This is a genomic window from Streptomyces sp. 6N223, from assembly GCF_052246635.1.
Classification (GTDB): Bacteria; Actinomycetota; Actinomycetes; order Streptomycetales; family Streptomycetaceae; genus Streptomyces.
Genome location: NZ_JBQQCA010000017.1, coordinates 1 through 57,015, shown reverse-complemented (window position 1 = coordinate 57,015; position 57,015 = coordinate 1). Strand labels below are relative to the sequence as shown.

Sequence of the window (57,015 nt, the reverse complement as noted above, 5' to 3'; positions counted from 1 at the left end):
CGCGATGCTCCTTCGCGGTGGGAACTGTTTCCGGGGTGGTGCCGACGACATGATGTTGCCGCCGGCCGGCTCGACGGTTGCGAGCCGGAACCGGCGGCTTGTGCACCGGTTATGTGACCGGCGCGTAAGTGTGACGTGAACGCGTCAACGCCCCGCCGGAACGCCGTTCAGCATCGACGGCGTCACCTGCGCCATGTCCGGGCCGATGTAGAAGCCCGGGTGCGGCGGCTGGTTGTAGGCGGTGTTCTGCCAGGCGACGCCCGTGCGGTACTGCCGGTCCTGCATCAGCGCCGGGATCTCGGTGTCGGTCGGGTCGTCGGTGGAGTAGATCCGCAGCGCGTTGTGGTCCGAGGTGGCCCAGATGACCTCCTCGCGCCAGTCACCCAGGATGTCCGCCGAGAGCGCCGGGGTGGCCTTGGTGCCGTTGCCCGACACCACGCCCTCGCCCGTCAGCAGCCGGGTGTCGCCGTCCGGGCCGTACTTGTCGATGTGGGTGTCGTCCAGCAGCTCCCGCGTGGTGTCGCCGTCCCACCAGGACAGGAAGTTCATGCTGTCGGGCTTGCGGCCGATCTCCTCGCCCGCCCCGTTGCGCAGGCTGCCGTCGTTCGCCGACCAGAACTCGCCGCCCGGGTTGTCCGCCCAGATGTCGCCGCCCACGCCGCGGCCGTTGTCCTCGGAGGGTGAGGTCTCCCAGAGGATCTCGCCGGTGGCGGGGTCGATGTAGACGGAGGACGGCGCGCTGCCGGACTCGGAGACCTTGAAGTACTCCAGGCCCGGGTCGTTCGGGTCGAAGTCACCCAGGTGCTGCGCGTCGCCGTGATAGGTGCCGGCGTTCCACAGCGGGCCGCCGTCGTCGTCGATGGCCATCGCGCCGTAGACGATCTCGTCGCGCCCGTCCTCGTCCACGTCGCCGACCGACAGGCTGTGCGAACCCTGGCCCGCGTACTCGCCGCCGGCCACGTCGCTGTCGAAGACCCAGCGCTCGGTGAGGTTGGTGCCGTCGAAGTCCCAGGCGGCGACGACGGAGCGGGTGTAGTAGCCGCGCGCCATGATCAGCGAGGGGCTCTCGCCGTCCAGGTACGCCGTGCCCGCCAGGAAGCGGTCGACGCGGTTGCCGTAGTCGTCGCCCCAGTCGGCGACGTTGCCACGCGGGGGCACGTAGTCCACGGTGTCGATGGCCGCGCCGGTCGCGCCGTCGAACATCGTCAGGAACTCCGGGCCGTCCAGGATGTACCCGCTCCCGTTGCGCCAGTCGGCGTTCGCGTCGCCGATGACGGTGCCCTCGCCGTCCACCGTGGCGTCGGCGGTCTTCATGGCGACCTCGGCCGAGCCGTCGCCGTCGTAGTCGAAGACCTGGAACTGGGTGTAGTGGGCCCCGGCGCGGATGTTGTGGCCGAGGTCGATGCGCCACAGCTGCTCGCCGCTGAGGGTGTAGGCGTCCACGTAGACGTTGCTGGTGTAGCCCTCGTGCGAGTTGTCCTTGGCGTCGTCCGGGTTCCACTTCAGGACGATGTCCAGCTCGCCGTCGCCGTTGAGGTCGCCGACGGAGGCGTCGTTGGCGGTGTAGTTGTCGCCCGGCCGGCTGATGGGGACGTCCGTCGAGGCCATCGGCATGTTCAGCGCCTGCGCGGCGTCCTTGGTCTCCACGCCGTCCACGACGCTGCTGACGGTGTACTCGGCGCCGGCCGGGGCGCCCTCGTCGAGGAGGTTGGTGCGGTCGGTGAGCGGCCGGTCGTTGATCTTCTCACCGTCTCGGTAGACGTTGAACGCCACGTCGTCCGGGTCGGTGGCCAGCAGCCGCCAGCTCACCAGGTTGCCGTCCTCGGAGCCCACGCTGACCAGCCCGCGGTCCAGATCGTCCATCTGGTAGGGCTCGGCGTACGGACCCGCCGCACCCTCGGCGGCGGGACGTGAGAGGTCCTCGGCGGTGTTGGCGTACGCCAGCGCCGTCAGCCCGCCGGTGCTCAGCACGCCGGCGAGCCCGGCGGCGAGCAGGATGCGGCCTCGCCTCTTCTCTCGTTTGCGGTGCGACGGTTGCATGCGGCTCTCCTCGTCGTGGGGGGTCGGGTGTGAACCGTTTCAATAGGGGGTTGCCGCAGAGGGTCGAGAGGTTGCCGGTGATTTCTGGTTGCCGCAGGCGGCCGGGAAGTTGCCGGTGACGTGACCGGTAACACGGCGGTGACCGGGGAGTTGCCGGGGAACGTCACGAGAGGGCTGATTGCGGCGGCCTTGTCCCGTTTACCGGAGTGGTTCACAGTGCTGTTACCAAGGCTGTGAGTCTCAGCTCGGTATCGCCGTTCAGCCCCCGGTTCACAGCTATCTACGCGCGCAGTAATGTGCCTTCACCGAAACGCCATACCGCCGCCGACCCCCTGAGGTGGACGATGCCCATAGCAAGACCGAAGGCCGCGCGGCTCTTCGCCGCCGTCCTCGCCGCCGGTCTCATCCTGACCGGCTGCGCCGAGAGCGAACGGGACGACGACTCCTCGGGCGACGCCGAGACCTTCGTCTTCGGCGCCCCGGGCGACCCCGCCTCGCTCGACCCGTCGCTGGCCAGCGACGGCGAGACCTTCCGGGTCACCCGCCAGGCATTCGAGGCCCTGCTGGAGCACGAATCCGGGGGCACCGAACTGGTCGGCGGGCTCGCCGAGACCTGGGAACAGAACCCGGCCGGCACGAAATGGACATTCCATCTGCGCGATGGCGTCACATTCCACGATGGCGAGGAACTCACCGGCGAGGCCGTCTGCGCGAACTACGACCACTGGTTCAACCTCAAGGGCACATACCAGAACCCGGCGCTGACCTATTACTGGCAGGCCACCATGGGTGGATTCGCCGAGAACGAGAGCGAGGACGCCCCCGAGCCGAACTACGTGGGCTGCGAAGCGCCCGACCCGATGACCGCCGTCATCGAGGTCGAGCACCCGTCGGCCAACCTGCCCGGCGCGTTCTCCCTCCAGGCCCTGGCCATCCACTCGCCCAAGGCCATCGAGGCCTACCAGCAGCAGCAGGCCAGCGGCGAGGGCGAGAACATCAGCTACCCCGACTACAGCCAGGAGGTCGGCGCCAACAGCCCCCTCGCCGGCACCGGCCCGTTCCGCATCACCGGCTGGGACAAGGGCAACGGCGAGGTCACCCTGGAGCGCTTCGACAACTACTGGGGCGAGAAGGCCGGCGTCGAGGAACTCGTCTTCCGCACCATCTCCGAGGAGGACGCCCGCCGCCAGGCGCTTCAGGCAGGCAACATCCAGGGCTACGACCTGGTCGCGCCCGGCGACGTGCAGACCCTGGAGGACGAGGGCTTCCAGGTGCCCGTCCGCGACGTCTTCAACATCCTCTACCTCGGCTTCACGCAGGAGGCGAACCCGGCGCTCGAGGACATCCACGTCCGCCAGGCCATCGCGCACGCCATGGACCGGCAGGGCCTCGTCGACACCCAGCTGCCCGAGGGTGGCGTGGTCGCCACGCAGTTCATCCCCGACACCATCGAGGGCTACTCCGAGGACGTCACCACCTACGCCCACGACCCCGGCAAGGCCCAGGACCTGCTGGCCGACGCGGGCCAGGAGAACCTGACGGTGGAGTTCTGCTACCCGACCGAGGTGACCCGCCCGTACATGCCCAACCCCGAGGACATCTTCGAGCGGCTGAAGGAGGACCTCGAGGGGGTCGGCATCACCGTCGAGCCCAAGCCCATGGTGTGGAACCCGACGTACGTCGACACCGCCGAGGCCGGCGGCTGCGAACTGCGACTGCTGGGCTGGACCGGCGACTTCAACGACGCCTTCAACTTCCTCGGCACCTGGTTCAACGGCTACTCCGAGGAGTGGGGCTTCAGGAACCAGGAGCTCTTCGACCTGATGGGGCAGGCCGAGACCGAGGGCGACGTCGAGACCCGGGTCGGCCTCTACCAGGACATCAACGAGATGGTCATGGACTTCCTGCCGGGCATCCCGATCTCCAGCTCCCCGCCGTCCATCGCCTTCGCCGACAACGTCAACCCGCCGGAGGTCTCTCCCCTCACACAGGAGAACTTCGCCGAGGTGTCGTTCAAGTAGGCGCCTGAGCGAGCAGGGACACAGAGGGATTCACAGCGACATGGCCTCGTCCGCCCGGCCACACCACCGATGTGGCCGGGCGGACACCTGACCGGCGCACGACCGAAGAAAGGGGCGACCACCCAAGGTGTTGCGTCTCATCATCCGCAGGCTTCTCCAGCTCATACCCACGCTGGTCGGCCTGTCGGTGCTCCTCTTCATCTGGGTGCACCAGCTCCCCGGCGGCCCCGTCGCCGCCATGCTCGGCGAGCACGCCACCGAGGCGGACCGGCGGCGCATCGAGGAGGCCCTCGGCCTCAACGACCCGCTGTGGCAGCAGTACCTCACCTACGTGAAGGAGCTGCTCCAGCTCGACCTCGGCACCTCCTCGCAGACCGGCCGGCCCGTGTGGGAGGAGTTCACCCAGCGCTACCCCGCCACCATGGAGCTGGGCCTGACCGCCATGCTGTTCGCGGTCGTCGTCGGCATCCCGCTCGGCTACTTCGCCGCCCGCCGCCGCGGCAGCTGGCTCGACGTCACCGCCGTCTCCGGCTCCCTCGTCGGCATCTGCATCCCCGTCTTCTTCCTCGCCTTCCTCCTCAAGCAGGTCTTCGCCGTCGAGCTGGGCTGGCTGCCCACCTTCGGCCGCCAGACCACCGGCCTCGACGCCACCGAGGTGACCGGCTTCTACGTCCTCGACGGCCTCCTCACCCGCGAGTGGGACGCCTCCTGGGACGCCATCGAGCACCTGATCCTGCCCGGCGCCGCCCTCGCCTCCATCCCGCTGGCCGTCATCGTCCGCATGACCCGCGCCAGCGTCCTCGAGGTGCTGGGCGAGGACTACGTGCGCACCGCCGAGTCCAAGGGCCTCAGCCAGCAGGTGGTCCGCACCCGGCACGTGCTGCGCAACGCGCTGCTGCCCGTCATCACCACCATCGGCCTGCTCACCGGCAGCCTGCTGTCGGGCGCCGTGCTGACCGAGTCCGTCTTCGAGTTCGGCGGCATCGGGAACTTCATCAAGACCGCCATCGACCAACGCGACTATCCCGTGCTGATGGGCTTCATCCTCTTCATCGCCCTCACCTACGTGCTGATCAACCTGCTGGTCGACATCGCCTACAGCATCATCGACCCGAGGGTGAGGGTGCACTGATGGCCACGGCCGTGAAGAAGGTCTCCAAGATCGACCGGCTCGCCGAGCTCACCGCGCAACGCGAACACGCCGCCGGCGGCAGCCTGTGGGTGGAGACGCTGCGCCGCCTGCGCGGCAGCAAGATGGCCATCGTCGGCGCCGCCATCATGGCCGCGTTCGTCCTCGTGGCCATCGTCGGGCCCTGGCTCGCCCCCTACGACCCGACCGACCAGACCTGGCGCGACGAGGTCTTCAGCAACCGGGGCATTTTCGTCGGCCCCCGCGCCGACAACTGGCTGGGCCTCGACCACCTCGGCCGCGACGAGCTGTCGCGGCTGCTGGTCGGCGCCCGGCAGACGCTGCTCGTCGGCGTCGTCTCCACCCTCATCGGCTTCGCCGTCGGCGTCGTCATCGGCGGCCTGTCCGGCGCCGCCCTCTCCTTCGGCGGCACGGTCGGCCGGCGGATCGACACCGCGCTGATGCGCTTCATCGACATCACGCTGGCGCTGCCCTCGCTGCTGCTGGCCGTCAGCATCGCCGCCGTCATGGGCCAGAGCCTGACCACCGTCATGATCGCGGTCGGCGTGGTGCAGATCCCCATCTTCGCCCGGCTGCTGCGCGGCTCCATGCTCGCCCAGGCCAACGCCGACTACGTGCTGGCCGCGCGCGCCCTGGGCGTACGCCGCCGCCGCATCGTGCTCGCCCACGTGCTGCCCAACTCCCTCGGCCCGGTGATCGTGCAGTCCACCCTCGCCCTGGCCACCGCCATCATCGAGGCCGCCGCCCTGTCCTACCTGGGCCTGGGCAACCCCGACGCCTCCACGCCCGAGTGGGGCGTCATGCTGGCCAAGGCACAGGAGGACTTCAGCCAGGCGCCCATGCTGGCCGTCTATCCCGCCATCGGGATCATCATCACCGCCCTCGGCTTCACCCTGCTGGGCGAGGCCATGCGGGAGGCACTCGACCCGAAACTCCGGAGCCGATGACATGACCCTGCTTTCCGTGGACGAGCTGTCCGTCACCTTCGCGGGCCAGGACATGCCGGCCGTCTCGGGCGTCTCCTTCACCATCGACGAGGGCGAGGTCACCGGCCTCGTCGGCGAGTCCGGCTGCGGCAAGAGCGTCACCTCGCTCGCGCTGATGGGCCTGCTGCCAAGGAAGGGCGTGCGCGTCGGCGGCCGGGCCGACTTCGACGGCACCGACCTGCTCGGCCTGCGCCCCTCCGCCATGCGCGAGCTGCGCGGCACGCAGCTCGCGATGATCTTCCAGGACCCGCTGTCCTCCCTCAACCCCGTCGTCCCCATCGGCGTCCAGGTCACCGAGATCCTCGCCCGCCACCGGGGTCTGCGCGGCTCGGCCGCCCGCAAGGAGGCCGCCACGCTGCTGGACCGCGTCGGCATACCCGACCCGACGCGGCGGCTGAAGGAGTACCCGCACCAGCTCTCCGGCGGCATGCGGCAGCGCGCCCTCATCGCGATGGCGGTGGCCTGCGCGCCGCGCCTGCTCATCGCCGACGAGCCGACGACGGCGCTGGACGTCACGATCCAGGCGCAGATCCTGGAACTGCTGAAGGAACTCGTCGACCAGCAGGGCACGGCCCTGCTGATGATCACCCACGACCTGGGCGTGGTCGCCGGCCTGTGCGACCGCGTCAATGTCCTCTACGCCGGCAAGGTCGTCGAATCCGCCGCCCGCCGCCCGCTCTTCGCCTCCGCCGCCCACCCCTACGCCCACGGCCTGCTCGGCTCCATCCCCCGCCTGGACGCCCCACGCGGCGAGCCCCTGAATCCGGTGCGCGGCTCCATCAACGACACCATCGACTGGACCGACGGCTGCGCCTTCGCCCCGCGCTGCGACTTCTACACGCTCGAATGCCTCGAGGGCACCCCGGAACTGGCCCCCGCCCCGGGCCTCGGCCCCGACCACCAGGTGCGCTGCGTCAACCCGGTCCTCCCGAGGCCGGACGCCGCACCGCCCGGCACCGACCACGACGGTGCGGAGGCCACGGCGGAAGGCCCGGCCGCTGCGGCCGAGGCCGCTGGCGACCCGTCAGCCGACGCGGCGCCCGGCGAGAGCTCGTCGGAGGCCACGCCCACTGAGTCCGCGCAGGACGCGGCGACCACAGGGGGCGGCCCGGCCACCGAGCTTCCCACCGCTGGCGGTGTGTCGGCCGGGGCAGCCTCCGGCGAGGGTTTGCCCGAGGCGGCGCCCGGCGCCGAGTCCGAGGAAGCTGCGAAGGCCGCGGCCTCCGGCCCGCCCGCCGAGGCCGACTCCGCTGACGGCGCGGAGGCCACGGCGCAAGGCCCGGCCGCCGCGGCAACGGCTTCCGACGGTGCGTCGGCCGAGGCGTCGCCCGACACCGGGCCCGAGGGAGACCTGAGGGCTACGGCAGGTGGCTCGGCCACTGGGGCCGACGCGGCTGGCGGCCCGTCAGCGGGTGCGGTGCCCACCGGGCCCGTCCACGACGTGGAGGCCACGACCGGCGGCCCGGCCGACGAGGCCGGCGCGGCGCCCGGCGCCGCGTCCCGCGAGCCCGCCGCAGGCGACCCCGCACCGGAAGACACGGAGGCATCCGCATGAGCCTGCTCGAACTCGACGACGTGAAGGTCCACTTCCCCGTCAAGCGCGGCATCCTCTTCGACCGGACCATCGGTCACGTCTACGCCGTCGACGGCGTATCCCTCACCGTCGAGGCCGGGCAGACCTACGGCCTCGTCGGCGAGTCCGGCTGCGGCAAGACCACCCTCGGCCGGGCCGTGCTGCGGCTGGTCGACATCACCAGCGGCAGCGTCGTCTTCGACGGCACCGACCTGGCCGCGCTGCCCGGCGAGGAGATGCGCCGCGCCCGCCGCCGGCTGCAGATGGTCTTCCAGGACCCTCTCGGCAGCCTCAACCCCCGCCAGAACATCGAGTCGATCCTGGCCGAGGGCATGGCCGCCCACGGCATCGGCGCCGACCGCACCGAGCGCCGCGCCCGGATCACCGAGATCCTCGACCGCGTCGGGCTGCCCACCGGCGCCCTGTCCCGCTACCCGCACGAGTTCTCCGGCGGCCAGCGCCAGCGCATCGGCATCGCCCGCGCCCTCGTGCTCGACCCCGACCTCATCATCTGCGACGAGCCGGTCTCCGCCCTCGACGTCTCCATCCAGGCCCAGGTCCTCAACCTCCTCGAAGAGCTCCAGCAGCTCATGGGCCTCACCTACCTCGTCATCGCCCACGACCTGGCCGTGGTCCGGCACATCTCCGACCGCATCGGCGTCATGTACCTCGGCGCCCTCGTCGAGGAGGCGGACAGCGACGCGCTCTACGCCGAGCCCCGCCACCCGTACACCAGGGCGCTGATGTCGGCCGTGCCGGTGCCCGACCCGGACGTCGAGGACGGGCGCGAACGCATCCTCCTCAGCGGCGACCTGCCCTCCCCGGCCAACCCGCCCGCCGGCTGCCGCTTCCACACCCGCTGCCCGTGGCGGCAGCCCGAGCGCTGCGCAACCGAACGCCCCGCCCTGGCCGACGTCGGCGACGGCCACAAGGTGGCCTGCCACTACGCCGCCGAGATCGCCGACGGCACCCTGCGGCCCAACCGCGAGCTGGCCCCGCAGCTCCTCCGCGACTCCGGCACCCCGGCGGAGAAGACCGCCGCCAAGGAGCTGCCCGTCGTCTGACCCGTCCGTCTGGCCCGTCGGTCTGGCCCGTCGTCCGACCTCCCCCCGGCATCCTCCGATCGGGGGGCTTAGGGCGACGGCCCGCCCGTCGCCGCCGCGGATGGCCCGCACGCCACGGCTACGGTCGAGGCGTGAAGGCCATCCGACGCTTCTCCGTACGCCCCGTCCTCCCCGAGCCGCTCCACCCCCTCGGGGAGCTGGCGCTGAACCTGCGCTGGTCCTGGCACCCCGACACCCGCGAGCTGCTGACGTCCGTGGACCCCGAGCGCTGGCAGGCCGCCGGCGGGGACCCCGTGCGGCTGCTCGGCCTGGTCTCCTCCGGGCGGCTGGCCGAGCTCGCCGCCGACCGCCGCTTCCTGCGGCGCCTCGGACTCGCCGCCGAGGAGCTGCACGAGTACCTCACCGAGCCGCGCTGGTACCAGCGGGCCGACGCCCAGACCGGCGGCGAACTGCCGCGCGCCATCGCGTACTTCTCCCCGGAGTTCGGGATCACCCCCGCCCTGCCGCAGTACTCGGGGGGCCTCGGCATCCTCGCCGGCGACCACCTGAAGTCCGGCAGCGACCTCGGCGTCCCGCTCATCGGCGTAGGCCTGCTCTACCGGCACGGCTACTTCCGGCAGAGCCTGACGTCCGACGGCTGGCAGCAGGAGCACTACCCCGAGCTCGCCCCGCACGAGCTGCCGCTGACCCCGCTCACCGAGGCGGACGGCACGCCGGTGCGGGTGCGCCTCACACTCCCCGGCGACGACCGGACCCTGGCCGCCCAGGTGTGGCAGGTGCGGGTGGGCCGCGTGCCGCTGCTGCTCCTGGACTCCGCCGTGGCGGCCAACGGCCCCGCCGAGCGCGAGATCACCGACCGGCTCTACGGCGGCGGCAGCGAGCACCGGCTGCTGCAGGAGCTGCTGCTCGGCATCGGCGGCGTCCGCGCGGTGCGGGCGTTCTGCCGCATCACCGGGCACCCGCGGCCCGAGGTCTTCCACATGAACGAGGGCCACGCCGGCTTCCTCGGGCCCGAGCGCATCCGCGAGCTGGGCGAGGAGGCGGGCATCGGCTTCGACGCCGCGCTGCGGGTGGTGCGCGCGGGCACCGTCTTCACCACGCACACGCCGGTCCCGGCGGGCATCGACCGCTTCACGGAGGAGCTGGTCGCCCGCCACCTCGGCGCGGAGTTCGCGGACCTGGACACGGGGGAGCTGCTGGCGCTGGGCCGCGAGCCCGAGAAGGCCGAAGACGGAGACTTCTTCAACATGGCGGTCCTCGGCCTGCGCACCGCGCAGCGGGCCAACGGCGTCTCCACCCTCCACGGCCGGGTCAGCCGCGAGATGTTCGCCCCGCTCTGGCCCGGCTTCGACGCCGCCGAGGTGCCCATCGGCGCCGTCACCAACGGCGTTCACGCCCCCACCTGGACGGCCGAGCCGGTGCAGCGGGCGAGGAACGCCGGGCGGCGGCTCGCCGACGCCGAGCTGTGGGAGCTGCGCCGGGCCCTGCGCGAGCAGCTCGTCCACGACGTGCGCGCCCGGCTGCGCCAGGCCTGGCGGCAGCGCGGTGCCGCGGCGGCCGAGCTCGGCTGGGTCGCCGACGTGTTCGACCCGGACGTCCTGACCGTCGGCTTCGCCCGGCGCGTGCCCTCCTACAAGCGGCTCACGCTGATGCTGCGCGACCCCGAGCGGCTGCGGGCGCTGCTGCTTCACCCCGAACGCCCCGTGCAGATCGTGGTCGCGGGCAAGGCGCACCCCGCCGACGACGACGGCAAGCGGCTGATCCAGGAGCTGGTCCGCTTCGCCGACGACCCGGCCGTGCGCCACCGCGTCGTCTTCCTGCCCGACTACGGCATGGCCATGGCCCGCACGCTGTACGCCGGCTGCGACGTGTGGCTCAACAACCCGCTGCGCCCGCTGGAGGCGTGCGGCACCTCCGGGATGAAGGCCGCGCTCAACGGCTGCCTCAACCTCTCGGTGCGCGACGGCTGGTGGGACGAGTGGTTCGACCCCGACTTCGGATGGGAGATCCCCTCGGCCGACGGGCTGGCCGCCGCCGAGCCCGAGCGGCGCGACGCGATCGAGGCCGCCGCGCTCTACGCCGTGCTGGAGGAGCAGGTCGTGCCGTGCTTCTACGAGCGCGGCGCGGGCGGCCTGCCGGTGCGCTGGCTGGAGATGGTCCGCGCCACCCTCGACCGGCTGGGGCCGCGCGTGCCGGCGGACCGGATGCTGCGGGAGTACATCACCGGCTTCTACGCCCCCGCCGCCGCCGCGCACCGCGCGCTGAGCGCCGAGGCGGCGGGGGAGCTGGCCTCCTTCGCGGCGCGGGTGCGACAGGAGTGGCAGCGGGTGGCGGTGGAGGAGGTGGAGCACGGGGACGAGCCGCCGACGCTCGGCGGCACGGTGACGCTGCGGGCCCGCGTCCGCCTCGGCGACCTCGACCCCTCGGCCGTCGAGGTGCAGGCCGTCACCGGCCGGGTGGACGGCGACGACACGCTGGCCGACCCCGGGTACGTGACGCTGAAGCAGCAGGGCGGCCCCGATCTCGACGGCCGCTGGACCTACCACGGCGAGCTGACGCTCCACCGCCCCGGCCCCTTCGGCTACACCGTCCGCATCCTCCCCGCCCACCCCCACCTCTCGCACCGCGCCGAACTCGGCCTCCAGGCGCTGCCACGCTGATACGACGGACGGCTCCGCCCCGGGTGGAGCACCTGACGACGGAGCCTCACCCGCCGGCCCCCGCTACGCGAGGCTGTCCCGCCACGCCCGGTGCAGATCGGCGAAGCGGCCCGTGCCGCCGATCAGCTCCGCCGGCGTGCCGTCCTCCACGATCCGCCCGCCCTCCATCACCAGCACGCGGTCCGCGATCTCCACCGTCGACAGGCGGTGCGCGATCACCACCGCCGTCCGCTCGCGCAGCACCGTCTCCATGGCGTGCTGCACCGCCTTCTCGCCGGGGATGTCGAGCGAGGACGTCGCCTCGTCCAGGATCACCACCGCCGGGTCGGCCAGCAGCACCCGGGCGAACGCCACGAGCTGCCGCTGCCCGGCCGAGATGCGGCTGCCGCGCTTGCGGACGTCCGTGTCGTACCCGTCGGGCAGCGAGACGATGAAGTCGTGCGCGCCGATCGCCTGCGCGGCCTGCTCGATCTCCTCCCGGCTCGCCTCCGGTCTGCCGATCGCGATGTTCTCCGCGATGGTGCCGGAGAAGAGGAACGCCTCCTGAGTCACCATCACCACGCCGCGCCGCAGCTCCGCCATCGTGAGCTCGCGCAGGTCGGTGCCGTCCAGCAGCACCCGCCCCTCGCTCGGGTCGTAGAACCGGGCCAGCAGCTTGGCCAGCGTCGACTTCCCCGCTCCCGTCGCCCCGACCAGCGCGGTGGTCTCCCCGGCGGCCAGCCGCAGCGAGAAGCGCGGCAGCACCTCCCCGCCGGTGCGGTAGGAGAACGCCACCTCATCGAAGACGACCTCCCGGCCCGGCCGGCCGTCGGGCCGGCGCGGCAGCTCGACCGGCCGCTCCGGCTCGGGCACGTCGGGCCGCTGGGAGAGCAGCCCTGCGATCTTCTCCAGCGAGGCGGTGGCCGACTGGTAGCCGTTGAGGATCATCGCGAACCGGTCGATCGGGTCGTACAGCCGCCGGATGTACAGCGCCCCGGCCGCCAGCGCGCCCAGCTCCATCTCGCCGGAGGTCACCCGGTGGGCGCCCCACAGCACGATCGCGGCGACGGCGACGGAGGCGATCAGCCGGGAGAGCACCACGAAGCGCCCCAGCTCCAGGATGGTGTCGCCGTTGACCCGCTCGTGGCGCCGGTTGAGCTCGTCGAAGGCGTCGTCGTTGGCCTGCTCGCGGCGGAACGCCTGCACCGGGCGGATGCCGCCCAGCGTCTCGGAGAACTTCACGATGACCCGCGCCATCGCCGTGGACCGCCTGCTGAACCGCGCGGCGGAGCGGCGGCGGTAGTTGCGCACCAGCAGCCAGATCGGGATGAACGACAGCAGCGCGGCGACGCCCACGCCGACGTCGAGGTAGAACAGCAGCGAGCCGATGTAGACCACCGACACGAGCATCATCAGCATGTCCTGCAGGCCCTCGTCGAGGAGCTCGCGCAGCGAGAGCACGTCGCTGGTGGAGCGGGAGATCAGCCTGCCGGAGGTGTACCGGTCGTGGAAGTCCAGGCTCAGCGCCTGGGCGTGACGGTAGATCCGGCCGCGCAGCTCCAGCAGGATGCTCTGGTTGATCCGCGCGGAGGCCCGCACGAAGACGTACTGCAGCACGCCGCCGGCCAGGGCGCAGACCAGGTACGCCACGGCAATGGCGATCAGCGGCCCGTTGTTGTCGTCGCGGACGGCGGGCACGCCGGTGTCGATGGCGTACGCCACCAGCAGCGGGACCGCCTGCACCGCCGCCTGCTGCGTCAGCAGCAGCGCCACCGCGCCCGCGACACGGGCGCGGTGCGGGCGCAGCAGCGCGCCGAGCAGGCGGCGCGAGGCGCCCTTCGGCGCGGGCAGCCGGTCGGCGTCGAAGGGATCGGGCTCCCGGGGGACGAGCGGCAGGTCGTCCTCGGGCTCGCGCTCGGCCGTGGTCGGGGGAGTGGTGCTCGTGCCGGTCGTCATCGGGCGCTGACCTCGCTCGGCTCGCGGCGGTCGGGCTGGTCGGGCTGGTCGGTCTGGTCAGGGCGGTCCGGTGGGCCGCCGGGGCCGGAGGGCGGCGCGGGCTCGCCGGCCGGCTCGCCCGTCATCAGGTGGCGGTACTCGGCGTTGGCGTGCAGCAGCTCGGTGTGGGTGCCGACGGCGGCGACCCGGCCCCCGGAGAGCAGCGCGACGCGGTCGGCGAGTTGCACCGTGGACGGGCGGTGGGCGACGACCAGCGCCGTGGTGTCGGCCAGCACCTCGCGCAACGCCGCCTCCACCCGCGCCTCGGTGTGCACGTCGAGGGCGGAGAGCGGGTCGTCCAGCACCAGGAACGGCGGCCGCCCGACGACGGCCCGGGCCAGCGCGAGGCGCTGCCGCTGCCCGCCGGACAGGCTCAGGCCCTGCTCGCCGACCTCCGTCTCCGCGCCCTGCGGCAGGGCGTCGACGAAGCTCTCGGCCTGGCTGACCCGCAGCGCGCGCCGAAGGTCGCCGTCCCCGCCCATCGCGATGTTCTCCCGGACCGTGGCCGAGAACAGGGTCGGCTCCTCGAAGGCGACCGCCACCAGCTCGCGCACCCGCTCGCGGGGGAGTGAGGCGATGTCGGTGCCGTCCAGGGTGATCCGGCCCGAGGTCACCTCGTACAGCCGGGGGACGAGGTTGATGAGGGTGGTCTTGCCGCTGCCGGTGCCGCCGACCAGCGCCATGGTCTCGCCGGGCCTGATGTGCAGGTCGATGCCGCGCAGGACCGGCCGCGCGTCGGGCGGGCCGTCGGGGTAGCGGAAGACGACGTTCTCGAAGCGGATGCCGCCGTCCTGGCCCGGGGCGCCGGACGCGGCGGGCGCCGCCGTCGGCTCCGGCTCCGGCTCCGGGGGTATCTGGGTGTCCATCACCTCGAAGAAACGGTTGGTCGCGGTGGCCGCCTCGTTGGTGAGGGCCAGCAGGAAGCCGATCGACTCCACCGGCCAGCGCAGCGCCATGGCGGTGGTCATGAAGGCGACGAGGGTGCCGGCGGTCAGCTCGCCGTCGGCGACCTGGGTCACGCCGATCACCAGCGCGGTGCCGAGGAACAGCTCGGGCAGGCTGAGGATGACCATCCAGATGCTGGCCAGCAGCTTCGCCTTGCGCAGCTCGGTGGTGCGCAGCCGCTCGGAGAGCGCGTGGAACGCCCTGGCCTGGCTGCGGTGCCGGCCGAAGCCCTTGATCACCCGGATGCCGAGGATCGATTCCTCCACCACGGTGGTGAGGTCACCCATCTGGTCCTGGGCGCGGCGGGCGGCCACCGAGTACCGCGCCTCGAAGGCGACGCACAGGGCGATCAGCGGCACCACGGGCGCGATCACCACCAGGCCCAGCGTCCAGTCCTGGGCCAGCAGCACGCCGCAGCCGATGAGGATGGTGGCGCTGTTGACGATGAGGAAGGTCAGGCCGAAGGCCAGGAACATCCGCAGCAGCTGCAGGTCCCCGGTGCCGCGCGAGAGCAGCTGGCCGGTGGCCCAGCGGTCGTGGAAGGAGACCGGCAGCCGCTGCACGTGGCGGTAGAGCGCGGCGCGCATGTCCGCCTCGACGCGCGTCAGCGGCCGGGCCACCAGCCAGCGCCTGAGCCCGAACAGCAGCGCCTCCACCACGCCGACGGCCAGCAGCACGCCGCCGCCGAGCCACACGCCCGCCGTGTCGCCGTCGGCGACCGGGCCGTCGACGATCCACTTCAGCACCAGCGGCATGACGAGCCCCATGGAGGCGGCGACGATCGCCACCCCCGCGGCGCCGAACACGCGGGCGCGCACGGGCCTCACGTACGGCCACAGCCTCAGGAGGGAACGGACGACGGATCGCTTGGCGGGAGGACTGGGTTTTCGGACAGGGGCGGCTGGGGCTTCGGCTGTGGCAGACATCGTTAACGAGCCTACGGTTCGGCACTGACACTGCCCACCCGGTTTTTGGGCCTACGTCCCAGGACCGACCGCCGGGGGCGGCGGCCGGGCCGTCCCCTGTCAGTGCGGCCGCCTACGCTGGCCGGCATGAGTCAGAGCCAGGCACAGACACAGCAGGCGGAGCTGCGCGAGCTGCAGACGGCGCTGCGGACCGCCTCCGACATCGCCTTTGACGTCCAGGCGCCGGCCGGGGAGCAGGCCGAGGTGCTGGTGGACGCGCTGCGGCGGGCGCTGAGCGCGGCACTGGCGCTCAGCGACGGCCCCGGCACGACGGGCTGCCGCGAGCATCCGCGCGGCGCGATCGACCCGCTGTACGGCGACAAGGAGGACCCGCTGCCGCCCGGCTGGGGCAAGTGCCTGCTGTGCAACGACCGCCGCCGCCGCGCCAATGCACGGCGCGGCGCGATGGCGCTGCGCTGAGCTCAGCCGCGGGTCCGGGCTCCGCCCCGGGTCCCGTCGCCGCCCGCACCCCCGCCCACCCAGGCGTGGCTGGGACGGGCGGGGAGAGCGACCCGACGTCAGGGCCTGGCGAGCCGGAGTTCGAACCAGGTGCACTTGCCGTGGGGCAGCAGGTCGACGCCCCAGCGGTCGGCGAGCCTGTCGACCAGCCACAGGCCCCGCCCGCTGACGTCGAACTCGCGCACCGGCAGGTGGCACGGCAGCGCCCGCGACGGGTCGCGGACCTCGATCCGCAGCCAGCCGCGGCGTCGGCGGATCCGCAGGCCGAAGACCTCCGCGCCGGTGTGCTTGACGGCGTTGCCGACGAGCTCGGAGACCAGCAGCACGGCGTCCTCCGTGAGCTGCGGGCCGAGCAGCCAGCGCGTCTGAAGCTGAAGGCGCGTCAGCCGCCTGGCCGCCCCCGCGGACTCCGGACGGGACACCAGCCGCACCTCGCCCACCCACGGATCGTGCGTGAGATCCACCGCGCTCCCCGGCTGCTGTCCGGTCACTCCGGCCTCTTCGAACCGTTCGATCCGTTCGCTCCGCACCGGGGTCGGTATCGGGGTCTGTGACACAACGGACGCCGCTACTGACATGGCCCCCATCATCGCGCGCATATGCCAATCCTGTGGCCGTTCCGCGGTAACAGGCCCGTAAGGGCTACGTGGTCCCCGCGTGGCGGCGCACACATGCCCCTGGCAAGTGGCTACCACTCGCCCCAGTTCATGTTCCATCCGCTGAGGCCGTTGTCGGGAGCGATGACGGCGTCGTTGGAGTTGACGACCTCGACCACGTCGCCGATGAGCGAGTGGTCGTAGAACCACGCGGCCGGCGTCGAGTCGTCATATGCCCCCTGCACGTCCTCCAGGCCGATGCAGCCGTGGCTCGCGTTGTAGCTCCCGAAGGCGCCGGACGCCCAGTAGTTGCCGTGGATGAAGGTGCCCGAGGTGCTCAGCCGCATGGCGTGCGGCACGTCCATGATGTCGTACTCACCCGGGTAGCCCACCGTGTCGCCGTTCATCCGGGTCTCGACGTGCTTCTCGGTGATGACCATCCGGCCGTTCCAGGTCTCGTAGCCGGGCGCGCCCGTGGTGACGGGGATGGTCCGCCGCGTCTCGCCGTCCCGCACCACCTTCATCGTCAGCGCCTCGGCGTCCACCGTGCTGACCTGGCTGCGCCCCACCGTGAAGCTCAGGTTCTCGCGCAGCGTGCCGTACACCCCGTCGGCGCCCTCCACGCCCCGCAGCCGGAGGCTCACGCTCACCTCCGTGCCCGGCGCCCAGTACTCCTCGGGCCGGAAGTCCAGCCGCTGCTCCCCGAACCAGTGCCCCCGCACGTCGACCTCGGGCTCGGTGGTGATCCCCACCGCGTCCGCCACGGCGCCGGTGTGCTCGATCGGGGTGTCGAAGGTCAGCGACAGGATCATGCCCACGCCGACCTCCTGGCCGTCGTTGACGTTCCACGTGGTGCCGAACGTCGCCTCGGCGGCCACCGTGCGGAAGCTCGCCGTCCGGCTCCGCTCCTCGCCCGCCGCGTTCTCGCCCACCGCCTCGACCTCGTACCGGGCGTCGTTGGCCAGGTGCTCGCTCGGCGCCCAGCGCGTGGCGTTCCCCGCCAGCTCGCCCGGGACCTCGCGGCCCCGCCCGTCGGTGACCCGGACGCTGGTCAGCGTGCCGCCCTCGGCGGTGACCGCCAACTCGCCCGAGGTCGCCACGTCCCTCGCGCCGTCGCCCGGCGCGATCGCGATCTCCACCGGGGCCGGGGGCCTGACCTCGCGGTCGCCGCCGCCGGGCTCCTCCGCCCTGCCGCTCCCGGTGCACGCCGTGACCGCCAGCAGCAGCACGCCCAGCAGCGCCGCCACGACCCCGTTCCCCGCGGTAGCCCGACCCATGACCCCTCCCCGCATCCGCCGTTCCCCGCATCGGCCGTCCCGTGGCCGCGCACGGACAGGTAATCACAGGGTGTTTACCCTCGGGCCCCGGATTTGTCACCGTTCGATCGCGGGTGGCACCGGGCGCATCCGCCAGGTAAGGCCCTGGCCATGGCAAAATCCTTAATCCACTCATACGTGGCATAACTCCGCGAGGATCGTTGGGCGGAGGGATGGGAAGACACGGGACGACAGACGGGAGACGCGAGGTGGCCCAGGCACCGGCACCCGGGCGCGGGTCGGCGCGCGAGATCTGGCCCGGCCGCCCCCAGCCGCTGGGCGCCCGCTTCCTCACCGCGACCGAGGGCCCCGATGGCACCGAGGGCACCAACTTCGCGCTCTGGGCGGGCGGCGCCGACGCCGTCGAGCTGTGCCTCTTCGACTTCGACGATGCCGGCGAGGCCGGCGGCGTCGAGCGCGAGACCCGCTGCCCGCTCGCCGAGCTGACCCACGAGATCTGGCACGGCTTCCTGCCCGGCGTACGCCCTGGACAGCGCTACGGCTACCGCGTCCACGGCCGCTGGGACCCGGCGTCCGGCGCACGCTGGAACCCCGCCAAGCTCCTGCTGGACCCCTACGCCCGCGCCGTGGACGGCCACATCGGCGGCGGCCGGGAGATCCCCGCCGAGCTCTACGGCCACGTCCGCGACTGGCCCCGTCAGGAGCTGGCCGACACCGTCCGCGACGAGCGCGACTCGGCGGCGTATCTGCCCAAGGGCGTCGTCGTCCACGACCAGGACACCTGGGCCGACGACCGCCGCCCCGACACCCCCTGGGCCGACTCGGTCATCTACGAGCTGCACGTGCGCGGCTTCACCAGGCGCCACCCCGGCATCCCGCCCGAGCTGCGCGGCACCTTCGCCGGGCTCGCCCACCCCGCCGCCGTCGAGCACCTGACGAGCCTCGGCGTCACCGCCGTCGAGCTGCTGCCGGTCCACCAGTTCGCCGACGAGGACCACCTGCTGCGGCGCGGCCTGCGCAGCTACTGGGGCTACAACTCCGTCGGCTACTTCGCCCCGCACGCCCCCTACAGCGCATCCGGCAGCCGCGGCCAGCAGGTCGGCGAGTTCAAGTCGATGGTCCGCACCCTGCACCAGGCCGGCATCGAGGTCATCCTCGACGTCGTCTACAACCACACCGCCGAGGGCAGCCACCTCGGCCCCACCTACTCGCTGCGCGGCATCGCCAACCCCGGCTACTACCGCCTGGCCGACGACCCCCGCTACTACGCCGACTACACCGGCTGCGGCAACACCCTCCACGTCGTCCAGCCCCACGCGCTGCGCCTGATCACCGACTCGCTGCGCTACTGGGTGACCGAGATGGGCGTCGACGGCTTCCGCTTCGACCTCGCCGCCGCCCTCGCCCGCTCCTTCCACGACGTCGACATGCTCTCCCCGTTCCTCGCCGTCATCGCCCAGGACCCGGTGCTGCGCCGCGTCAAGCTGATCGCCGAGCCCTGGGACGTCGGCGACGGCGGCTACCAGGTCGGCGCCTTCCCGCCGCTGTGGACCGAGTGGAACGACCGCTACCGCGACACGGTCCGCGACTACTGGCGCGGCGCCCTGCCCGACGTGCGCGACCTCGGCTACCGGCTGTCGGGCTCCTCCGACCTGTACGCCTGGGGCGGCCGCCGCCCGTACGCCTCCGTCAACTTCATCACCTCCCACGACGGCTTCACCCTGCGCGACCTCGTCTCCTACGACCGCAAGCACAACGAGGTCAACGGCGAGGACAACCGCGACGGCCGGGACGACAACCGCTCCTTCAACTGCGGCGCCGAGGGCGAGACCGACGACGCCCGCGTCACCGCGCTGCGCCGCCGCCAGCTCCGCAACCTCCTCACCACGCTGCTGCTGTCCACCGGCGTCCCCATGCTGGTCGCCGGCGACGAGATGGGCCGCACCCAGCGCGGCAACAACAACGCCTACTGCCAGGACAACGAACTCGGCTGGGTCGACTGGTCCCTCACCGACGACCCGGAGTGGGAGCGGCTTCTCACCTTCACCCGCCGCCTGATCCGGATGCGCCGCGACCACCCCGTGCTGCGCCGCCGCGCCTTCTTCTCCGGCCGCCGCCACGGCCCGGAGGGCATAAGGGACCTCGGCTGGTTCACGGCCGGGGGCAGGGAGATGACCGAGGAGGACTGGTACGCCCCCAGCCGCACGCTCGGCATGTTCCTCTCCGGCCGCGACATCCCGCAGCGCGACCCCCAGGGCCGCCCCGTCACCGACGACAGCTTCCTCGTCCTGCTCCACGCCGGCGAGCGGCCGCTGGACTTCCCGCTGCCCGGCCCGCCCTGGGCGCGGGCGTACGAGCTGCTGGTCGACACCGGCCGCGAGGACCAGGCCACCCCGCCCGGCACCCGGCACCCGGCGGGCTCCCCGCTCAGGGTGCCGGAGCGCTCGGTGCTGCTGCTGCGCGCCGAACCGCCCGCCTGAGGCGGCTTCAGTCCTTCGTGAACGCCGCGTACGCCTCGGCCGACATGAGCGTCTCGGGCACGCCCCCCTCCTCGGCGAGCCGCACCCGGAACAGCCAGCCCGCCTCGAAGGGCGAGGAGTTGACCAGGGCCGGGTCGTCGACCGCCTCCTGGTTGACCTCGGTGACCTCGCCGGTGACGGGGGAGTAGAGGTCGCTGACGGACTTGGTGGACTCCAGCTCGCCGCAGGGCTCACCCGCCGTGACCGCCGCGCCCACCTCGGGCAGCTGGACGAAGACCACGTCGCCGAGCTGGTCGGCGGCGTACTTGGTGATGCCGACCGTCGCCACGCCCTTCTCGGCGGGGGAGAGCCACTCGTGCTCCTTGCTGTAACGCAGCTGCGGGGGGTTGCTCATCGGGTGCGATTCTCCTTCGCGTTCCGGCGTGAGGTCGGGCACTTTCAGGTGTGGCGCCTGTAGAACGGCAGCGCCACCACGTCGTACGGCTCGCGCGTGCCGCGGATGTCGACGCCGACCCCCGCCGCGCCGGGGGCCGCGTGGGCCGCGTCGACGTACGCCATGGCGATGGGCCGCCCGAGCGTCGGCGAGGGGGCGCCCGAGGTGACCTCGCCGATGACCCGCCCCGCCTCGTCCACCACGGCGTATCCCGCGCGCGGCACCCGGCGGCCCCGGGCGACGAGGCCGGTCAGCACCCGCGGCGGCTCCCGCTCGGCACGCTCGGCCGCCGCGCGCAGCGCGTCCCGGCCCACGAAGTCGCCCGGCTTGCCGAACTTCACCACCCGGCCCAGGCCCGCGTCGAACGGCGTCGTGCCGGTGGTCAGCTCGTGCCCGTACAGCGGCATGCCCGCCTCCAGGCGCAGCGTGTCCCGGCAGGCCAGGCCGCAGGGCACCAGGCCGTCGCCCTCCCCGGCCTCGGTCAGCGCCCGCCACAGCGGCTCGGCGTCCTCGGGCGCGCAGAACAGCTCGAAGCCGTCCTCGCCGGTGTACCCGGTGCGGGCGATCATCGCCTCGCGCCCGGCGACGGTGCCGCGCAGTCCGGCGTAGTACTTCAGGGACGGCAGGTCCGCGTCGGTCAGCCGCGCCAGGATCGCCGGGGAGGCCGGGCCCTGCACGGCCAGCAGGGCGTACGCCGCGCCGTCGTCGCGGATCGCGGCGTCGAAGCCGGCCTGGCGCTCGGCGAGCGCGTCGAGCACCACGCCCGCGTTGGCGGCGTTGGCGACGACCAGGTACTCCCGCTCGGCGAGGCGGTAGACGATCAGGTCGTCGAGGATGCCGCCGGTGGGCTCGCAGATCATGGTGTACCGGGCCCGGCCCACGCGGAGCGCGGAGAGGTGGCCGGCCAGCGCGTAGTCCAGCAGCGCGTCCGCGGCCGGCCCGGTGACCGCGATCTCGCCCATGTGCGACAGATCGAACAGGCCGGCCGCGCCGCGCACGGCCTGGTGCTCGGCCCGCTCGCTGCCGTACCGCAGGGGCATCAGCCACCCGGCGAAGTCGGTCATGGTCGCGCCCAGGGCGCGGTGCACGGGCTCCAACGCCGTGGCGCGCGAGGCGTTCGCGGCGGCGCCCGGTGAGGCGTCCGGGGCAGGTGTGTCCGACATGCCGCACATCATCGCACGCCCCCTGTGGCACGGGTGGCCCGCTGCCAGGACCCTTCCCGCCGACGGGGATTAAGGTATTTGACGACTTACAGGAGAGGCGGCTGCGCATGAGCAACACCCCCGGATACGGCGGCGGCTGGCCCAGCAACGAGCTGGAGGAGGCGCTGGCCGCCTCGGTCGGCCGGCCGGAGGCCGCGGGGCACCTGCTGAAGGTGCTGGCCCGCAGCGCGCTGTGGGTGCCGCTGCCCGAGGGCGGCGGCCCGGACAGCAGCAGCCTGCGCCTGCCCACCACCCAGCTGGGCGGCGCGCCGTACGTGCCCGTCTTCAGCTCCGCCGAGCAGTACCACCTCGGCGGCGCCTCGCACCTGGGCTTCGCCATCGCGCCCGCCCCGGAGTTCGCCCGCGGCCTGCCGCCGCAGCTCGGCATCGCCGTCAACCCCGGCGGCACGGTCGGCATCCCGGTGCCGCCCGCGGCCGTCGCCGAGCTGTGCCGCGCGACGCCGGGCGAGCGGATACCCGGCGTTCCCTCCGGCGCCCGGATGCGGCTGTTCCAGCCGGACTGGCAGGAGGAGCCGATGGACTTCCTCGCCGCGGTCTCGCGCGAGCTGTCCGGCCTGTGGTTCGTCAGGAGCGCGCGCCGCGGGCTGGCCAGCGCCGAAGGCGGCCCGCCCTCGCTCTTCCTCGGCCTGGAGCTGGAGATGCTCGACGAGCCCAGCCGCCTGGCGGCGCACGGGGCGCTGGAGCGGGCGCTGTCGGAGCAGCACGTCGCCTGGCCGGTGCAGATGGTGCTGCTCGACGCCGCCGAGGACCCTGTCGTGGACTGGCTGCGGCACTGCGTGAGGCCCTTCTACGCGCGTGAGGCGTGAGCGTTGCCGCGGCTGCGCTCTGCGTCCTGTCAGCGAACGCTCCTAAGCTGGAGTGATGTCGGTGTGAATCAGCAGCGGGAGGTGCGGTGCGCGGAGGGCCGGCCCAGGTGAGCGCGGGAAGCGGCGTGGAGGAGCTGTTGCCGCGCGTGACGGCGGACCGGTTCGACGTCTACGAGGCCCTGCTGGCCGCGCTCGCCGGGGGCCAGGTGTGGATGCTGCTGTGGCACGGGCAGCCCGGCGATCCCGACGCCCAGTACGGCAGCGTCGAGGTCGCCGGCCACGGGTACGCGCCGTGCGTCACCTCCGAGCGGGAGCTGCTCGCCAGCGGCTGGACCCGGGCGCACGAGGTGGTCAGCGGCAAGGACATCGCCGCCGCGCTCTACCCCGACCACTGGGGCCTGTGGCTCAACCCGCACGTTCCCGGCGGCGGTCTCGGCATCCCGTGGCTCGACCTGCGGCGGATAGCGGGCGGCCTGGACCGGCTGCCGGCCGGACCGCTGCGGATCAGCGAGCCGAGCATCCGCGCCGACGCCTTCTACGAGCGGCTGACGCTGCACGCCCAGCGCACGCCGGTGCTGCGCAGCCTGCGGCGGGCGTGGGTGCAGCCGGCCCTCGGCCCGGCGTACCTGGTGATCGGCCTGGAGGTGGACGACCCGGGGGAGCACACCGCCGAGGCGGTGCGGGAGATGATGCGGCAGTCCATCACGGCGGTGCCGGACGGGCTGGCGGTCGGCACGGTCGCCATGGCCGACGCCTACGACCCGGTCGCGATGTGGCTGCGCGCCAACACCCGCCCGTTCTACGACCGGGACACGCCCGTCGCCGTGCCCGTGCAGGACCCGGCCGCGCTGCGCCAGCACGGGTACGGGTACCCCAGGCCGCACTGACCCGCGCTCACGCGGGGATCGTGAGCTTCTGCGGACGCTCGAAGAACTCCTCGAACTCCTCCTGGCTGGCCCTGATCGGGTCGATGTCCGCGCCCCAGGGGTTGCCCAGGATGATCTCCCCGGTCTGATCGTCGACACCGAGGACGTAGTAGACGTGCCGGGTGGAGTAGCTCCCCTCCCAGTCGGCAGGCACGCCGTCCGCCTCCGAGGGCGTGGAGACGATCACCGGTTGGCCGGCGCGCCAGGCGTCCACGGTGCCCTCGTACGAGCCGGTCGTCCAGCCGTCGGCGTCCTCGGCGTCGTTGCCGGTGATGTACGGCGGCGCCTGCTCGTTGTGGTCCCACTCGATGGCGCCGTAGCTGCCCTGCTCTTCCCGGTCGTAGCGGTCGTCGTCCTCCTTGCCGTCCGGCGCGCCGCCGTCGTCCCCGCCGTAGACCAGCGCGAACGCCTTCTCGTAGTACGCCGGCCAGGTGTCGCCGTCGCCGTAGGCGCCCATCGGGTTGCCGTTCTCGTCCACCGGCAGGTCGGCGGTGACGGTCACCCAGCGCTGGTTGCCGTCCTCGTCCCAGATGCGGACGCTGACGGTGCCGTTGGGGTTCTCCCGGATGCCCTCGCGGATGAACTCCGGGTCCCGCTGGGTCACCGCGATCAGCGAGGCGATGTACCAGCAGTCCCCGAACCGCCCCTGGTTGATGTCGTCGTACGACACCGCCTCGCCGTCCTCGTTCGGCGCGAACAGCGGGTCGTCCGGATTCTCCCAGTGCATGCCGGTGGCCTGCTCGCCGGTCTGCGGGTTCTCGCCGTCGAGGTAGGCGTCGGTGGTCTCGAAGTGCGGCCGGACCCAGGGGAACGCCCGCCGCAGCTTGTCGACGTTCCCCTCGCTGACGCGGGAGAGCAGGTCGCCGACGGCCTGCTGGCGCTCGGCGAGCGGCAGGCCCCACTCGTACCACAGGGTGTCGGACTTGTCGCTGATCAGGCCGTTGAGCCGGGACAGCTGCTCGGGCGTCGCCTGCGAGATCACGGCGTCGAGCTCGGCCGGGGTGAGGCCGGCGAGGGTGCCCATGAGCTCCCGGATCTCGTCGCGGTTGCCGTCGTTTCCCTCGTCCCAGTTCCCGGCGTCGGCCAGCGCCTCGTAGGCGTTGTCGATGTCCTCGGCGCGCGGCGGGTCGTCGTTGGCGAAGACCATCGAGGGGTCGATGGGGTACCCGTCGTCCGCCAGCTCCTCGCAGGCGTCGAGCTGGGCGCGGCGACGGTCCATCTCGTCGGCGGTGTCGGTGAACTCGCTCAGCGAGCCGGGCGGGGTGCCGTAGCCGAAGAGGCCGCCCGTGCCGCCGGCGACGAGCCCGCTGGTGATCACCGCCTCCAGGCCGGGGTCCTCGGTGGCGGGCTTGCCGCCCATGTGTCCCTGCGCCGTCACCAGCAGGTTGAAGAGGTCGGCGTGCATCGCCGGCGCGTCCTGCCCGCGCTGCCGCAGGTCGGCGGCGAGGGTGCGTATCCCCTCCGAGTCGAATCCCTGGAACCCCATGACCGTCTCCCCCGTCTCTTCCGTCTCTTCCGTCTCTTCCGTCTTCTCGGGCGTCCCCTGGGCCTTCCCCGGGCCTTCCCCGGGCGTTCCTCGGGCGTTCCTCAGGCGTCGATCCGGTGCAGATCGACGTAACTCCTGCGGTCGGCGTGGTAGTCGCGCGCGGCCGCCTCGGCCTCGGTGACCCCCAGCTCGATGGCGGCCACCCGCCAGCGCCGGCCCGCGATGGCGACGCTGTCGCCGACCGTGAGCCCCTTGTGGAGGGCGCGTTCGCTGCCGCGCACGGTGATGTCCGCGCGCGGCGGGTCACTGTGAATGGCCAGGACCACGACGGTGAGGCGGCCTTCGCCGAAGCGGTGGTGCGGCACGTGCCAGCGCATCCGCCACCGGCCCTCGACGGTGGTCGGCCAGTCGGGACTGCCGGCGTCCATCAGTTGCCCCCCTCCGCCCGACCGGCCCGCTCCTCCAGGTCGGTCGCCTCGGACTCCCAGCGGCCGGCGTCGTTCATCAGCGCGCCGGCCATCGCGTGCAGCGTGCTGCCGCGTTCCCTGATCACGGCGGTGGTCCTCTCGGCGTACGGACCCTGCCAGGTGACCGGATCCTGCCGCTGAGCCAGCTCGGTCTCGCCGTCGAGGAACGGCCCGAGCGTGCCCGCCAGCTCACGCGCCCGCCGCGCGCAGTCGCGCAGGCCCTCGGCCCGCTCCCGCAGCTGCTCCGGCGTCTCGCCGGACTCGTCCTCGTCTCCCACGGCCCCCGCCCTTCGCATTCCGGTCTCCCGTTTCCGCCAGGACGGTAGCAGGGGGCAAAACGCCAACGCCCCGCGAAAGCGGGCATTTTGGGGACGACAATCGGCCGCTGTGCCAGAGCCGTGACAGCCGCGCCACCGGCCCGCCACACCCGCTGCCGCGCCCTTCCTCCGCCTTCCGGCCGATGCCCGGGGGTACCCTGGCGAAGAAACGGATCAATCACCCGAATCAGATCGAAAGGGGCGTTCTATGTACGCCGTGAAGAGCACGCTGCCCGACACCACCCTCAAGGTCGTAGGCGAGGCCCTCCAGGGCGCCCTGGTGGACCTCGTCGACCTGTCGCTCGTCGCCAAGCAGACCCACTGGAACATCCTCGGCCCCCGGTTCCGCTCGGTGCACCTCCAACTCGACGACGTGGTGGCCACCGCCCGCTCCCACGCCGACACGGTCGCCGAACGCGCCGCCGCCCTCGGCATCTCCCCGGACGGCCGCGCCGCGACCGTGGCCCAGGGCAGCGGCATCGCCAACGCCCCCGAGGGCTGGCAGCAGGACGGTGCCGCCATCCACGGCATGGTCGCGGCCCTGGGCGCGGTCATCACGCGCATGCGCGAGCGCATGGACTCCGTCGGCGAGGTGGACGCGGTCAGCCAGGACGTGCTGATCCAGCTCACGAAGGACCTCGAGAAGCACCACTGGATGTTCCAGGCCGAGGACGCCGCCTGAGGCCGGAGCAAGGATCGGGCTCTGACCAGCAAAAACAGGCGTTCCGTCGCGTTCCGAAGCGTGACGCGACGTTCCGGCGTCGGACGGAATCTCACCGGAATCCGCGGCTCGACCGGAAGGAATCCGGAACGCAGAAGGCCCCGGCCGCACCAGCGGCCGGGGGGCGTCCGGTCCGGCAGGGACCACAGGATCATGCCCGCGCCCGCGGCGGCTCGCTCGGGTCGATCGCGTTACCGGTCATCGTCCTGGGCTGATGCAATCAGTACCGGCCGGGTGATCAGGCGGTGGTCACCTCTGGCAACGGTCTGTCCAGGCAGCAGTGAACGAAGTCCTGCACGACGGGGTCGCTGTCGTCGGAGCAGGCCCAGGCGACGCCCACCTGACTGGGGCTCACGCCGCTGACGGGGCGGTAGGTGATGCCGGGCCGGGCGTAGAAGCGAGCGGCAGATGCCGGGGCAAGGGCGATGCCGTAGCCGTTGGCCACGGCGCTGAGCCAGTCGTCCGGCTGCTCTGTGACGGCGCCGATGCGGACCGGGTGGCCGCCGCGTTCACCGGTGGCCAGCCAGTGGTCTCGCCACCAGCCTGTTTCAGACGGCGCGGCCACGAACGGCTCATCCCACAGATCGCGGAACGGGATCACGTCGCGCGCTGCGAGAGGGTGTGCCTCGGGGAGGGCGACCCAGCGGGGCTCGGTGAAGAGTACCGCCGTCCGCAGAGTGTCCTGGCCGGGGAAGGGCAGCCGCAGCAGGGCGGCGTCGACGTCTCCGTCGGCGAGCCCGGCGCTCGGATTCGACCAGGCGGCCTGCCGCATATCCACCCGCCAGCCTGGCCGACGCCGGGAGAACTCCGCGATGATGCGCGGGGTCGCCTCGTTGGCGGCACTGGCCATGAAGCCGACCCGCAGTACGCGGGCTGCCCGGCCGGCGGCGCTCTTGGTCTCCCGCAGCACCCGGTCCCAGTCGGCCAGCAGCGCGGGCACCCGCTCTGCCAGGGTCCGGCCCGGTTCTGTGAGAGTCATGCCGGTGCGGGACCGCGTGAACAGTCCCACTCCCAGCCGGGTCTCCAGTTGCTTGATCTGTTTGGTGAGCGCCGGCTGGGACACGAACAGTCGTTCCGCGGCGCGAGTGAGGGTCCCCTCCTCCGCCACAGCGACGAAGTAGCGCAGCAGCCGCGTGTCCACATCCATGCTTCCAGGTTATAGACGCAGGTATTGGACGCCGCGCAAGGGCTCGGGGAGGCTTGTCCAGGTGAGCGCGCCGGGCTCGCCGGACTCACGATGCGCTCGACTGAAGGACGAGGCATATGTTTCCCCGCCTACGCGATCATCACCGTCATCGCGATCCTGGCCAACGCCGGAATCGCCATCGCGGACTTCTTGAATGCCAAGTTCGTCCTCGCCAACTCGACCGAGGTCGGTCTCCCGCGGACCTGGCTCCCGTGGCTCGCTGCGCTCAAGGCCGCTGGAGCCGCCGGTCTGCTACTCGGACTCATGGGTGTCCCGGTCATCGGCGTTGCCGCCGCGGCCGGGCTCGTCTTGTTCTACATCGGCGCCATCGCCGCACACCTCCGTGCTCGCGTGTACCACAACATCGCTTTTCCTGGCGGCTACCTGGCTCTGGCCGCAGGGTCTCTCGTCCTCGCTGTCGCCCGATGAACGTTGGAGTGCCGCGCGAAAGGCAGGCGTGTGGCCTTCGCGGGAGCGTCACCGTGACGGCTGGGCGAACGCCTCGGTCAATTCCCGCAGCCGGACCTTAGGTTCGGCGCTACCCGGGTTTTGGGTGGTCGCCGCGGTCCCGGGGCGGGAGCTGGTCCTCCAGGGACGCCATCGTTTCTCGTCCTACGCCCTGATCTATCGCCTCGAACACGTCGGTCCGGGGAAATCACGGCTCCGCGCCGAGAGCCGAGCTGCTTTCCCGGGGCTGATCGGCGGCCTCTACCGGTGGCTCGTCGTCGGGACGGGCGGGCACGTGGTTGGCATGCGGCGCCTTCTGTCCCCTGACGCGGGCGGCAACGGCTTCGCTACCCGCTCGGCGGCTGTCGTTGGGTGAGGGGACGAGAAGACGTGGACGTGTATAGAGCCGTCGACAGTCGCCGGGCCGTGCCGGCTTTCAGCGATGAGCCGGGCATCACCAGAGCGCACCGACTCAGCCCGACATGGAAAAGGTGCTGCCCGAGAAGTAGTAGTCGCTCTTCTGCAGCAAGTGCGACGCGTATGTCCGGCCGATCGCGGGTGAACCGCGGTATACCCCCACGTACTGGCGTATCACATCCACGACCACGGGGCGGACGAAGCAGGCGAACTGTGACCGCTGCTTCTCCTCGGCCCAGGCCACCGCCTGCGGATCGACCCGGGTGCTGATCAGGGCGGGGAAGACAGCCAGCCCGGTCTGAAATCCCCGGGGAAGGCCTCCCTTGTGGGCCTTGGCGTACCGACGCGCGTGCTGGGTGAAGGTGGCAATCACCGGAACGGTGATCTCCGGAACGGCTGCGGCCAGGGTGAACACGTGCAGCCGGGTCGCGGCCCACCCCAGCCGAAAGTCCGACCGGCGGCCGATCAGCACCGGTGTCCCGCCCTCGTAGTGCCACTGCGGAGAGCAGCCGTCGGCGGCCAACTTGGCGCCTACGGAATTGAGATACGCACGCGTCGGGTCATCAGTCATGCGCGCGATTTTCACATAGCACCACTGGTCAACCATGATCGGGTTAGTCACCACGGGATGTTCCAGGCCGAGGACGCCGCCTGAGGTGGGCCGGCCGGCGCCGCGCGCTCGCGGCCGGTCCCGGCACGTCGCGCTACTCGTGCGGCAGCGTGCAGCGCGGCGCCGAGCGGCAGTAGTAGCCGAGGCCCTTGCAGTGCCAGCAGTCGTGGGCGGCGGCCACGCCCTGGGCGCGGCCGGAGGTGGGGACGTACAGCGTCTCGCGGAACTCGACGCGCTGCCCGGCGCAGGCGTGGCACTGGCGGTGCGGACCCGGGCAGTTCTCCTCTGACACTCCTGCTCACCCATCTCGTTCGGCCGGCCGGCCTCCACCGTAGACGGCCGTGCCCATTCGGCCGAACGCCCTCTTGCGCGGGCGGTAGTGGGCGGCGTACACCTCGTATAGGAATTGCGAACGGGGGATCCGCCATGGCGACTCCACTCTCCGCCGACCGGCTGCTGAAGGCCCTGAGGGACGAGGGCGTGCGCGTCGTCGAGTACCGCGACTGGCGCACGAACAACCGGAACGAGGTCGGGGCCTGGGGCCCCGTCCACGGGGTGATGATCCATCACACCGTCACCTCCGGCACCGACTCCAGCGTCGAGCTGTGCTACGAGGGGCGCTCCGACCTGCCAGGGCCGCTGTGCCACGGCGTCATCGCCAAGGACGGCACCTGCTACCTGGTGGGCAACGGCCGGGCCAACCACGCGGGCAGCGGCGACGGCGACGTGCTGGCCGCCGTGATCGAGGAGCGGTCCCTGCCGCCGGACAACGAGACCGACACCGACGGAAACGTCCACTTCTACGGCCTCGAATGCGTCAACCTCGGCGACAACGAGGACCCCTGGCCACCCGAGCAGGTCGAGGCCATCGTCCGCGCCTCCGCGGCGATCTGCCGCGCCCACGGCTGGGGCAAGGAGGGCACCACGTCCGTGATCGGCCACCTCGAATGGCAGCCGGGTAAGGTCGATCCGCGCGGGCCCGGCATCTCCATGGGCGATATCCGCGAGCGCGTCGCCGAGCGGCTCGAACACCCCGCCGGCTGGAGCCCCACCCCCGAGGAGGACGACATGCCCAAGCGAGCGCTGTACGGCACCACGGACGACTACCGCCGTACCATCCAGCCCAACAAGTGGACCACGCTCACCTTCAACCGGCGCTACACCGACGGCGAGTGGCAGAACCTGGAGAAGGCCACCTCCAGCATCCTCTACGGGGCCTGCCACTACACGGCCTCGGTCGGCGTACGGGTCGGGGGCCTCACCAAGGGCCAGGAGTTCCAGCTCCGGCTGGCCAACTACCGGACGCAGGGCGACGGGTTCGAGCGGACCGGCACCATGCCGATCCACTCCCCGGTCCACGTCGGCGGCGACCTGCACTTCGTCTACACGTGGACCGGGTTCATCTCGGCCACCGACAAGGGCCGGGTCCGCCCGGAGGTCTTCCACTACGGCGACGAGCCGCTCGTCGTCGAGTGGGCCCGCGCCGAGTCGCTCTACTGGCCCGGCTGACCGGCCGCCCGCCGCACCAGGGGGATGTACCGGTCCCAGTCCCAGTGCGGCCCGGGGCAGATCCGGACCACCTCCGGCACCTCGTTGTGGCCCACGATGTGCTCGCGGTCGACCGGGATGCCGTACCGCGCGCAGATCCCGGCCACCAGCCGCGCCGAGGACTCGTACATCACGTCCGTCAGATAGGAGGGGTCGTCCGCCCAGCCCTCGTGCTCGATGCCGACGCTGCGCTCGTTGAACGACCGGTTCCCCGCGTGGAACGCCACGTCCAGCTCGCGGGCGAGCTGCGCCACGTGGCCGTCGGAAGAGCGCACCACGTAGTGCGCGGCGGCGCCGTGCGACGGGTCCTGGAAGACCCGGAGCGTGATCGGGTAGGTCGCCTCCGGCATGTGGATCACGACGCGGTCGATGGCGTAGTCGCGGGGGCGGTTGGCCCGCCGGTAGTTCGCCGCGGAGGCGGGCACCCACTCCGCGCCCGGATGGTCCACCTCGCCCTCGGCCCGCTCCACCTCGTCCCCCGAGTAACGCCACCACCAGCGCTCCACGGTCTCCCGCGAGGCCAGCGCCCCCACGCCGAGCGCCGCCGCCGCGCCGCCGAGCAGCAGGGCGCGGCGGCCCGGTCGGCCCGGCCCGCCCGGCTGCCCCACGTGCTCACCCATCGCCACCTCGCCCGCTCGCCGCCAGCCTCTCCCGGATTCCCCCTCTGACCGAAACCAACGCCCGCCCTCCCGGTCCGGTTCCGGGCCGCTCGTAGACTGGGGCCTGCCATGCCGTACTTCGATCACGCCGCCACCACCCCCATGCTCCCCGAGGCCATGGCGGCGATGACCGCCGAACTCGGGGTCACCGGCAACGCCTCCGCCCTGCACGCCGCCGGGCGGCGGGCCCGGCGCGTGGTCGAGGAGGGGCGGGAGGCGCTGGCCGCGGCCCTCGGCGGGCGCCCCAGCGAGGTCGTCTTCACCTCCGGCGGCACCGAGGCCGACAACCTCGCCGTCAAGGGCCTGTACTGGGCCCGCCGCGACGCCGACCCGCGCCGTACCCGCGTGCTGGCCAGCCCGGTCGAGCACCACGCCGTCCTGGATGCCGTCGCCTGGCTCGGCGAGCACGAGGGCGCGACGGTCGAGTGGCTGCCGGTCGACGGCCACGGCCGCGTACACGCCGACGCGCTGCGCGCCGCGATCGAACGCGACCCCGCCGACGTCGCCCTCGTGACGGTGATGTGGGCCAACAACGAGATCGGCACCGTGATGCCCGTCGCCGAGCTGGCCGCCGTCGCCGCCGAGCACGGCATCCCCATGCACGCGGACGCCGTGCAGGCCGTCGGGCAGCTCCCGGTGGACTTCGCCGCCTCCGGGCTGGCCGCGCTCACCGTCTCCGGCCACAAGATCGGCGGGCCGTACGGCATCGGCGCGCTGCTGCTGGGCCGGGAGTGGACGCCGACGCCGGTGCAGCACGGCGGCGGGCAGGAGCGGGAGGTGCGTTCCGGCACGCTCGACGTCCCGGCCGTCGCGGGCTTCGCCGCGGCCGCCAGGCTCGCCGCCGGCCGCCAGGAGGAGTTCGCCCGGCGGATCGGGGAGCTGCGCGACGAGCTCATCGGCGCGGTGACCGCCGCCGTCCCGGACGCCCTGCTGGGCGGTGACCCGGACCCGGCCGGGCGGCTGCCGGGCAACGCCCACTTCGCGTTTCCCGGCTGCGAGGGCGACTCGCTCCTGCTGCTGCTGGACGCGCAGGGCATCGAGTGCTCCACCGGCTCCGCCTGCACCGCGGGCGTCGCCCAGCCCAGCCACGTGCTGCTGGCCACCGGCGCCGACCGCGAACTGGCGCGCGGCACGCTGCGCTTCTCGCTGGGCCACACCTCCACCAAGGACGACGTCGCCGCCCTCGCCGAGGCGATCGGCCCGGCCGTGGAGCGGGGCCGCGGCGCCGGGCTGAGCTGACGAACGAAGACGAACGAAACCGTGCGGACACCGCCCCGCCCCGGGCCGTACGCTGGGAGCGCTATGACTGACACCCCCCGCCGGCTGCGCGTCCTGGCGGCGATGTCCGGCGGCGTGGACTCCGCGGTCGCCGCCGCGCGCGCCGCCGACGCCGGGCACGACGTGACCGGCGTCCACCTCGCGCTGTCCGCCAACCCCACGTCCTTCCGCACCGGCGCCCGCGGCTGCTGCACCCTGGAGGACTCCCGCGACGCCCGCCGCGCCGCCGACGTCATCGGTATCCCGTTCTACGTGTGGGACCTCGCCGAGCGCTTCCGGCAGGACGTGGTCGAGGACTTCGTCGCCGAGTACCGGGCCGGGCGCACGCCCAACCCCTGCCTGCGCTGCAACGAGAAGATCAAGTTCGCGGCGCTGCTGGACCGGGCGCTCGCCCTCGGCTTCGACGCGGTCTGCACCGGCCACTACGCCACGGTGGTACGCCGCCCGGACGGCAGCCGCGAGCTGCACCGCGCCGCCGACCTGGCCAAGGACCAGAGCTACGTGCTCGGCGTGCTCGACGACCGGCAGCTCGCGCACGCCATGTTCCCCCTGGGCGACACCCGCAGCACCAAGGAGGAGATCCGCGCCGAGGCCGAACGGCGCGGGCTGGCCGTGGCGCGCAAGCCGGACAGCCACGACATCTGCTTCATCGCCGACGGCGACACCCGCGGCTTCCTCGCCTCCCACCTCGGCTCCGCCGAGGGCGACGTCGTCGACGAGGACGGGCGCAAGGTCGGCACCCACCAGGGCGCGCACGGCTTCACCATCGGGCAGCGCAAGGGGCTGCGCCTCGGCCGGCCCGCGCCCGACGGGAAGCCGCGCTACGTGCTGGACATCTCGCCGGTGAACAACACCGTCACGGTCGGGCCCGCGGAGGCGCTGGACGTCGTGGGGCTGACGGCCATCCGCCCGCGCTGGTGCGGCGCGGCGCCGCCGGCCGGGCCCGGCCGGTACACGGCGCAGCTGCGCGCGCACGGCGGCGAGGCGCCGGTGACGGCCGAGGAGGCCGACGGCGAGCTGCGGGTCCGCTTCGACCAGCCGGTGCGCGGCGTCGCCCCCGGCCAGGCGATCGTCCTCTACGACGGCACCCGCGTCGTCGGCTCCGCCACGATCGCCACGACGGAGCGCTCCCGCGCCGCCGCGTAGGCCCGCCCACCCGAACCCGGGTGGGGTGCCGGGGCGTGGGCGGCCAGGGTCCGGGGCAGAGCCCCCGGTCCGTCAGCGGACGGGCTCGCGGTCCGGGGGAGCGTCCGCGCCCGTGGGCACGTCCTCCGCCTCCGCGGCGTCCGCCCCCGCCCCCGCATCCGACTCCACCGACTCCGCCTCCGCCTCCGCCTCGGCCGGGGCAGCGGCGCCGGCCGTCCGCGGCGCGGCCGGCGCGTCGTCACGCGCGCGCAGCCACGCCGTCGTCTCCGCGGCCGGCATGGCCGCCGCCACCAGCCAGCCCTGCACCGCGTCGCAGCCCAGGTCGCGCAGCCGCTCCCACGTCTCGTCGTCCTCCACCCCCTCGGCCACCACCACCAGCCCGAGGGAGTGCGCCAGCTCGACCGTGCAGCGGACGATCTCCGCGTCCTCGCTGTCCACCGAGAGTCGGGCGACGAAGGACCGGTCGATCTTCAGCTCGCTGACCGGCAGGCGGCGCAGGTGCACCAGGGAGGAGTACCCGGTGCCGAAGTCGTCCAGGGACATCCGCACGCCGTGGCCGGTGAGCCCGGCGAGGGTGTCGGCGGCCTGCTGCGGGTCCTCCAGCATCACGTGCTCGGTGATCTCCAGCTGCAGCGAACCGGCGGGAACGCCGTGCCGGGCCAGGCGGGCGGCGACGGCCCCGGCGAAGCCGGGGGTGAACACGTCGCGGGGCGAGACGTTCACCGCGACCGGCACGGTGAGCCCTGCCTCGCGCCAGCGGGCCACCTGGCCGAGCGCCGCCTCCAGCACGTACTCCGTCAGTCGGGGCATGAGGCCGGAGGTCTCGGCGATGGTGATGAACTCGTCCGGCGGCACCCTGCCCCGGTCGGGGTGGTGCCAGCGCACCAGCGCCTCCAGCCCGGCCACGGCGCCGTCGAAGCGGACCTTGGGCTGGTAGTGCAGCTCGACCTGGCCGGTGTCCAGGGCGCGGCGCAGGTCGCCCAGGAGCGCCAGCCGGTCGGGGGTGTTCACGTCGCGGCTCGCCTCGTAGACCTCGACGCCGCTGCGGTCGCGCTTGGCGGCGTACATGGCGACGTCCGCGCGACGCAGCAGGCCCTCGGCCTCTGAGGCGTGCTCGGGGTAGACCGCGACGCCGGCGCTGGCCTCGACCACGAGGGTGAGGCCGTCCAGGTCGAGCGGTGCGCCGAGGGAGCCGACCAGGTCGCGGGCGGCGCGCTGCGCGCTGGTGGCGGAGTCCACGCGGGGCAGCAGCACCGCGAACTCGTCGCCCCCCAGGCGGGCGGCGACCGCGCCGCGCGGCAGCACCCCGCCCCCGCCGGGACCGGCCGGCTGCTGCTGCCGGGACAGCGCCGCTCCCGCCCGGCCCCGGCCCGGCGGTTCCGGGGACGCCTCCTGGACCGCCCGCTGTATTCGGTCGGAGATCTGCAGCAGCAGCTGGTCGCCGGTGAGATGGCCGAGGGTGTCGTTGACCGAGCGGAAGCTGTCCAGGTCGATCAGCACGAGCGCGCAGCGGCCCGGCTCGGCCTCGGCGTCCTCGATGGCGGCGCGGGTGCGCTCCAGCAGCCACTGGCGGTTGGGCAGCCCTGTCAGCGGGTCGAGCAGCTGGTCCTCGTCGCGGGCGCTGGCCATCCACATCGTGGAGTCCAACGCCATCAGCGGCACCGCGAACAGCGGCAGCACCGCCGGCTTGTCCACGGCGACGACGACGATCAGCGGCGCGATGCACAGCAGCGCCACCGCGACCAGCCCCTGCCGGAGCAGGGCGGCCCCGGCCATCGACGGCAGGCCGCCGGGCGGGGCGACGCACAGCCACAGCAGCGTCCTGGAGATCAGCAGGTACGCCACGGCGCCCAGCATGAGCTGGGGCAGGGTCGACAGCTGCCAGTCGGCGGGCTCCCAGGGGTGCTCGACGCTGGGGCGGTTCCCCCAGGCGGCGAGCGCGAGGGCCGCGCCGCCCACCCCCAGCACGTCGATGGCGCCCTGCAGCGCCGCCAGCCCCCAGCGGTCCCGGCGCGCGGCGCCCACCAGCGTGACGACCGACAGGCTCACCAGCACGGCCGGAACCCAGCCGTACAGCAGCAGCATCGCCAGGGCTAACGCCGCTCCCGAGCCGCTCGCGCCCCACCAGCGGTCGCGGCCCAGGGCGACCAGGTGCGTGACGATGAGCCCGGTGAGGATGGCGAAGACCAGGCCGGTGTCGCCGCCGGGGAAGAGCGCGTGCCCGCCGCCGAGGACGCGGGCGACGCCGATGAGCAGCGCGATGCCGGCCCCGACGAGCACGGCGGCGCGGAGGAACCGCGACTGCCAGGTCCAGCTGTGGCCGCACTGGGGGCTGTGTCTCCCCCGGGGGGCTGACTGCATGTGGGGTCCCTCTCACGGCCGTCCCGCCCACCTGACGCAGGCGCAGCACCCCACACTAGGCTGCCGGTCGCCGCCCAGGCAGGGATCCGGGTATTCGAAGCGAAAGCACCTTGGGTGCTCCTATTCCCCTGGTATATACCGCGCGACACAACCGGATTCCCCTCCCCTCCGCTTTCCCGGGCGGATCGCTCCGCCGCGACCCCCGCCGCCACCCCCTACGCCTTCTCGGTCTCCTCGGTCTCCTGGGGCGTCACCACCGCCTCGCGGGCTGCCTCGGCGCCCTGCTCCAGCAGCACGGTGAAGCCGTCCTCGTCGAGCACCGGCACCTTCAGCTGCACGGCCTTGTCGTGCTTCGACCCCGGGCTCTCGCCCACCACCACGAAGTCGGTCTTCTTCGACACCGACCCCGTCACCTTCGCGCCGCGGCTGACCAGCGCCTCCTTGGCGCCGTCCCTGGTGTACCCGGCGAGGGTGCCGGTGACCACCACCGTGACGCCTTCCAGCGGCCGCGGCCCCTCCTCACCGCCACGCTCCTCCGCCAGCCGGACCCCGGCGGCCCGCCATCTCTCGACGATCTCCCGGTGCCAGTCGACGGCGAACCAGTCCTTCAGCGAGGCGGCGATGGTCGGCCCCACGCCCTCGGTGGCCGCCAGCTCCTCCTCGCCGGCCTCCGCGATGCGGTCGAGCGAGCGGAACTCCCGGGCCAGCGCCTCGGCCGCCACCGGGCCCACGTGCCGGATCGACAGGCCCGTCAGGATCCGGGCCAGAGGCCGGTTGCGCGCCTCCTTGATGCTCTCCAGCATGGCCAGCGTGTTCTTCTTCGGCTCGCCCTGCTGGTTGGCGAAGAAGGTGACCACCTTCGGCTCGCCCGTCTCCGGGTCGCGCTTGGGCAGGCCCGTGTCCTGGTCCAGGACGTACGACTTGATGGGCAGCAGCTCCTCGACGCCGAGGCTGAACAGGCCGCCCTCGTCCTTCAGCGGCGGCTCGGCCGGCTCCAGCGGCTGGGTCAGCGCGGTGGCCGCCACATACCCGAAGTGGTCGATGTCCAGGCACTTGCGGCCGGCCAGGTAGTAGATCCGCTCCCGCAGCTGCGCCGGGCAGGAGCGGGCGTTGGGGCAGCGCAGATCGACGTCGGCCTCCTTCATGGGCCGCAGCTCGGTGCCGCACTCCGGGCAGTGCGACGGCATCACGAACTCCCGCTCGGTGCCGTCCCGCAGGTCCGCCACCGGGCCCAGGATCTCGGGGATGACGTCCCCCGCCTTGCGCAGCGCCACGGTGTCGCCGATCAGCACGCCCTTGGCCTTGACCACCTGCTGGTTGTGCAGCGTGGCGAACTCGACCTCGGACCCGGCGACCGTGACCGGCTCCACCACCGCGTACGGCGTGACCCGCCCGGTGCGCCCCACGCCCACCCGGATGTCGATCAGCCGGGTGTTGACCTCCTCGGGCGGGAACTTCCAGGCGATCGCCCAGCGCGGCGCCCGGGAGGTGCTGCCCAGCCGCCCCTGGAGCGGGATCTCGTCCAGCTTCACCACGACGCCGTCGATCTCGTGCTCCACCGCGTGCCGGTGCTCGCCGTAATGCGCGACGAACTCCCGCACCCCGTCGATGGACTCCACGACCGTGCTGGCCCGCGCCGTCGGCAGGCCCCACCCCTCCATCAGCTCATACGCCTGCGAGAGGCGGTCGATCGTGAAGCCCTCGCGGGCGCCGATGCCGTGCACCACCATCTGCAGCGGGCGGGTGGCGGTGACCTTCGGGTCCTTCTGGCGCAGCGAACCGGCCGCGGCATTGCGCGGGTTCGCGAAGGGCCGGTCGCCGGCCTCGACCAGGCGGGCGTTCAGCTCCTCGAAGCGCTCCATCGGGAAGAAGACCTCGCCGCGGATCTCCACCAGCTCCGGCACCTTCTCGCCGCGCAGCCGGAGCGGGACCTCGTCGATGGTGCGCACGTTCGGCGTGATGTCCTCGCCGGCGCGGCCGTCGCCGCGCGTGGCCGCGCGCGTCAGGCGGCCGTGCTCGTACGTCAGGTTGACCGCCAGGCCGTCGACCTTCAGCTCGCACAGGAAGTGGTACGGGATGCCGGTCAGCTCCTCGGCGACTCGGTCGGCCCAGGCGTCGAGCTCGGCGTCGTCGAAGGCGTTGTCCAGCGAGAGCATCCGCTCGCGGTGCTGGACCGAGGTGAACTCCGTCTCGTACGCCCCGGCGACCTTCTGCGTCGGCGAGTCGGGGGTGCGCAGCTCCGGATGGGCGTCCTCCAGCGCCGTCAGCTCCCGCAGCAGCACGTCGAACTCGGCGTCGGAGATCGTGGGAGAGGTCACGTAGTACCGGAAGCGGTGCTCCTCGACCTGCTCCGCGAGCCGCGCATGCTTCTCCCGCGCCGCGGGCGGGACCGTTTGCTCCGACACCGTCTCGTCTCCCGTCAACTCGTGAGCCGACTCACTCGTCAGCTCGTCACTCAGGGTCGTCAGCGAGGGATCTCGCGGCCCGGACGCAGTGGTCGAGCGCGGCCCGGGCGTACGCCGGGGAGGCGCCCGCCAGGCCGCAGGCCGGGGTGATGGCGACCGCCTCCGCGAGCAGCTCCGGAGACAGCCCCAGCCTGCGCCAGAGCGTCCTGACACCGATGACACTACCGGCGGGGTCTGACAATTCCTCCGCGCTCGCACCGACGGCGGGCACCACGCCCGCGAAGAGCGCCATGCCGGCCTCGACCGCCTCCCCGATCGCCTCGTCGTCGCGCTCCGTGAGCAGCGCCGCGTCGACGGAGACCGCCGCCGCCCCCGCCCGGCGCAGCAGCCCGAACGGCACGCCCCGCCCGCAGGAGTGCACCACCACCGGCCCGCCGTCCGCCGCCGCGACGAGTTGGCGCAGCGTCTCCTCGGCGTCCCCCGCGTCCACGGTGCGGTGGCTGCGGTAGCCGCTGGCGGTGGCGATCCGGCCGCGCAGCACGGCGTCGAGCGACGGCTCGTCGAGCTGCAGCACCGGCCGCGCGCCCGGCACCCGGCGCCGCACCTCCGCCAGGTGCTCGCGCACCCCCTCGGCGAGAGAGGCGGCCAGGTCGCGGCAGGCGCCGGCGTCGCCGAGCATGGCCTCGCCGTTGCGCCGCTCCAGCGAGGCGGCCAGCGTCCACGGCCCGACGACGGCGACCTTCAGCGTCCCCGTGAAGCCCTGCGTGAACTCCTCCAGCGCGTCCAGGTCCTCCCGCAGCCAGGCCCGCGCGCGGCGGGTGTCACGGCCCGGCCGGTCGGCGATGCGCCAGCCGCTGGGCTGGAGGTGGGCGTACAGCTCGGCCAGCAGCCCGGCGGTGCGGCCGATCATGTCCGCGCCGGGGCCGCGCGCGGGCAGCTCCGGCACGTGGGGCAGCGCCTCCAGGGACCCGGCGACGGTTCTCGCCGCCTCCCTGGCGTCCTCGCCCGGCATGGACCCGACCCCGGTCGCGGCGGCCGGGCCCCACGGGTGCCGCCACGCCGTGCCGGTGTCCGTGCCGATGTCCGTCATGGCGTCGCTCTCGACGCGGTCGCTGGTGCTGGCGTTCACCCTCGCAGCGTACGGCGCGGGACGCGCGGGACGGACACCTGCGGCCGGGGGATCAGCCCGCCGGGCGCACGCTCAGATCGGTGATCTCCGAGCCGCGCGGCAGGTCGAGGGCGGTGAGGACGGTGGTCGCCACCGACTCGGCCGTCATCCACCGCTCCGGGTCGTACACCTTGCCCTCCTGCCGGTGCACCTTCTCCTGCATGGGCGTGGCGGTGCGGCCGGGGTAGACGGTGGTGACCCGCACGCCGTTGGCCGCCTCCTCGCCGCGCAGCGCGTCGGCCAGCGCCTTCAGCCCGTGCTTGCTCGCGGCGTACGCGCTCCACTGCGGGCTGGCGCGCAGTCCGGCGCCGGAGTTGACGAAGACGACGTGGCCGCGCGCCGCGCGCAGCTGCGGCAGCAGCAGCCGGGTCAGCTCGGCCGGGGCGACCAGGTTGGCGGCGAGGGTCTCGCGCCAGACCTTCGGGGTCAGCTCGGCGACGCCGCCCAACTCCACGACGCCGGCGACGTGCAGCAGCCCGTCGACCCGGTCCGGCGGCGACTGGTGGCCGAGCGCCCAGGACAGCCGCTCGGGCTCGCCGAGGTCCCCCACCAGCGTCCGGGCGCCCGCGAAGGCGTCGGCGAGCTGCCGGGCGCGGGCGGCGTCGCGGGCCCACAGCCACAGCTCGTCGCCGCGCTCGGCCAGCCGCCGGGCGACCGCCGCGCCGATGCCGGAGCCCGCTCCGGTGATCACGTATACAGCCATGCGGACATCCTTCCGGACAACCTCCTGTCACACCGGGGGAGCAGACTACGAGGAAGGAGGAAGAGGGAGAACGCGAGGACGGGGTAGGGGACGGGGCCGGGGGACCGAAGACGCGGGACACCGACGCCGCCCAGGCCACCGACGCCACCGACCACACCGAGTCAGGAGACACCGCATGCGGATCGCGCTCAGTCAGATGGCCGCCGGCACCTCGCCGGCGGAGAACCTGGCGGCCATCGCCGCGCAGACGGAACGGGCGGCGCACCAGGGCGCCGACGTCGTGGTCTTCCCCGAGGCCGCGATGGCGCGCTTCGGCATCCCGCTCGGGCCGGTGGCCGAGCCGCTGGACGGGCCCTGGGCGAGCGAGGTGCGGTCCGCCGCGAGGCGGGCCGGGCTGCTGGTGGTGGCCGGGATGTTCACCCCCGCCCCGGACGGCCGGGTCCGCAACACCCTGCTGATCACCGGCCGCGGCATCGACACGCACTACGACAAGCTGCACCTCTTCGACGCCTTCGGCTTCGCCGAGTCGGCCACCGTCGCGCCCGGCGGGAGGGCCGTCACCGCGGAGCTCGACGGCGTAGGGCTCGGCTTCGCCACCTGCTACGACGTCCGCTTCCCCGAGCTGTTCACGCGCCTGGCCGACCTGGGGGCGCGCGTGGTGCTGCTGCCCGCCTCCTGGGGGGCCGGGCCCGGCAAGCGCGAGCAGTGGGAGCTGCTGGTGCGCGCCCGCGCGCTGGACGCCACCTGCTGGGTCGCGGCCTGCGGCCAGGCCGACCCGGCCACCGTGGGTCCGCCGCCCGGCACGACCGCGCCCACGGGCATCGGCCACAGCATGGTCGTCTCGCCGCTGGGCGAGATCCGGGCGCGGCTCGGCACCGGGCCCGGCCTGCTCATCGCCGAGATCGACCCCGAGGAGACCGACAGCGCCCGCGCCACCGTGCCCGTGCTGGCCAACCGCCGCCCCGACGTGCTGTGACGCCCGTTCCGGCGGTGGCCGCGCCAGGCAGGGGAATACGGGCGCGGGCACCAAGACGGGCGGCCTAGGATTGGGGGTACCGACTTGCGCACGGACCGCGTGCAAGTGCAACGAATCCTTGCAACCACCGCAGGGAGCCCCTCACCCACCGACCAGAGGATCGCCGTATGCCAGGCATCACGCGCGAGGAGGTCGCCCACCTCGCCCGGCTGGCACGCCTGGAGCTGACGGACGAAGAGCTCGACCACTTCGCCGGACAGCTCGACGACATCATCGGAGCGGTCGCCCGCGTCTCCGATGTCGCAAGCGCCGACGTGCCGCCGACCTCCCACCCGCTGCCGCTGACCAACGTCATGCGCCCGGACGAGATCCGGCAGGGCCTGACGCCGGAACAGGCGCTGTCCGGCGCCCCCGCACAGCAGCAGCAGCGCTTCAGGGTGCCGCGCATCCTGGGGGAGGAGTGAGCGCCGTGGACCTCACCCACCTGACCGCCGCCGAGCTGGCGGCGCGCATCGCCGACGGCACCGTCAGCGCCGTCGAGGTCGCCGAGGCCCACCTGGCCCGCATCGACGCCGTCGACGAGAAGGTCCACGCCTTCCTGCACGTGGACCGCGACGGCGCCCTCGCCCAGGCCCGCCGGGTCGACGAGGCGCGCGCCCGCGGCGAACGCCTGGGCCCGCTGGCCGGCGTGCCGCTGGCGCTGAAGGACATCTTCACCACCACCGGCGTCCCCACCACCTGCGGTTCGAAGATCCTGGAAGGCTGGATCCCGCCGTACGACGCCACGGTGACCCGCCGCCTGAAGGACGCCGGCCTCGTCATCCTCGGCAAGACCAACATGGACGAGTTCGCCATGGGCTCCTCCACCGAGAACAGCGCCTTCGGCCCCACCGGCAACCCGTGGGACCTCACCCGCATCCCCGGCGGCTCCGGCGGCGGCTCGGCCGCGTCGATCGCCGCCTTCCAGGCACCGCTGGCCATCGGCACCGACACCGGCGGCTCCATCCGGCAGCCGGCGGCCGTCACCGGCACCGTCGGCGTCAAGCCGACCTACGGCGGCGTCTCCCGGTACGGCATGATCGCGTTCTCCTCCTCCCTCGACCAGGGCGGCCCCTGCGCCCGCACCGTGCTCGACGCGGCCCTGCTGCACGAGGTCATCGCCGGGCACGACCCGCTCGACTCCACCTCCATCGACGCCCCGGTCCCGCCCGTGGTCGAGGCCGCCCGCGAGGGCGCCCACGCCGTGTCGCTGGCGGGCATGCGCATCGGCGTGGTCGCCGAGTTCCGCGGCGAGGGGTACCAGGACGGCGTCATGCGGCGTTTCGACGAGGCCGTGGCGCTGCTGCGCGAACTCGGCGCCGAGGTCGTCGAGGTCTCCTGCCCCTCCTTCGACAAGGCCCTGGCGGCGTACTACCTCATCGCCCCCTCCGAGTGCTCCTCCAACCTCGCCCGCTTCGACGCCATGCGCTACGGCCTGCGCGTCGGCGACGACGGCACGCGCTCGGCGGAGGAGGTCACCTCCCTCACCCGCGAGGCGGGCTTCGGGGCGGAGGTCAAACGGCGCATCATGCTCGGCACCTACGCCCTGTCCGCCGGGTACTACGACGCCTACTACGGCAGCGCCCAGAAGGTCCGGACCCTCATCAGCCGCGACTTCGACAGCGCCTTCGAGCGCGTGGACGTGCTCGTCTCGCCGACCACCCCCACCACGGCGTTCCCCCTGGGCGAGCGTGTCGACGACCCCATGGCGATGTACCTGGCCGACCTGTGCACCATCCCGTCGCCGCTGGCCGGCAACGCCGCGATGTCCGTGCCGTGCGGCCTGGCGCCGGAGGACGGCCTGCCGGTGGGCCTGCAGATCATCGCCCCGGCACTCGCCGACGACCGGCTCTACCGCGTCGGTGCGTCGGTCGAGGCGGCGTTCCGGGCACGCTGGGGACACCCACTGCTGGAGGAGGCACCCGCGCTGTGAGCAAGAAGAAGAAGTCGAAAGCCGGCACCTACCTGTCCATCGGCACCACGCTGTTCGGCGCGTTCGGAGTCGCGAAGCAGCTCAAGGAGGCGCGCAACGACGGCGACAAGCTGCGACTGGCCGACGCCCTCGTCTCCGCGGCCGCGATCGTCACCAGCGTCGCCCTGCTGGCGCGCGAGCTCAGGCGGATGGCCGCCGAGGCCGCCGAGACCGCAGAGTCCGCCGAGAAGGACTCCTGACCAGGCTTGACCGAGGCCACCTGAGAGGTACGTACCACCGTGACCGTCACCGAGGAGCTGGTGTCGTTCGAGGACGCGCTCGCGTCCTACGACCCCGTGATGGGCCTTGAGGTCCACGTGGAGCTCGGCACCACGACGAAGATGTTCTGCGGCTGTGCCACCGCGCTGGGCGCCGAGCCCAACGCGCAGACCTGCCCCACCTGTCTGGGGCTGCCCGGCGCGCTGCCCGTGGTCAACTCCGTGGGCGTGGAGTCCGCCATCCGCATCGGCCTCGCCCTGGGCTGCGAGATCGCCGAGTGGTGCCGCTTCTCCCGGAAGAACTACTTCTATCCGGACATGCCGAAGAACTTCCAGACCTCGCAGTACGACGAGCCCATCGCCTTCAACGGCCGCCTGGACGTCCAGCTGGCCGACGGCGAGGTCTTCCGCGTCGGCATCGAGCGCGCCCACATGGAGGAGGACACCGGCAAGTCCACCCACGTCGGCGGCGCGACCGGGCGCATCCACGGCGCCTCCCACTCGCTGCTGGACTACAACCGGGCCGGGATCCCGCTGATCGAGATCGTCACCAAGCCGATCGAGGGTGCGGGCGAGCGCGCCCCGGAGATCGCCCGCGCCTACGTCGCCGAGCTGCGCGAGCTCATCCGGAGCCTCGGCGTCTCCGAGGCGCGGATGGAGATGGGCCAGATGCGCTGCGACGTCAACCTGAGCCTGCGCCCGCGCGGGGCGGTGGCGTTCGGCACCCGCAGCGAGACGAAGAACGTCAACTCGCTGCGCAGCGTCGAGCGGGCCGTGCGCTTCGAGATCCAGCGGCACGCCGCCGTGCTGGAGGCCGGGGGCACCATCACGCAGGAGACCCGCCACTTCCACGAGGAGAACGGCACCACCACCTCGGGCCGCACCAAGGAGGAGGCCGAGGACTACCGGTACTTCCCGGAGCCCGACCTGGTGCCGGTGGCGCCGGACCGGGCGTGGGTGGAGCGGCTGCGCGCCGAGCTGCCCGAGCTGCCGCTGGCCCGGCGCAACCGGCTGCGCGCCGACTGGGGCATCTCCGCGCACGAGATGCAGTCGGTGCTCAACGCCGGGGCCATCGACCTGATCGTCGCCACCATCGAGGCGGGCGCGGACGCCGCCGCGGCCCGCAAGTGGTGGATGGGCGAGCTGGCCCGCCGCGCCAACGAGCAGGGCGTCGAGCCGGCCGCGCTGCCCATCACGCCCGAGCAGGTGGCGCGGGTCGCCGCGCTCGTCGCCGAGGGATCGCTCAACGACAAGCTCGCCCGGCAGGTCATCGACGGCGTGCTGGCGGGCGAGGGAACGCCGGACGAGGTCGTGGCCAAGCGCGGCCTGGCGATCGTCTCCGACACCGGCGCGCTGGGCGTGGCCGTGGACGAGGCCATCGCCGCCAACCCCGCCATCGCCGACAAGGTGCGCGGCGGCAAGGTCGCGGCGGCGGGCGCGCTGGTGGGCGCCGTGATGAAGGCGACCCGCGGGCAGGCGGACGCGGCCCGGGCGCGCGAGCTGATCCTGGAGAAGCTGGGCGTCTCCTGAGTCTCCTGGGGACCGGCTAAGGATGTCCGTGCGTCTCTAAGGCCCCCGGCGACCGCGACGGGTCGCCGGGGGCCGTCGCGCTAAGCCCTCCGGCGCCGCAGGACAGGGCAGTCGCCCGATGCGGCGGGCCCGCCTGGGCGAGGAGGGTTGAGGCATGCTGCACTTCTTCGACCACGAGTTGCACCGGGCCCGCGCCGCCGACCTCCAGGGCAGGGCCGAGGACTACCGGCGGGCGCGGCGCTTGCGCGAGGCCCTGAGGCGGGAGAGGAACGCCGGTGAGGACGCCGTCGGGAACGCCGGGCCCGCGGCCCCGTCCCGCGACGACCGCCCCGACGGCGGCTGGACGACGGCTGCGTGACGGATCTGCCAAATGCTCTGCCATCAGCGATAACCCGTACCGGGGTGTCAGACCCCCATGCCATGCTCGACACCGTGGAGACACAGAGCGTCAGCCCCGTCTTCGTCGGCCGCGACGGGGAGCTCGCAGAGCTGGCCGCCGGGCTGGCGCGGGCGCGCGACGGGCAGCCGCAGGCGTTCGTCATCGGCGGCGAGGCGGGCATCGGCAAGACGAGGCTGCTGGAGGAGTTCCTCGCCACCGCCCGCGCCTCCGGGGCAGTGGCGGCCGTCGGCGCCTGCGTGGAGCTGGGCGCGGACGGCCTGCCGTTCGCGCCCTTCGCGGCGATCCTGCGCGCGCTGCACCGGCAGCTCGGTCCCGAGGTGGCCGAGGCCGCGGCCGGGCACGAGGGCATGCTGGCCCGGCTGCACCCGGAGTTCGGCGAGGCGGGCCCGGCCGCCGGCGAGGAGCCGGACCGGGCCCGGCTGTTCGAGCTGACGACCCGGCTGCTGGAGCGGCTCGCCGCCGAGCGGGCGCTGGTCATCGCCATCGAGGACCTCCACTGGGCCGACCGCTCCACCCGCGAGCTGCTCGGATACCTCTTCCGCTCCCTCCAGCGCACGCGCCTGGCCGTCCTGGCCACCTACCGCTCCGACGACATCCACCGCCGCCACCCGCTGCGGCCCTTCCTCGCCGAGCTGGACCGGCTGCGCACGGTGCGGCGCATCGAGCTGGCACGCCTCAGCCGCGAGGAGGTCTCGGCGCAGATAGCGGGGATCACCGGCGCCGCGCCCGAGCCGGAGCTGCTGCGCTCGGTCTTCCGCCGCTCGGAGGGGAACCCGTTCTTCGTCGAGGAGCTGACCGCCAGCGGCAGCGGCACCGGCGGCCTGAGCGCCACCCTGCGGGACCTGCTGCTGGTGCGCGTCGAGGCCCTCGACGAGCCCGCCCAGGAAGTGCTGCGCATCATCGCCGAGGGCGGCACGGAGGTGGAGCACGGGCTGCTGGCGGAGGTCGCCCGCTGCGAGGAGGCGGTGCTGCTCACGGCGTTGCGCACGGCGTTCGGCGCCAACCTGCTGGTGCCCACGCCCGATGGCGACGGGTACCGCTTCCGGCACGCGCTGATGCGCGAGGCGATCGCCGACGACCTGCTGCCCGGCGAGCGCGTCCGCCTCAACCGGCGCTTCGCCGAGGCCCTGGAGCGGCAGCCGCAGCTCGTGCCCGAGGACCAGCGGGCTGCCCGCATCGCCAGCCACTGGTACCTGGCGGGCGACCGGGCCAAGGCGCTGCCCGCGGTGCTGGAGGCCGCCGAGCGCGCCCGCGGGCGGTATGCGTACGCCGAGCAGCTGCGGCTGCTGGAGCGGGCGCTTGAGCTGTGGGAGGGCGTCCCGCCGCCCGACCGCGCCGGGCTGCGGCCCGTGGCGCCGATATGGGCGTATCCCAGCGGCGAGGACGGCGGCCGCCCGCTGGACCACACCGACCTGCTGGCCGAGGCGACCATGGCGGCCATTCTCTCGGACCAGCCCGACCGCGTCCTGTCCATCAGCCGACGGGCGCTGAAGGAGCTGGACGAGGCGGCGGAGCCGCTGCGGACCGCGTGGTTCGTGATGCAGCGCTCGCGGACGGCGCTCATGCTGGGGCGGGGCGACGGCATCGCCGAGCTCGACCGCGCCCAGGAACTGGTGCGGGGGGTGCCGCCTTCGCCCGTGCATGCCCAGGTGCTCGCCCAGCTCGCCGCCGCGCGCAGCGTCGCCCGGCCGGAGCCGGACACCTTCGAGGTCGCGGAGCGCGCCGTCGGCCTGGCCCGGCTCGTCGGCGCGGAGAGCACGGAGCTGTACGCCCGGATCACCCTCGGCTGCCTCACGGCGGACGCGGGCCAGGTGTCGGAGGGCCTGTCGGAGGTGCAGGCGGTGCTCGACCGCGTCCTGGAGCGCGGCGACATCGGCCTGCTCGGCCGGTGCCTGATCAACTTCGCCGTCACGCTGATGGGGGTAGGGCAGCTGGAGCGGGCGAGAGAGGTGACGGAGCGGGGGATGCGGCTCGCGGACCGGTACGGACTGGAGGACGCCAAGGGCTGGCTGCTGTCCAACCATGCCTGGAACATGCTGGACCTCGGGCGGTGGGGCGTGGCCGAGTCTGCCGCGGCAGCCGCGCGCCGCGCCGCGCGCGACTGGCGCCCCCAGGTGTCCGCCATGGCCCTGGCCGCGCAGCTGGCCGTGCTCCGCGGCGAACTCGACGCGGGGCGGCGCGGGCTGGACGCGGTTCGCGCCCTCATACCGACGTCCCTCCACCGCCACTTCCACGCCGTCGTCCTGGGCCGCATCGAGATCGGCCTGGCGGCTGCCGAGGGGCGGATCGACCGGGCCAGGGAGGAGTTCGCGGCCATCGACGCGGGCGAGCACGCCCCGTTCATGTCCCCCTTGGTCTGGGAGCTGCTGGTCTCCGCCGCCCGCGCGGAGGCGGAGACGCGGGGCCTGCCGAGCGCCGAGCCGGACCGGCTGGCTGCGCTGGAGCGCATCCGCGACGCGATGCGGCCCCTGCCCCGGTCGACGCCCAGCGGCGCGGCGTTCGAGCTGCTGGTCCACGCCGAGCTGGCGCGCGCCGAGGGCCGCGACACCCCAGCCGACTGGGAGGCGGCGGCCGGCGCGCTCGACTCCCTCGGGCTGCGGTACCACCTGGCCTGGGCCAGGCTCTGCTGGGCCGAGGCACTGCTGGCCCGGGGCACGGCAGCGGGCGGCCGCGAGCGGGCCGCGGCGCTGATACGCCCGGCCCACGCCGTCGCCCGCGAGTTGGGCGCCGCGCCGCTGTGCGAGCGCATCGAGCGGCTCGCGGCCCGGACCCGGATCGACCTGGCAGCGCCCGAGCCCGAGATGGGGTCCGCACCCGCCCCAGCAGCCGACCCCTTCGGGCTGACGCGGCGGGAGCGGGACGTGCTGGCGCTGGTGGCGGCGGGGCGCAGCAACCGGCAGATAGCCGAGGAGCTGTTCATCTCGCCGAAGACGGCGAGCGTGCACGTGTCCAACATCCTCGCCAAGCTGGAGGTCTCCGGCCGCGGCGAGGCCGCCGCCCTGGCCCACCGGCTCAGGCTCGTCCCCGCCTCCTGAGGACCTCCTGGACCTCCTGAGGACCGCCTAAGGAGGCCGTCGCCGGCGCGCCTAAGGGCCCTGGGCGCACGGAAGTTGCGGAAGTCGCCCGATGCGCCCCCGCCACCTCGGAGACGAGGCTTTCGGGTAGCCGGGAGACGAGATGCCCGGGGACCTTCAGGAGCATCAGGTGATCAACTACCACGAGTCGTTCCTCGTTCAGGAGCGCGTCGAGACGCTGCGGCGCGAGGCCGAGCGGGAGCGGCTGGCCGCCGAGATCCGCCGGAGCCGGCGCGAGCGGGACCGGAGCGCGAAGAAGGAGAGGGAGAAGAGGGACGAGGAGAAGCGGCAGGGGCGCGCCGAGGGCCGCGCCGGCGGGCGGATGCCGGGTCGCCGCCGGACCCTGCGCTGGGGCGCGGGCGCCTGATGGGCGGGACGGCCGCTTCGCCGGCGACCGCGTTGTCAGAGGCGTATGCCATCCTGCGAAGTATGCAGTCCAGAACGGTCAGTCCCGTCTTCGTCGGCCGCCACCCCGAGCGCGCCGCGCTCGCCGAGTGCCTCGCCCTCGCGGGCGGCGGCCAGCCGCAGGCGGTGCTGATCGGCGGCGAGGCGGGCGTGGGCAAGACGCGGCTGGTGGAGGAGTTCCTCGGCCAGGCCCGCGCGGACGGCGCGCTCGTCGCGCTCGGAGCCTGCGTCGAGGTCGCCGCGGACGGGCTGCCGTTCGCCCCCGTCTCGACCGTGCTGCGGGCGCTCCACCGCCAGCTCGGGGAGGAGCTGACCGAGGCCGCCGCCGGATTCGGCGGCGAGCTCGCCCGGCTCCTGCCCGAGCTGGCGGAGCCCGGCGTCGTGGTGCCCCCGGCGCACGACGAGGAGGTCAGGGGCCGGCTGTTCGAGCTGACCGGGCGGCTGCTGGAGTCGCTGGCCGGGGACCGGACGCTGGTCATCGGCATCGAGGACCTGCACTGGTCCGACCGCTCCACCCGCGAGCTGCTGGGGTATCTCTTCCGCTCCCTCCAGCGCGGCCGGGTGCTGCTGGTGGCGACGTTCCGGTCCGACGACATCCACCGGCGCCACCCGCTGCGGCCCTTCCTCGCCGAGGTGGACCGGCTGCGCGCGGTGCGGCGCCTGGAGCTGGCGCGCTTCACCCGCGACGAGGTGCGCGACCAGCTGGCCGGCATCACCGGCACCGAGCCGTCCCAGGAGCTGCTCGACCAGGTCTACGGCCGCTCCGACGGCAACGCCTTCTTCGCCGAGGAGCTGGCCAGCCGCATCTGCGACAAGGGCCCGGGCGCGATCAGCGACTCGCTGCGCGACCTGCTGCTGGTGCGCGTGGAGGCGCTGCCGGAGGCCGCCCAGCGCGTGGTGCGCGTCCTCGCCGAGGGCGGCACCCGCGTCGAGCACGAGCTGCTGCGCGCCGTGGCCGGGCTGGAGGAGGACGAGCTGATCGAGGCGCTGCGCGCGGCCGTCGGCGCCAGCATTCTCCAGGCCGACGAGGACGACGCCTACCGCTTCCGGCACGCGCTGGTGCGCGAGGCCGTCGACGACGACCTGCTGCCGGGGGAGCGGTCCCGCATCAGCCGCCGGTACGCCGAGGCGCTGGAGGCCGACCCCGGGCTGGTGCGGGCGGAGGAGCGCCCCGCCCGCCTCGCCGGGTACTGGTACCGCGCCCGCGACGCGGCCAAGGCACTGCCCGCCGTGCTGCTCGCCGCGGGCGAGGCGCGCTGCCGGCACGCGTACGCCGAGCAGTTCCAGCTGCTGGAGCGGGCCCTGGAGCTGTGGGACGACGCGCCCGCCGAGGTCAGGAGCCGGCTGCGGCCCGCCCGGGACGCCGAGTCGTATCCGCTGTGCGACTGCGACGACGAGGAGCTGACCCGCCTCGACATGCTGGCCGAGATGACGCTCGCCGCCCGCTTCGCCGGGGAGCAGGAGCGCGGCCTCTCGGTGGTCAAACGGGCCCTGCGCGCCCTGGACGGCATGGGACACCCGGTGCGCGCCGCCTGGTTCTGGACCCAGAAGTCCCGCCTGGTGCGGCATCTGGGTCGCGGGGACGGCTGGCCGGAGCTCGGCACCGCGCAGGAGCTGCTGCGGCCCTTCCCGCCGTCCCCGGTCCACGCCCAGGTGCTGACGGCGGCGGCCGCCTGGGGTGCGGTCTTCGCCCCGGGCCCGGATAGCCTGGCCATCGCCGACGAGGCCGTGGAGCTGGCGCGTCGGGTCGGCGACGAGAACGCCGAGCTCCACGCCCTCCTCAGCCGGGGCGGCCTGCGCGTCGAGACGGGAGACGGCGAGGCGGGCCTGGCGGACCTGCGGGCCGTCGTGGAACGTGTGGAGGAGGCGGAGATGGTGCCCGTCTTCCACCGCAGCCACGTGAACCTGCCGTCCTACCTGGAGACGATGGGCCGCTCCGAGGAGGCCGCCGCGGCGGCCGAGGCCGGCGCCAAGCTCGCCGAGCGGTACGGCGTGCGCGACACCCAGGCGTGGATCAACGCCAACCTCGCTCGCTCGCTGCTCTCGCTCGGGCGGTGGCAGGAGGCCGAGGCGGCCTCGACCGAGACACGGCGCACCGCGCAGACCCCCGTCTCGCGGGCCCTGGCCGCCGGGCATCTGGCGTGGCTGGCGCTGGCCCGCGGCGACCTGCCCGGGGCCGAGGCCGAGATCGGCCGGACCCGGGAGTACTACGCCCGCTCCCCCTCCGTCCAGGACGCCCATCCCGGCGCGGAGCTGCGCATCATCCTGGCCGCGGCGCGGGGCCGCATCCTCGACGCCCGGAAGGAGCTGATCGACATCATGAGCCGCGGCCTCAGGCCGGGCGCGGGCAGCGACACCTGGCCGCTGGTGCTCGCGGCTGCCGTCGCCGAGTCCGAGGCCCGGGGCGTGCCCGCCGCGGAGCCCGGCCGCGGCGAGGCGCTCGCGCGGATCCGCGAGCTGGCCGCGTCCCTGCCCCGGTGGTATGGGGTGGGCGCGGGGTATGGCGCCATGGTCGACGCCGAGCTGCGCCGTGCCGAGGGCACCGCGCGCTCCGCCGACTGGGAGGAGGCCGCCGCTGCCTTCGACGGGATGTGCCGCCCCTTCGAGCTCGCCCGGATCCGTGCCCGCTGGGCGGAGACGCTGACAGCCGAGGGAGAGCGGGACCGGGCCGCCGCGCTGCTCTCCGAGGCGTACGCCACGGCCGGGCGGCTGGGCGCCACCCCGCTGTCGGCGGAGATACGGCGGCTGGCCCACCGAGCCCGCCTGTCGCTGAGCACCGAGGCCCGGGCCGACGGCGCCGCCGAGGCGGAGCGCGATCCGTTCGGGCTGACGCGGCGGGAGCGGGACGTGCTGGCGCTGGTGGCGGCCGGGCGCAGCAACCGGCAGATAGCGCAGGAGCTGTTCATTTCCCCCAAGACGGCGAGTGTGCACGTGTCCAACATCCTCGCGAAGCTGGAGGTCTCCGGCCGTGGCGAGGCAGCCGCCCTGGCCCACCGCCTGGGCATCCTCGGCGGCGCGGCCCACGGCGAGGCGGCCGGCGAGACCCGAGAGCCCCTCGGGGCCTAGACCCTGTCCGGGCGCTCGTGCCGGTCCCGTGACTCCCCCACTCCGCTTCGCTGCGCGAGGTACCCCCACCGCTTCGCGCCACGGCACCTCGCTGCGTTGTCGGCCCGCCCATGTACTCCCCAGGCCCCCGAGGGCCTGGGGGAGCACCGCGTCTGACACCGCGGGCTGATCCGGCACGACCGCCCGGCCAGGGCTAGCTCACCCGCAGGCGCAGGATCCGGTCGTCGCCCCCGCTGGGTGTGCCCCGGGTGTCGGTCTCGTTGGTGACCAGCAGCAGCTCGTCGCCGCCGACGGGCAGCACCGCCCGCAGGCGGCCGTGCTCGCCCTCGAAGAACGCCTGGGGCTCGGCGGCCGGGGCCGCGCCGTCCAGCGGCACGCGCCACAGGCGTTCGCCCCGCAGCGAGGCCAGCCACAGCGAGCCCTGGCTGTAGGCCAGGCCGCTGGGCGAGGCCTCGGCGGGCGGCCACTGTGCGACGGGGTCGGTGAAGCCGTCGTCCTCGCCGCCCCGGCCCTCGAACTCCGGCCAGCCGTAGTTGCCGCCCGAGGTGATCAGGTTCAGCTCGTCCCAGCTGTCGTCGCCGAACTCCGTTGCCCACATGCGGCCCTCGGCGTCCCACGCCAGGCCCTGAACGTTGCGGTGGCCCATCGAGTACACCAGCGAGCCGGGGTCGGGATTGTCGGAGGGCGGCTCGCCGGTCTCGGGGTCGATGCGCAGGATCTTGCCCGCCAGCGACTTCTCGTCCTGGGCCAGCTCGCCGTCGCCGGTGTCGCCCGTCGAGGCGTACAGCATCCCGTCCGGGCCGAACTCCAGCCCGCCGCCGTTGTGGATCACCTCGCCCCTGGGGATGCCGCTCACCAGCGTCTCGGCGTCTGCCAGCCGCTCACCCGCCGGCGCGGACGGCTCGTACCGGAAGCGGCTGACGCGGTTGTCCGAGGCCGTCGTGTAGTAGGCGTACAGGTGCCGTCCGCCGGGGTCGAGGGCCAGACCCAGCAGGCCGCCCTCGCCGCTGGCCACCACGCCGGGCACGGCGCCGGCCTCGGTGATCCCGCCGCCGTCGGCCGCGATGTGCTGGATCGTGCCCTCGTCCCTGAGGCCCACCAGCAGGTCGCCGCCGGGCAGTTCGGCGATGCCCCACGGCGCCCTCAGTCCCCGGGCCACCGTTCCGACCACCTCCGCGCTGCCCTCGGCGCCGGGGGAGCCGGGGGAGCCGGGGGACTCCGTGCCCGGCGTCTCCTCCGGGCCCCCGGAGCCGTCCGAGGTGCAGCCCGCGACCAGCAGCGGCAGCGCGGTCAGCCCCGCCAGCGCGGCGGCCCGGGCGCGTGTCCTCCGGCTACGCATGATCGGGGCCTCCGGGATCGTTCTGCGTTCTGCGTTCGGCTGTTGGCGTTGGGCATCAGCCTAGATCCCGGGCGGGGGGCAGGGCCTAGCCTGGCCGCATGACCACTCCGGATGTCTGGCTGCCCTTCCAGCCCGCCGATCCCGCCGCGCTGCCCGACTCCCTCACCTACGCCTACTGGAACGGCGAGGAGGACTACCCCGCCGATCCGGCTCGCTGCGAGATGTACGTGGTGCCGTACATGAAGGGCGACGAGGTCGCCGTGCGCCCCCTCGCCGAGATGCCGCGGCTGCGCGCCGTGCAGACCCTCACCGCCGGCGTCGACCACATGCTGCCCGCGCTGCCCCGGCTGCCGCCCGGAGCGCAGCTGTGCAACGCCGGCCCGCTGCACAACACCAGCACCGCCGAGCTGGCGCTCGCGCTGACCCTGGCCGCGCTACGCGGCATCCCCGGCGCCGCCCTGGCCCAGCCCGAGGGCCGCTGGGAGCCCGGCCTGCACACCTCGCTCGCCGACCGCCGAGTGCTGATCGTCGGCTACGGCGGCATCGGCGCCGCCATCGAGGACCGCCTGCTGCCCTTCGAGGTCGCCGAGGTGGCCCGCGTCGCCTCCGCGCCCCGCGAGACCCCGCGCGGCCCGGCCCACGGCCCCGCCGAGCTGCCCGCCCTCCTGTCCCGGGCCGAGGTGGTCATCATCGCCACCCCGCTCACCGACGCCACCCGCGGCCTGGTGAACGCCGGCTTCCTCGGCCGCATGCCGGACGGCGCCCTGCTGGTCAACGTCTCACGCGGCGCCGTCGTCGACACCAAGGCGCTGCTGGCGGAGCTGGAGTCGGGCCGGCTGCGCGCCGCGCTCGACGTCACCGACCCCGAGCCGCTGCCCCCCGGCCACCCGCTGTGGCGCGCGCCCGGCGTCCTGATCACCCCTCACGTCGGCGGCCCGTCCACCGCCTTCCGGCCCCGCGCCGAGCGGCTGCTGCGCGAGCAGCTGGCCCGCTTCGCCGCAGGCGAACCGCTGCGTTACGTGGTCGCCGCCCGCTGACGCCACCCTCCTGACCAGGCCAGACGCGGCCCTGGCCAGGGCTCTCCCCATGCCGTTACTATCTGTGAAACGGGGATGCCACTGCGTTACAGTTTGGTGTATCGTCCGTCCCGGGCCAGCCCGGAACGGTTGTAAGGGGGGCGACAGGCGGATGCACGGCGCATGGACGAACGGCCGGTCTCGCGACGAGCACGAGCACGAGCACGGGGCGCCGCCGCGCCCACCGGTCACCTGGCGGGCCGTCCGGTGACCGCGCCCGGATCGGCCAGGCCCCTCCCGCCCGGCCGGCGGCCGCCGTCCCGCGGGCTCCTTCCCGAGCTGGTGCTGGCCGGGATCTGCGCGGCGTACGCCGTCGGCGCCGCCCTCGGATGGGGATCGGAACGCCTCGCGCTCGTCATGGGCGACTTCGGGCTCAGCGCCGCCGCCCTGCTGGCCGCCGGATCCTGCCTGTGGTACGCCCGCACCCGCGCGGGCGACGCCCGGCCCGCCTGGGCGCTCTTCGGCCTCTCCTCGCTCATGGCCGCCCTGGGCAACGCCGTCTGGGGCTGGTACGAGGTGGTGTGCCACACCCGCGTGCCCAGCGTCTCCGTCGCCGACGTCTGCTTCCTGCTCTTCGCGCCGCTGGCCATCATCGGCCTGCTCATGCTCGCCAAGCGGCCGGTCACCCGGGCCGGCTGGGTCTGCCTCGCGCTCGACGCCTGGCTGATCGGCGGCTCGCTGATGACGCTGTCGTGGAGCGTGGCGCTGGCCCACACCGCGCGCTGGCAGGGAGAGACCGTGGCCCGCGCAGCCCTGGCGCTGGCGTATCCGATGCTGGACATCGCCCTGGTCAGCATGGTGCTGGTGCTCCACTTCCGGCGCAGCGCCACCCAGAGGTCCGCGATCAACACGGTGATCGGCGCGCTGGCCCTCACCGTTCTGTGCGACGCGCTGTTCACCTCCCCGATGCTGCGCGAGCACTACAGCTCGGGGCAGCTCCTGGACGCCGGCTGGTTCGCCGGCTCGCTGCTGCTGGCCTGCGCCCCGTGGATGGCCGGGAGGCCGTTCGGCGCCGATCACGCGCACGCGGGCGGCAGGCGCCGGGGGCACCAGCGCAGCCGGCCGCTCGTCGGGTCGCTCGCCGCGCTCATGCCCTATCTCGCCGCCGCCGTCTGCACCCTGAGCGTCCTCGTCACCCTCATCCACGGCCACGATGTCGACCGCGTGGTCGTCGTCACCGCCTGCACGGTGGTGCTGGCGCTGCTGGTCCGCCAGGGCCTCACGCTGATGGACAACGTCAAGCTCACCCGCGAACTGGCCCAGAAGGAGAGCCACTTCCGCTCCCTGGTGCAGGGGTCGAGCGACGTCATCATGATCGCCGCCCAGGACGGCCGGCTGAGCTACGTCAGCCCCGCCGCCGCCGGGGTGTACGGGCAGGACGCCGAGCGGCTGATCGGCACCGAGCTGTCCTGGCTCATCCACCCCGACGACCTCGGGCGCGTGCTCCACGAGCTGCGCCGCTTCCTGTCGGTCTCGGCGGCGCGCGAGCCCGCCACCCGGATCGAGTGCCGCGTGCGGCACGGCGACGGTCACTGGCTCAACGTCGAGTCCAGCGTCAACCGCTACCAGGGCGGCCTCATCTTCAACAGCCGGGACGTCACCGAGCGGGTCCGGCTCCAGGCCCAGCTGCAGCACAGCGCCTCGCACGACGCCCTCACCGACCTGCCCAACCGCTCCCTGTTCACCGAGCGGGTGCGGCTGGCGCTCGGCGGCGGGCGGGGCGGCGACCTCTGCGCCGCCGTCTTCTTCATCGACCTCGACGGCTTCAAGGCGGTCAACGACACCGTCGGCCACCAGGCGGGCGATGAGCTGCTGGTCCAGGCCGCGCAGCGGCTGCGTGCCGCCGTCCGGGTGGGAGACACCACGGCCCGGCTCGGCGGCGACGAGTTCGCGGCGTTGATCCTCGCCGACCCCTGCACCGACGGCGACCCGGCGCCCCGCGAGCACCACATCCTGGAGATCGCCGAGCGGGTGCGGGCCGCCCTCTCCCGCCCGTACCTGGTCGACGGCCAGCAGCTGCACGTGGCCGCCAGCATCGGCATCGCCTTCGCCGAGCCCGGCAGCACGCCCGCCGCCCTGATGCGCAACGCCGACCAGGCGATGTACCGCGCCAAGCAGTCCGGCAAGGCCCGAGTCGAGCTCTACCTGCCGCCGCCCCGGCCCGAGGCGCCGCCCCGGCCCGAGGCGCCGCCCCGCGCCGAGGCGCCGCGCCGCCTCGGGCCCGGCCACGCCCGGGGGCTCCAGCGCGGCGCCGTCTCCCCGGACGCCGCGTGCAAGGGGGCCGCGCCGCCCGCCCCCCCGCCACCGGAGGAGACGGCCGCCGGGGAGCAGCCCGCCGCACCGCCCCCGGCCGACGCCCCCCTCCCGATGCCCAGGCCCGCCGGCCGCCTCGGCCACGCCGGGCCCGTTCCCGCCTCCCAGGT

45 protein-coding genes and 1 pseudogene (1 of these 46 only partly in view) are annotated in these 57,015 nt (G+C 73.6%); 26 read left to right on the top strand and 20 right to left on the bottom strand.

What is annotated here, in order from left to right; translation table 11 throughout:
• Both ACTWQH_RS13410 and ACTWQH_RS13405 read right to left on the bottom strand, forming a co-directional pair.
• On the bottom strand, position 1 holds a 1-nt sliver of the coding sequence (locus ACTWQH_RS13410; RefSeq protein ID WP_443286709.1) for a pectate lyase. It extends 794 nt beyond the left edge of the window; just 1 of its 795 coding nucleotides falls inside the window; the start codon is cut by the window's left edge — 1 of its three bases falls inside, at position 1; the stop codon falls past the left edge of the window.
• 143 nt (positions 2-144) lie between these two features.
• A complete protein-coding gene (locus ACTWQH_RS13405) occupies positions 145-2,040 on the bottom strand; it encodes a rhamnogalacturonan lyase (RefSeq protein WP_443286708.1) in 1,896 nt (631 codons plus the stop codon).
• A 344-nt stretch (positions 2,041-2,384) separates the two neighbouring features.
• On the opposite strand from ACTWQH_RS13405, the gene ACTWQH_RS13400 reads away from it, so the two are divergent.
• The 6 genes and pseudogenes from ACTWQH_RS13400 to glgP all read left to right on the top strand — a co-directional run bounded on the left by ACTWQH_RS13400 (position 2,385) and on the right by glgP (position 11,494).
• Positions 2,385-4,061, top strand: coding sequence for an ABC transporter substrate-binding protein (locus ACTWQH_RS13400; protein WP_443286707.1), 1,677 nt, complete (start codon positions 2,385-2,387; stop codon positions 4,059-4,061).
• 127 nt (positions 4,062-4,188) lie between these two features.
• Positions 4,189-5,193: an ABC transporter permease gene (locus tag ACTWQH_RS13395; RefSeq protein ID WP_443286706.1), complete on the top strand. Its 1,005-nt coding sequence runs from the start codon at positions 4,189-4,191 to the stop codon at positions 5,191-5,193.
• The gene (locus ACTWQH_RS13390) at positions 5,193-6,158 is read left to right on the top strand and encodes an ABC transporter permease (protein ID WP_443286705.1); all 966 of its coding nucleotides are present in this window, start codon (positions 5,193-5,195) and stop codon (positions 6,156-6,158) included. The genes ACTWQH_RS13395 and ACTWQH_RS13390 overlap by 1 nt, the downstream gene beginning before the upstream one ends.
• A 1-nt stretch (position 6,159) precedes the next feature.
• Positions 6,160-7,128, top strand: a pseudogene (locus tag ACTWQH_RS13385) (ABC transporter ATP-binding protein); the annotation flags it as partial.
• Positions 7,129-7,748: 620 nt separating this feature from the next.
• On the top strand, positions 7,749-8,834 hold the full coding sequence (locus ACTWQH_RS13380) for an ABC transporter ATP-binding protein (RefSeq protein WP_443286704.1): 1,086 nt from the start codon (positions 7,749-7,751) through the stop codon (positions 8,832-8,834).
• 131 nt (positions 8,835-8,965) lie between these two features.
• Entirely contained in the window at positions 8,966-11,494 is a 2,529-nt protein-coding gene (gene glgP / locus ACTWQH_RS13375; RefSeq protein WP_443286703.1) for an alpha-glucan family phosphorylase, read from the top strand.
• A 63-nt stretch (positions 11,495-11,557) separates the two neighbouring features.
• Here glgP and ACTWQH_RS13370 read toward each other — a convergent pair whose 3' ends face one another.
• Both ACTWQH_RS13370 and ACTWQH_RS13365 read right to left on the bottom strand, forming a co-directional pair.
• Entirely contained in the window at positions 11,558-13,429 is a 1,872-nt protein-coding gene (locus ACTWQH_RS13370; RefSeq protein ID WP_443286702.1) for an ABC transporter ATP-binding protein, read from the bottom strand.
• Positions 13,426-15,339 carry an ABC transporter ATP-binding protein gene (locus tag ACTWQH_RS13365; protein ID WP_443286701.1) on the bottom strand — a complete coding sequence of 638 codons (1,914 nt, stop codon included), beginning with the start codon at positions 15,337-15,339 and terminating at the stop codon, positions 13,426-13,428. Before ACTWQH_RS13365 ends, ACTWQH_RS13370 begins: the two co-directional genes overlap by 4 nt.
• A gap of 126 nt (positions 15,340-15,465) precedes the next feature.
• Between ACTWQH_RS13365 and ACTWQH_RS13360 the strand changes: the two genes are divergently transcribed.
• A complete protein-coding gene (locus tag ACTWQH_RS13360; protein ID WP_443286700.1) occupies positions 15,466-15,798 on the top strand; it encodes a hypothetical protein in 333 nt (110 codons plus the stop codon).
• A gap of 98 nt (positions 15,799-15,896) precedes the next feature.
• On the opposite strand, the gene ACTWQH_RS13355 is transcribed toward ACTWQH_RS13360, so the two are convergent.
• Both ACTWQH_RS13355 and ACTWQH_RS13350 read right to left on the bottom strand, forming a co-directional pair.
• A complete protein-coding gene (locus ACTWQH_RS13355; RefSeq protein WP_443286699.1) occupies positions 15,897-16,415 on the bottom strand; it encodes an ATP-binding protein in 519 nt (172 codons plus the stop codon).
• 110 nt (positions 16,416-16,525) lie between these two features.
• Positions 16,526-17,710 carry a L,D-transpeptidase gene (locus ACTWQH_RS13350; RefSeq protein WP_443286698.1) on the bottom strand — a complete coding sequence of 395 codons (1,185 nt, stop codon included), beginning with the start codon at positions 17,708-17,710 and terminating at the stop codon, positions 16,526-16,528.
• A 212-nt stretch (positions 17,711-17,922) separates the two neighbouring features.
• On the opposite strand from ACTWQH_RS13350, the gene glgX reads away from it, so the two are divergent.
• Entirely contained in the window at positions 17,923-20,190 is a 2,268-nt protein-coding gene (glgX, locus tag ACTWQH_RS13345) for a glycogen debranching protein GlgX (protein WP_443286697.1), read from the top strand.
• Between the two features lie 7 nt (positions 20,191-20,197).
• Here glgX and gcvH read toward each other — a convergent pair whose 3' ends face one another.
• Both gcvH and gcvT read right to left on the bottom strand, forming a co-directional pair.
• Positions 20,198-20,584: a glycine cleavage system protein GcvH gene (gene gcvH / locus ACTWQH_RS13340; RefSeq protein WP_443286696.1), complete on the bottom strand. Its 387-nt coding sequence runs from the start codon at positions 20,582-20,584 to the stop codon at positions 20,198-20,200.
• Positions 20,585-20,628: 44 nt separating this feature from the next.
• Positions 20,629-21,786: a glycine cleavage system aminomethyltransferase GcvT gene (gene gcvT / locus ACTWQH_RS13335; RefSeq protein ID WP_443286695.1), complete on the bottom strand. Its 1,158-nt coding sequence runs from the start codon at positions 21,784-21,786 to the stop codon at positions 20,629-20,631.
• A gap of 107 nt (positions 21,787-21,893) precedes the next feature.
• Between gcvT and ACTWQH_RS13330 the strand changes: the two genes are divergently transcribed.
• Positions 21,894-22,652 carry an enhanced serine sensitivity protein SseB gene (locus ACTWQH_RS13330; protein ID WP_443286694.1) on the top strand — a complete coding sequence of 253 codons (759 nt, stop codon included), beginning with the start codon at positions 21,894-21,896 and terminating at the stop codon, positions 22,650-22,652.
• A gap of 107 nt (positions 22,653-22,759) precedes the next feature.
• Positions 22,760-23,539 carry an enhanced serine sensitivity protein SseB C-terminal domain-containing protein gene (locus tag ACTWQH_RS13325; RefSeq protein WP_443286693.1) on the top strand — a complete coding sequence of 260 codons (780 nt, stop codon included), beginning with the start codon at positions 22,760-22,762 and terminating at the stop codon, positions 23,537-23,539.
• 7 nt (positions 23,540-23,546) lie between these two features.
• Here the strand turns inward: ACTWQH_RS13325 and ACTWQH_RS13320 are convergent, their stop codons facing one another.
• The 3 genes from ACTWQH_RS13320 to ACTWQH_RS13310 form a co-directional block, all read right to left on the bottom strand.
• A complete protein-coding gene (locus ACTWQH_RS13320) occupies positions 23,547-25,064 on the bottom strand; it encodes a C2 family cysteine protease (RefSeq protein WP_443286692.1) in 1,518 nt (505 codons plus the stop codon).
• A 101-nt stretch (positions 25,065-25,165) separates the two neighbouring features.
• Entirely contained in the window at positions 25,166-25,492 is a 327-nt protein-coding gene (locus ACTWQH_RS13315) for a DUF6406 domain-containing protein (RefSeq protein WP_443286691.1), read from the bottom strand.
• Positions 25,492-25,827: a hypothetical protein gene (locus tag ACTWQH_RS13310; RefSeq protein WP_443286690.1), complete on the bottom strand. Its 336-nt coding sequence runs from the start codon at positions 25,825-25,827 to the stop codon at positions 25,492-25,494. The genes ACTWQH_RS13315 and ACTWQH_RS13310 overlap by 1 nt, the downstream gene beginning before the upstream one ends.
• A gap of 229 nt (positions 25,828-26,056) precedes the next feature.
• Between ACTWQH_RS13310 and ACTWQH_RS13305 the strand changes: the two genes are divergently transcribed.
• Positions 26,057-26,530 carry a Dps family protein gene (locus tag ACTWQH_RS13305; RefSeq protein ID WP_443286689.1) on the top strand — a complete coding sequence of 158 codons (474 nt, stop codon included), beginning with the start codon at positions 26,057-26,059 and terminating at the stop codon, positions 26,528-26,530.
• A 277-nt stretch (positions 26,531-26,807) separates the two neighbouring features.
• Here ACTWQH_RS13305 and ACTWQH_RS13300 read toward each other — a convergent pair whose 3' ends face one another.
• Positions 26,808-27,716: a LysR family transcriptional regulator gene (locus tag ACTWQH_RS13300; protein WP_443286688.1), complete on the bottom strand. Its 909-nt coding sequence runs from the start codon at positions 27,714-27,716 to the stop codon at positions 26,808-26,810.
• Between the two features lie 90 nt (positions 27,717-27,806).
• On the opposite strand from ACTWQH_RS13300, the gene ACTWQH_RS13295 reads away from it, so the two are divergent.
• The gene (locus tag ACTWQH_RS13295; RefSeq protein WP_443286687.1) at positions 27,807-28,184 is read left to right on the top strand and encodes a DoxX family protein; all 378 of its coding nucleotides are present in this window, start codon (positions 27,807-27,809) and stop codon (positions 28,182-28,184) included.
• A gap of 490 nt (positions 28,185-28,674) precedes the next feature.
• On the opposite strand, the gene ACTWQH_RS13290 is transcribed toward ACTWQH_RS13295, so the two are convergent.
• Both ACTWQH_RS13290 and ACTWQH_RS13285 read right to left on the bottom strand, forming a co-directional pair.
• Positions 28,675-29,241: a levansucrase gene (locus ACTWQH_RS13290; protein WP_443286686.1), complete on the bottom strand. Its 567-nt coding sequence runs from the start codon at positions 29,239-29,241 to the stop codon at positions 28,675-28,677.
• Between the two features lie 82 nt (positions 29,242-29,323).
• Positions 29,324-29,521: a hypothetical protein gene (locus ACTWQH_RS13285; protein ID WP_443286685.1), complete on the bottom strand. Its 198-nt coding sequence runs from the start codon at positions 29,519-29,521 to the stop codon at positions 29,324-29,326.
• Between the two features lie 134 nt (positions 29,522-29,655).
• On the opposite strand from ACTWQH_RS13285, the gene ACTWQH_RS13280 reads away from it, so the two are divergent.
• Positions 29,656-30,738: a peptidoglycan recognition protein family protein gene (locus tag ACTWQH_RS13280; RefSeq protein ID WP_443286684.1), complete on the top strand. Its 1,083-nt coding sequence runs from the start codon at positions 29,656-29,658 to the stop codon at positions 30,736-30,738.
• Here the strand turns inward: ACTWQH_RS13280 and ACTWQH_RS13275 are convergent.
• Positions 30,723-31,397 (bottom strand): N-acetylmuramoyl-L-alanine amidase, encoded by a 675-nt coding sequence (locus tag ACTWQH_RS13275; protein ID WP_443286683.1) that lies wholly within the window; start codon positions 31,395-31,397, stop codon positions 30,723-30,725. The two genes, ACTWQH_RS13280 and ACTWQH_RS13275, sit on opposite strands and share 16 nt — an antisense overlap.
• Before the next feature lie 108 nt (positions 31,398-31,505).
• Here ACTWQH_RS13275 and ACTWQH_RS13270 point away from each other — a divergent pair, with 108 nt between their 5' ends.
• Complete coding sequence (locus ACTWQH_RS13270; protein WP_443286682.1) at positions 31,506-32,675, top strand: cysteine desulfurase family protein; 1,170 nt, start codon at positions 31,506-31,508, stop codon at positions 32,673-32,675.
• 63 nt (positions 32,676-32,738) lie between these two features.
• Entirely contained in the window at positions 32,739-33,860 is a 1,122-nt protein-coding gene (mnmA, locus tag ACTWQH_RS13265; RefSeq protein ID WP_443286681.1) for a tRNA 2-thiouridine(34) synthase MnmA, read from the top strand.
• Between the two features lie 72 nt (positions 33,861-33,932).
• Here mnmA and ACTWQH_RS13260 read toward each other — a convergent pair whose 3' ends face one another.
• The 4 genes from ACTWQH_RS13260 to ACTWQH_RS13245 all read right to left on the bottom strand — a co-directional run bounded on the left by ACTWQH_RS13260 (position 33,933) and on the right by ACTWQH_RS13245 (position 40,497).
• Entirely contained in the window at positions 33,933-36,221 is a 2,289-nt protein-coding gene (locus tag ACTWQH_RS13260) for a putative bifunctional diguanylate cyclase/phosphodiesterase (protein ID WP_443286680.1), read from the bottom strand.
• Positions 36,222-36,436: 215 nt separating this feature from the next.
• Positions 36,437-38,626: an NAD-dependent DNA ligase LigA gene (ligA, locus tag ACTWQH_RS13255; RefSeq protein WP_443286679.1), complete on the bottom strand. Its 2,190-nt coding sequence runs from the start codon at positions 38,624-38,626 to the stop codon at positions 36,437-36,439.
• Positions 38,627-38,672: 46 nt separating this feature from the next.
• Complete coding sequence (locus ACTWQH_RS13250; protein WP_443286758.1) at positions 38,673-39,716, bottom strand: methionine synthase; 1,044 nt, start codon at positions 39,714-39,716, stop codon at positions 38,673-38,675.
• A 91-nt stretch (positions 39,717-39,807) separates the two neighbouring features.
• Positions 39,808-40,497 (bottom strand): SDR family oxidoreductase, encoded by a 690-nt coding sequence (locus ACTWQH_RS13245; protein WP_443286678.1) that lies wholly within the window; start codon positions 40,495-40,497, stop codon positions 39,808-39,810.
• Between the two features lie 175 nt (positions 40,498-40,672).
• Between ACTWQH_RS13245 and ACTWQH_RS13240 the strand changes: the two genes are divergently transcribed.
• From ACTWQH_RS13240 to ACTWQH_RS13200, 9 genes are all read left to right on the top strand, one after another.
• Positions 40,673-41,473: a carbon-nitrogen hydrolase family protein gene (locus tag ACTWQH_RS13240; RefSeq protein ID WP_443286677.1), complete on the top strand. Its 801-nt coding sequence runs from the start codon at positions 40,673-40,675 to the stop codon at positions 41,471-41,473.
• Positions 41,474-41,640: 167 nt separating this feature from the next.
• On the top strand, positions 41,641-41,937 hold the full coding sequence (gene gatC / locus ACTWQH_RS13235) for an Asp-tRNA(Asn)/Glu-tRNA(Gln) amidotransferase subunit GatC (protein ID WP_443286676.1): 297 nt from the start codon (positions 41,641-41,643) through the stop codon (positions 41,935-41,937).
• A 5-nt stretch (positions 41,938-41,942) separates the two neighbouring features.
• Positions 41,943-43,445 (top strand): Asp-tRNA(Asn)/Glu-tRNA(Gln) amidotransferase subunit GatA, encoded by a 1,503-nt coding sequence (gene gatA, locus ACTWQH_RS13230; protein ID WP_443286675.1) that lies wholly within the window; start codon positions 41,943-41,945, stop codon positions 43,443-43,445.
• Positions 43,442-43,684 carry a hypothetical protein gene (locus ACTWQH_RS13225; protein WP_443286674.1) on the top strand — a complete coding sequence of 81 codons (243 nt, stop codon included), beginning with the start codon at positions 43,442-43,444 and terminating at the stop codon, positions 43,682-43,684. The genes gatA and ACTWQH_RS13225 overlap by 4 nt, the downstream gene beginning before the upstream one ends.
• Positions 43,685-43,723: 39 nt before the next feature.
• Entirely contained in the window at positions 43,724-45,232 is a 1,509-nt protein-coding gene (gatB, locus tag ACTWQH_RS13220) for an Asp-tRNA(Asn)/Glu-tRNA(Gln) amidotransferase subunit GatB (protein ID WP_443286673.1), read from the top strand.
• 154 nt (positions 45,233-45,386) lie between these two features.
• On the top strand, positions 45,387-45,590 hold the full coding sequence (locus ACTWQH_RS13215) for a hypothetical protein (protein ID WP_443286672.1): 204 nt from the start codon (positions 45,387-45,389) through the stop codon (positions 45,588-45,590).
• A 62-nt stretch (positions 45,591-45,652) separates the two neighbouring features.
• Positions 45,653-48,667: a helix-turn-helix transcriptional regulator gene (locus ACTWQH_RS13210; protein WP_443286671.1), complete on the top strand. Its 3,015-nt coding sequence runs from the start codon at positions 45,653-45,655 to the stop codon at positions 48,665-48,667.
• 142 nt (positions 48,668-48,809) lie between these two features.
• A complete protein-coding gene (locus tag ACTWQH_RS13205; RefSeq protein ID WP_443286670.1) occupies positions 48,810-49,073 on the top strand; it encodes a hypothetical protein in 264 nt (87 codons plus the stop codon).
• A 62-nt stretch (positions 49,074-49,135) separates the two neighbouring features.
• Positions 49,136-52,177 (top strand): helix-turn-helix transcriptional regulator, encoded by a 3,042-nt coding sequence (locus tag ACTWQH_RS13200; RefSeq protein ID WP_443286669.1) that lies wholly within the window; start codon positions 49,136-49,138, stop codon positions 52,175-52,177.
• A gap of 193 nt (positions 52,178-52,370) precedes the next feature.
• Here the strand turns inward: ACTWQH_RS13200 and ACTWQH_RS13195 are convergent, their stop codons facing one another.
• The gene (locus ACTWQH_RS13195; RefSeq protein WP_443286668.1) at positions 52,371-53,516 is read right to left on the bottom strand and encodes a PQQ-dependent sugar dehydrogenase; all 1,146 of its coding nucleotides are present in this window, start codon (positions 53,514-53,516) and stop codon (positions 52,371-52,373) included.
• A 98-nt stretch (positions 53,517-53,614) separates the two neighbouring features.
• On the opposite strand from ACTWQH_RS13195, the gene ACTWQH_RS13190 reads away from it, so the two are divergent.
• Entirely contained in the window at positions 53,615-54,553 is a 939-nt protein-coding gene (locus ACTWQH_RS13190; protein WP_443286667.1) for a 2-hydroxyacid dehydrogenase, read from the top strand.
• Positions 54,554-54,715: 162 nt separating this feature from the next.
• The coding region (locus tag ACTWQH_RS13185; protein WP_443286666.1) for a diguanylate cyclase domain-containing protein at positions 54,716-57,015 on the top strand (2,300 nt) is incomplete at its 3' end.

What these genes read in the sequence shown, in the direction of transcription:
- ACTWQH_RS13405 (WP_443286708.1), bottom strand. Translation starts at nt 2,040, where the DNA reads ATGCAACCGTCGCACCGCAAACGAGAGAAGAGGCGAGGCCGCATCCTG.
- ACTWQH_RS13400 (WP_443286707.1), top strand. Translation starts at nt 2,385, where the DNA reads ATGCCCATAGCAAGACCGAAGGCCGCGCGGCTCTTCGCCGCCGTCCTC.
- ACTWQH_RS13390 (WP_443286705.1), top strand. Translation starts at nt 5,193, where the DNA reads ATGGCCACGGCCGTGAAGAAGGTCTCCAAGATCGACCGGCTCGCCGAG.
- ACTWQH_RS13380 (WP_443286704.1), top strand. Translation starts at nt 7,749, where the DNA reads ATGAGCCTGCTCGAACTCGACGACGTGAAGGTCCACTTCCCCGTCAAG.
- ACTWQH_RS13370 (WP_443286702.1), bottom strand. Translation starts at nt 13,429, where the DNA reads ATGACGACCGGCACGAGCACCACTCCCCCGACCACGGCCGAGCGCGAG.
- ACTWQH_RS13365 (WP_443286701.1), bottom strand. Translation starts at nt 15,339, where the DNA reads ATGTCTGCCACAGCCGAAGCCCCAGCCGCCCCTGTCCGAAAACCCAGT.
- ACTWQH_RS13360 (WP_443286700.1), top strand. Translation starts at nt 15,466, where the DNA reads ATGAGTCAGAGCCAGGCACAGACACAGCAGGCGGAGCTGCGCGAGCTG.
- ACTWQH_RS13355 (WP_443286699.1), bottom strand. Translation starts at nt 16,415, where the DNA reads ATGTCAGTAGCGGCGTCCGTTGTGTCACAGACCCCGATACCGACCCCG.
- ACTWQH_RS13350 (WP_443286698.1), bottom strand. Translation starts at nt 17,710, where the DNA reads ATGGGTCGGGCTACCGCGGGGAACGGGGTCGTGGCGGCGCTGCTGGGC.
- glgX (WP_443286697.1), top strand. Translation starts at nt 17,923, where the DNA reads ATGGGAAGACACGGGACGACAGACGGGAGACGCGAGGTGGCCCAGGCA.
- gcvH (WP_443286696.1), bottom strand. Translation starts at nt 20,584, where the DNA reads ATGAGCAACCCCCCGCAGCTGCGTTACAGCAAGGAGCACGAGTGGCTC.
- gcvT (WP_443286695.1), bottom strand. Translation starts at nt 21,786, where the DNA reads ATGTCGGACACACCTGCCCCGGACGCCTCACCGGGCGCCGCCGCGAAC.
- ACTWQH_RS13330 (WP_443286694.1), top strand. Translation starts at nt 21,894, where the DNA reads ATGAGCAACACCCCCGGATACGGCGGCGGCTGGCCCAGCAACGAGCTG.
- ACTWQH_RS13320 (WP_443286692.1), bottom strand. Translation starts at nt 25,064, where the DNA reads ATGGGGTTCCAGGGATTCGACTCGGAGGGGATACGCACCCTCGCCGCC.
- ACTWQH_RS13315 (WP_443286691.1), bottom strand. Translation starts at nt 25,492, where the DNA reads ATGGACGCCGGCAGTCCCGACTGGCCGACCACCGTCGAGGGCCGGTGG.
- ACTWQH_RS13310 (WP_443286690.1), bottom strand. Translation starts at nt 25,827, where the DNA reads ATGCGAAGGGCGGGGGCCGTGGGAGACGAGGACGAGTCCGGCGAGACG.
- ACTWQH_RS13305 (WP_443286689.1), top strand. Translation starts at nt 26,057, where the DNA reads ATGTACGCCGTGAAGAGCACGCTGCCCGACACCACCCTCAAGGTCGTA.
- ACTWQH_RS13300 (WP_443286688.1), bottom strand. Translation starts at nt 27,716, where the DNA reads ATGGATGTGGACACGCGGCTGCTGCGCTACTTCGTCGCTGTGGCGGAG.
- ACTWQH_RS13295 (WP_443286687.1), top strand. Translation starts at nt 27,807, where the DNA reads ATGCGCTCGACTGAAGGACGAGGCATATGTTTCCCCGCCTACGCGATC.
- ACTWQH_RS13280 (WP_443286684.1), top strand. Translation starts at nt 29,656, where the DNA reads ATGGCGACTCCACTCTCCGCCGACCGGCTGCTGAAGGCCCTGAGGGAC.
- ACTWQH_RS13275 (WP_443286683.1), bottom strand. Translation starts at nt 31,397, where the DNA reads ATGGGTGAGCACGTGGGGCAGCCGGGCGGGCCGGGCCGACCGGGCCGC.
- ACTWQH_RS13270 (WP_443286682.1), top strand. Translation starts at nt 31,506, where the DNA reads ATGCCGTACTTCGATCACGCCGCCACCACCCCCATGCTCCCCGAGGCC.
- mnmA (WP_443286681.1), top strand. Translation starts at nt 32,739, where the DNA reads ATGACTGACACCCCCCGCCGGCTGCGCGTCCTGGCGGCGATGTCCGGC.
- ACTWQH_RS13260 (WP_443286680.1), bottom strand. Translation starts at nt 36,221, where the DNA reads ATGCAGTCAGCCCCCCGGGGGAGACACAGCCCCCAGTGCGGCCACAGC.
- ACTWQH_RS13250 (WP_443286758.1), bottom strand. Translation starts at nt 39,716, where the DNA reads ATGACGGACATCGGCACGGACACCGGCACGGCGTGGCGGCACCCGTGG.
- ACTWQH_RS13245 (WP_443286678.1), bottom strand. Translation starts at nt 40,497, where the DNA reads ATGGCTGTATACGTGATCACCGGAGCGGGCTCCGGCATCGGCGCGGCG.
- ACTWQH_RS13240 (WP_443286677.1), top strand. Translation starts at nt 40,673, where the DNA reads ATGCGGATCGCGCTCAGTCAGATGGCCGCCGGCACCTCGCCGGCGGAG.
- gatC (WP_443286676.1), top strand. Translation starts at nt 41,641, where the DNA reads ATGCCAGGCATCACGCGCGAGGAGGTCGCCCACCTCGCCCGGCTGGCA.
- ACTWQH_RS13215 (WP_443286672.1), top strand. Translation starts at nt 45,387, where the DNA reads ATGCTGCACTTCTTCGACCACGAGTTGCACCGGGCCCGCGCCGCCGAC.
- ACTWQH_RS13210 (WP_443286671.1), top strand. Translation starts at nt 45,653, where the DNA reads ATGCTCGACACCGTGGAGACACAGAGCGTCAGCCCCGTCTTCGTCGGC.
- ACTWQH_RS13205 (WP_443286670.1), top strand. Translation starts at nt 48,810, where the DNA reads ATGCCCGGGGACCTTCAGGAGCATCAGGTGATCAACTACCACGAGTCG.
- ACTWQH_RS13200 (WP_443286669.1), top strand. Translation starts at nt 49,136, where the DNA reads ATGCAGTCCAGAACGGTCAGTCCCGTCTTCGTCGGCCGCCACCCCGAG.
- ACTWQH_RS13195 (WP_443286668.1), bottom strand. Translation starts at nt 53,516, where the DNA reads ATGCGTAGCCGGAGGACACGCGCCCGGGCCGCCGCGCTGGCGGGGCTG.
- ACTWQH_RS13190 (WP_443286667.1), top strand. Translation starts at nt 53,615, where the DNA reads ATGACCACTCCGGATGTCTGGCTGCCCTTCCAGCCCGCCGATCCCGCC.